General features: G+C 34.5%; 48 protein-coding genes, 1 pseudogene and 1 riboswitch (2 of these 50 cut by a window edge). Of the genes and pseudogenes, 32 read left to right on the top strand and 17 right to left on the bottom strand.

The genetic code is table 11. The features are described 5' to 3' along the window. The 8 genes from SLH48_RS14255 to SLH48_RS14220 form a co-directional block, all read left to right on the top strand. Positions 1-322, top strand: partial view of a MarR family transcriptional regulator gene (locus SLH48_RS14255; RefSeq protein ID WP_320258724.1) — the 3' portion only. It extends 122 nt beyond the left edge of the window; the window shows 322 of its 444 coding nt (coding positions 123-444); the start codon falls outside the window, past its left edge; it ends in the stop codon at positions 320-322. Between the two features lie 217 nt (positions 323-539). Continuing rightward, complete coding sequence (locus tag SLH48_RS14250; protein ID WP_320258723.1) at positions 540-1,091, top strand: isochorismatase family cysteine hydrolase; 552 nt, start codon at positions 540-542, stop codon at positions 1,089-1,091. A 177-nt stretch (positions 1,092-1,268) separates the two neighbouring features. After that, complete coding sequence (locus tag SLH48_RS14245; protein ID WP_320258722.1) at positions 1,269-2,339, top strand: serine hydrolase domain-containing protein; 1,071 nt, start codon at positions 1,269-1,271, stop codon at positions 2,337-2,339. 202 nt (positions 2,340-2,541) lie between these two features. Then, positions 2,542-3,150 carry a zinc dependent phospholipase C family protein gene (locus SLH48_RS14240; protein WP_214481392.1) on the top strand — a complete coding sequence of 203 codons (609 nt, stop codon included), beginning with the start codon at positions 2,542-2,544 and terminating at the stop codon, positions 3,148-3,150. A gap of 17 nt (positions 3,151-3,167) precedes the next feature. Next, the gene (locus tag SLH48_RS14235; protein ID WP_320258721.1) at positions 3,168-3,473 is read left to right on the top strand and encodes a hypothetical protein; all 306 of its coding nucleotides are present in this window, start codon (positions 3,168-3,170) and stop codon (positions 3,471-3,473) included. 410 nt (positions 3,474-3,883) lie between these two features. Then, entirely contained in the window at positions 3,884-4,351 is a 468-nt protein-coding gene (locus tag SLH48_RS14230; protein WP_320258720.1) for a GNAT family N-acetyltransferase, read from the top strand. Between the two features lie 362 nt (positions 4,352-4,713). Beyond that, positions 4,714-5,697, top strand: coding sequence for a ketoacyl-ACP synthase III (locus SLH48_RS14225; RefSeq protein WP_320258719.1), 984 nt, complete (start codon positions 4,714-4,716; stop codon positions 5,695-5,697). A gap of 437 nt (positions 5,698-6,134) precedes the next feature. After that, positions 6,135-6,620 (top strand): histidine phosphatase family protein, encoded by a 486-nt coding sequence (locus tag SLH48_RS14220; protein ID WP_320258718.1) that lies wholly within the window; start codon positions 6,135-6,137, stop codon positions 6,618-6,620. A 590-nt stretch (positions 6,621-7,210) separates the two neighbouring features. Here SLH48_RS14220 and SLH48_RS14215 read toward each other — a convergent pair. The 3 genes from SLH48_RS14215 to SLH48_RS14205 form a co-directional block, all read right to left on the bottom strand. Beyond that, a complete protein-coding gene (locus SLH48_RS14215; protein ID WP_320258717.1) occupies positions 7,211-7,585 on the bottom strand; it encodes a VOC family protein in 375 nt (124 codons plus the stop codon). A gap of 394 nt (positions 7,586-7,979) precedes the next feature. Continuing rightward, complete coding sequence (locus tag SLH48_RS14210; protein WP_320258716.1) at positions 7,980-8,939, bottom strand: RNA polymerase sigma factor; 960 nt, start codon at positions 8,937-8,939, stop codon at positions 7,980-7,982. Positions 8,940-9,145: 206 nt separating this feature from the next. After that, on the bottom strand, positions 9,146-9,871 hold the full coding sequence (locus SLH48_RS14205; RefSeq protein WP_214481387.1) for an MOSC domain-containing protein: 726 nt from the start codon (positions 9,869-9,871) through the stop codon (positions 9,146-9,148). Between the two features lie 251 nt (positions 9,872-10,122). On the opposite strand from SLH48_RS14205, the gene SLH48_RS14200 reads away from it, so the two are divergent. Next, positions 10,123-11,148 carry a hypothetical protein gene (locus SLH48_RS14200; protein ID WP_320258715.1) on the top strand — a complete coding sequence of 342 codons (1,026 nt, stop codon included), beginning with the start codon at positions 10,123-10,125 and terminating at the stop codon, positions 11,146-11,148. Between the two features lie 13 nt (positions 11,149-11,161). On the opposite strand, the gene SLH48_RS14195 is transcribed toward SLH48_RS14200, so the two are convergent. After that, positions 11,162-11,623, bottom strand: a complete 462-nt coding sequence (locus SLH48_RS14195) for a site-2 protease family protein (RefSeq protein ID WP_320258714.1) — start codon at positions 11,621-11,623, stop codon at positions 11,162-11,164. 238 nt (positions 11,624-11,861) lie between these two features. Here SLH48_RS14195 and fadR point away from each other — a divergent pair, with 238 nt between their 5' ends. The 4 genes from fadR to SLH48_RS14175 all read left to right on the top strand — a co-directional run bounded on the left by fadR (position 11,862) and on the right by SLH48_RS14175 (position 17,699). Further along, the gene (gene fadR / locus SLH48_RS14190) at positions 11,862-12,557 is read left to right on the top strand and encodes a fatty acid metabolism transcriptional regulator FadR (RefSeq protein WP_320258713.1); all 696 of its coding nucleotides are present in this window, start codon (positions 11,862-11,864) and stop codon (positions 12,555-12,557) included. A 124-nt stretch (positions 12,558-12,681) separates the two neighbouring features. Then, entirely contained in the window at positions 12,682-14,271 is a 1,590-nt protein-coding gene (locus SLH48_RS14185) for an FAD-binding oxidoreductase (RefSeq protein ID WP_320258712.1), read from the top strand. Positions 14,272-14,285: 14 nt separating this feature from the next. Next, entirely contained in the window at positions 14,286-15,866 is a 1,581-nt protein-coding gene (locus tag SLH48_RS14180; RefSeq protein ID WP_320258711.1) for a glycerol-3-phosphate dehydrogenase/oxidase, read from the top strand. Positions 15,867-16,136: 270 nt separating this feature from the next. After that, positions 16,137-17,699 (top strand): FGGY-family carbohydrate kinase, encoded by a 1,563-nt coding sequence (locus SLH48_RS14175; protein ID WP_320258710.1) that lies wholly within the window; start codon positions 16,137-16,139, stop codon positions 17,697-17,699. 167 nt (positions 17,700-17,866) lie between these two features. Here SLH48_RS14175 and SLH48_RS14170 read toward each other — a convergent pair whose 3' ends face one another. From SLH48_RS14170 to SLH48_RS14155, 4 genes are read right to left on the bottom strand one after another with little or no spacing between them, the layout of a single operon-like run. Continuing rightward, positions 17,867-19,009: an ABC transporter permease gene (locus SLH48_RS14170; protein ID WP_320258709.1), complete on the bottom strand. Its 1,143-nt coding sequence runs from the start codon at positions 19,007-19,009 to the stop codon at positions 17,867-17,869. Next, the gene (locus SLH48_RS14165; RefSeq protein WP_320258708.1) at positions 19,006-19,878 is read right to left on the bottom strand and encodes an ABC transporter ATP-binding protein; all 873 of its coding nucleotides are present in this window, start codon (positions 19,876-19,878) and stop codon (positions 19,006-19,008) included. Before SLH48_RS14165 ends, SLH48_RS14170 begins: the two co-directional genes overlap by 4 nt. Continuing rightward, positions 19,862-20,650 (bottom strand): hypothetical protein, encoded by a 789-nt coding sequence (locus SLH48_RS14160; RefSeq protein WP_214481376.1) that lies wholly within the window; start codon positions 20,648-20,650, stop codon positions 19,862-19,864. Before SLH48_RS14160 ends, SLH48_RS14165 begins: the two co-directional genes overlap by 17 nt. Then, complete coding sequence (locus tag SLH48_RS14155) at positions 20,634-21,197, bottom strand: RNA polymerase sigma factor (protein WP_320258707.1); 564 nt, start codon at positions 21,195-21,197, stop codon at positions 20,634-20,636. The genes SLH48_RS14160 and SLH48_RS14155 overlap by 17 nt, the downstream gene beginning before the upstream one ends. A gap of 886 nt (positions 21,198-22,083) precedes the next feature. Here SLH48_RS14155 and SLH48_RS14150 point away from each other — a divergent pair. Beyond that, a complete protein-coding gene (locus SLH48_RS14150; protein WP_320258706.1) occupies positions 22,084-23,313 on the top strand; it encodes an MFS transporter in 1,230 nt (409 codons plus the stop codon). Positions 23,314-24,000: 687 nt separating this feature from the next. Here the strand turns inward: SLH48_RS14150 and SLH48_RS22525 are convergent. Continuing rightward, entirely contained in the window at positions 24,001-24,129 is a 129-nt protein-coding gene (locus tag SLH48_RS22525; RefSeq protein WP_410629484.1) for a putative holin-like toxin, read from the bottom strand. 263 nt (positions 24,130-24,392) lie between these two features. Here SLH48_RS22525 and SLH48_RS14145 point away from each other — a divergent pair, with 263 nt between their 5' ends. The 4 genes from SLH48_RS14145 (at position 24,393) to SLH48_RS14130 (ending at position 30,336) form a co-directional block, all read left to right on the top strand. Further along, positions 24,393-25,553 carry an exonuclease SbcCD subunit D gene (locus SLH48_RS14145; RefSeq protein ID WP_320258705.1) on the top strand — a complete coding sequence of 387 codons (1,161 nt, stop codon included), beginning with the start codon at positions 24,393-24,395 and terminating at the stop codon, positions 25,551-25,553. Further along, positions 25,550-28,660 (top strand): AAA family ATPase, encoded by a 3,111-nt coding sequence (locus SLH48_RS14140; protein WP_320258704.1) that lies wholly within the window; start codon positions 25,550-25,552, stop codon positions 28,658-28,660. Before SLH48_RS14145 ends, SLH48_RS14140 begins: the two co-directional genes overlap by 4 nt. Before the next feature lie 39 nt (positions 28,661-28,699). Next, positions 28,700-29,329 carry a hypothetical protein gene (locus SLH48_RS14135; RefSeq protein WP_320258703.1) on the top strand — a complete coding sequence of 210 codons (630 nt, stop codon included), beginning with the start codon at positions 28,700-28,702 and terminating at the stop codon, positions 29,327-29,329. 308 nt (positions 29,330-29,637) lie between these two features. After that, complete coding sequence (locus SLH48_RS14130) at positions 29,638-30,336, top strand: Ltp family lipoprotein (RefSeq protein ID WP_320258702.1); 699 nt, start codon at positions 29,638-29,640, stop codon at positions 30,334-30,336. Between the two features lie 932 nt (positions 30,337-31,268). Here the strand turns inward: SLH48_RS14130 and SLH48_RS14125 are convergent. Then, positions 31,269-31,745 carry a hypothetical protein gene (locus SLH48_RS14125; RefSeq protein WP_320258701.1) on the bottom strand — a complete coding sequence of 159 codons (477 nt, stop codon included), beginning with the start codon at positions 31,743-31,745 and terminating at the stop codon, positions 31,269-31,271. Positions 31,746-32,304: 559 nt separating this feature from the next. On the opposite strand from SLH48_RS14125, the gene SLH48_RS14120 reads away from it, so the two are divergent. Both SLH48_RS14120 and SLH48_RS14115 read left to right on the top strand, forming a co-directional pair. Further along, on the top strand, positions 32,305-35,148 hold the full coding sequence (locus tag SLH48_RS14120; RefSeq protein WP_320258700.1) for a hypothetical protein: 2,844 nt from the start codon (positions 32,305-32,307) through the stop codon (positions 35,146-35,148). Between the two features lie 381 nt (positions 35,149-35,529). Continuing rightward, positions 35,530-35,976: a DUF1330 domain-containing protein gene (locus SLH48_RS14115; protein ID WP_320258699.1), complete on the top strand. Its 447-nt coding sequence runs from the start codon at positions 35,530-35,532 to the stop codon at positions 35,974-35,976. 89 nt (positions 35,977-36,065) lie between these two features. Here the strand turns inward: SLH48_RS14115 and SLH48_RS14110 are convergent, their stop codons facing one another. Continuing rightward, positions 36,066-36,551, bottom strand: a complete 486-nt coding sequence (locus SLH48_RS14110; protein ID WP_320258698.1) for a tetratricopeptide repeat protein — start codon at positions 36,549-36,551, stop codon at positions 36,066-36,068. Positions 36,552-36,956: 405 nt separating this feature from the next. Then, a riboswitch (cobalamin riboswitch) is annotated at positions 36,957-37,176 on the top strand. Positions 37,177-37,457: 281 nt separating this feature from the next. On the opposite strand from SLH48_RS14110, the gene SLH48_RS14105 reads away from it, so the two are divergent. The 4 genes from SLH48_RS14105 (at position 37,458) to SLH48_RS14085 (ending at position 42,893) form a co-directional block, all read left to right on the top strand. Next, positions 37,458-39,728 carry a ribonucleoside-diphosphate reductase subunit alpha gene (locus tag SLH48_RS14105; RefSeq protein ID WP_320258697.1) on the top strand — a complete coding sequence of 757 codons (2,271 nt, stop codon included), beginning with the start codon at positions 37,458-37,460 and terminating at the stop codon, positions 39,726-39,728. Positions 39,729-39,740: 12 nt separating this feature from the next. Continuing rightward, positions 39,741-40,787: a ribonucleotide-diphosphate reductase subunit beta gene (locus SLH48_RS14100; RefSeq protein WP_320258696.1), complete on the top strand. Its 1,047-nt coding sequence runs from the start codon at positions 39,741-39,743 to the stop codon at positions 40,785-40,787. Between the two features lie 758 nt (positions 40,788-41,545). After that, positions 41,546-41,794: a hypothetical protein gene (locus tag SLH48_RS14095; RefSeq protein WP_320258695.1), complete on the top strand. Its 249-nt coding sequence runs from the start codon at positions 41,546-41,548 to the stop codon at positions 41,792-41,794. A gap of 643 nt (positions 41,795-42,437) precedes the next feature. Next, entirely contained in the window at positions 42,438-42,893 is a 456-nt protein-coding gene (locus SLH48_RS14085) for a hypothetical protein (protein ID WP_320258694.1), read from the top strand. Positions 42,894-43,150: 257 nt separating this feature from the next. Here the strand turns inward: SLH48_RS14085 and SLH48_RS14080 are convergent, their stop codons facing one another. Further along, complete coding sequence (locus SLH48_RS14080) at positions 43,151-44,125, bottom strand: hypothetical protein (protein ID WP_320258693.1); 975 nt, start codon at positions 44,123-44,125, stop codon at positions 43,151-43,153. A 497-nt stretch (positions 44,126-44,622) separates the two neighbouring features. Here SLH48_RS14080 and SLH48_RS14075 point away from each other — a divergent pair, with 497 nt between their 5' ends. Continuing rightward, positions 44,623-45,417, top strand: a complete 795-nt coding sequence (locus tag SLH48_RS14075) for a C39 family peptidase (protein WP_320258692.1) — start codon at positions 44,623-44,625, stop codon at positions 45,415-45,417. A gap of 73 nt (positions 45,418-45,490) precedes the next feature. Here the strand turns inward: SLH48_RS14075 and SLH48_RS14070 are convergent, their stop codons facing one another. Then, positions 45,491-46,081: a GNAT family N-acetyltransferase gene (locus tag SLH48_RS14070; RefSeq protein ID WP_320258691.1), complete on the bottom strand. Its 591-nt coding sequence runs from the start codon at positions 46,079-46,081 to the stop codon at positions 45,491-45,493. Positions 46,082-46,632: 551 nt separating this feature from the next. Between SLH48_RS14070 and SLH48_RS14065 the strand changes: the two genes are divergently transcribed. Next, entirely contained in the window at positions 46,633-46,836 is a 204-nt protein-coding gene (locus tag SLH48_RS14065; protein WP_214481354.1) for a cold shock domain-containing protein, read from the top strand. A 177-nt stretch (positions 46,837-47,013) separates the two neighbouring features. On the opposite strand, the gene SLH48_RS14060 is transcribed toward SLH48_RS14065, so the two are convergent. Next, complete coding sequence (locus SLH48_RS14060) at positions 47,014-47,412, bottom strand: DUF2500 domain-containing protein (protein ID WP_214481353.1); 399 nt, start codon at positions 47,410-47,412, stop codon at positions 47,014-47,016. A 169-nt stretch (positions 47,413-47,581) separates the two neighbouring features. Between SLH48_RS14060 and SLH48_RS14055 the strand changes: the two genes are divergently transcribed. Beyond that, the gene (locus SLH48_RS14055; RefSeq protein WP_320258690.1) at positions 47,582-49,087 is read left to right on the top strand and encodes a VWA domain-containing protein; all 1,506 of its coding nucleotides are present in this window, start codon (positions 47,582-47,584) and stop codon (positions 49,085-49,087) included. Between the two features lie 246 nt (positions 49,088-49,333). Here the strand turns inward: SLH48_RS14055 and fdhF are convergent, their stop codons facing one another. The 3 genes and pseudogenes from fdhF to SLH48_RS14040 all read right to left on the bottom strand — a co-directional run bounded on the left by fdhF (position 49,334) and on the right by SLH48_RS14040 (position 52,135). After that, on the bottom strand, positions 49,334-51,229 hold the full coding sequence (gene fdhF / locus SLH48_RS22520; RefSeq protein ID WP_413785428.1) for a formate dehydrogenase subunit alpha: 1,896 nt from the start codon (positions 51,227-51,229) through the stop codon (positions 49,334-49,336). A 3-nt stretch (positions 51,230-51,232) separates the two neighbouring features. After that, a pseudogene (locus SLH48_RS22515) lies at positions 51,233-51,394 on the bottom strand (hypothetical protein); the annotation flags it as partial. Positions 51,395-52,033: 639 nt separating this feature from the next. Next, the gene (locus SLH48_RS14040; RefSeq protein WP_214481350.1) at positions 52,034-52,135 is read right to left on the bottom strand and encodes a YjcZ family sporulation protein; all 102 of its coding nucleotides are present in this window, start codon (positions 52,133-52,135) and stop codon (positions 52,034-52,036) included. Positions 52,136-52,707: 572 nt separating this feature from the next. On the opposite strand from SLH48_RS14040, the gene SLH48_RS14035 reads away from it, so the two are divergent. The 5 genes from SLH48_RS14035 to SLH48_RS14015 form a co-directional block, all read left to right on the top strand. Further along, complete coding sequence (locus tag SLH48_RS14035; protein WP_320258689.1) at positions 52,708-53,103, top strand: VOC family protein; 396 nt, start codon at positions 52,708-52,710, stop codon at positions 53,101-53,103. Positions 53,104-53,857: 754 nt separating this feature from the next. Further along, positions 53,858-54,670 carry a cell wall-active antibiotics response protein LiaF gene (gene liaF, locus SLH48_RS14030; protein ID WP_320258688.1) on the top strand — a complete coding sequence of 271 codons (813 nt, stop codon included), beginning with the start codon at positions 53,858-53,860 and terminating at the stop codon, positions 54,668-54,670. Between the two features lie 12 nt (positions 54,671-54,682). After that, entirely contained in the window at positions 54,683-55,744 is a 1,062-nt protein-coding gene (locus SLH48_RS14025) for a sensor histidine kinase (protein WP_320258687.1), read from the top strand. Then, on the top strand, positions 55,728-56,366 hold the full coding sequence (locus tag SLH48_RS14020) for a response regulator transcription factor (RefSeq protein WP_214481345.1): 639 nt from the start codon (positions 55,728-55,730) through the stop codon (positions 56,364-56,366). The genes SLH48_RS14025 and SLH48_RS14020 overlap by 17 nt, the downstream gene beginning before the upstream one ends. A gap of 200 nt (positions 56,367-56,566) precedes the next feature. Next, positions 56,567-57,671, top strand: the 5' portion of a protein-coding gene (locus tag SLH48_RS14015) for an amidase family protein (RefSeq protein WP_320258686.1). Its footprint extends 359 nt past the window's final position; 1,105 of the gene's 1,464 nt are visible here — the first part of the coding sequence; it begins with the start codon at positions 56,567-56,569; its stop codon lies off the right edge, out of view.

Genomic DNA, 57,671 nt, shown 5'->3' with positions numbered 1-57,671 from the left:
AAACATTGTTCAAGCATTTAATAATATAACCGTAAAAGATTTAGCCAAGAAGATGAACATATCTACTAGTGGAGTAAGTCAACTGCTTAGTAAGCTAGAAAAAGATAAGTATATTAAGCGAGAAATAAATGTTGACAATCGACGAGAAGTTCATATTAACCTGGATACTAAAGGGTTGGAGCTATATCAAGCTTCTAAAGAAATTGATAATAAAATTATAGATAAGTATTTTTCTAAGTTAGATGAGAGTGAAGCCGAACAATTTTATGCAATTGTGAAAAAACTGCATGGCATCGTCATGTCTGAGAAACAAAATATATAAGCATTGATTCAATATATTTAACTAAGCTTGTTCATGCAAACCTAAAGTATTTTCAGACAGTTAGATATAATGCACAAGAGTTACTTAATTGGCTCATAGAAGTTTCGAATTAAGATAAACACCAGTTCATAGAACTAATATTAAATATTATAAGAATGAAGAATGACATCGAAGGGTCACTGAATGCTTGGAATAATAACAAGTGGGGGATTAGTAAATGAACGTAGCTATACTTGTACTCGACATTCAAAAAGGTTTTATTAGTGAAAAAGCTCGAATGCCAGTAGCAATGCATCATATTGAACCGATGTTGACAAATGTTAATAATATTGTAGCGAAAGCTGATAGTAGAGATATACCTGTTGTGTATATTGGTAATGAATATGAATCTAATCAATTTATTGTAAATTTATTAACAAAAAAATCAGCACTAAAAGGAAGTGAAGGTGCTGAGTTAGATGAGAGATTACTAAGGGTGAATGATGTTTATTTTTCGAAAAACAAATCGAATGCGTTAAGTAATTTAAATCTTGTTTCATATCTAACTGCTAACAGAATTAATCATATAGTTATAGTTGGTTTATTTGCAGAAGCTTGCGTAACTGCGACTGCCCTCGACTCCATCCGTAAGAATTTCATTGTAACAGTAATAAGAGATGCAGTAGCAAGTGCGAATGATTCAAGGAGAGAGAAGTCCCTAAAGTATTTGAATTCCAAAGGGGTTGGCATTATCGAATCTTCTCAGTTATTCGAGAAGGCAGTTAATTAACAGGTTATAGAAGAAAAAATAAATCAAGATGGGTAGGTTATGTTTTCTGTATTCCTTACAAGGCAGCCCTTAAAAATTTTGACTGTGATGTTGTTTGATTTTTGACACGCTAGTTTTATTAAAAAAATCCGAAATCAATACGGAAACAGCCAATAATGATGTTGAGGAGGAAGGACAATGCTTAATACAATGACTCATAAGTTGATAAAAAAAGAACTAGATAGTGCTAAGAATGCAAGTTTAGCGGTTGGTGTTGTAACACCAGAAGGAAAATTTACAGACGGGCAGTTTAATCACGACTTGAATGAAGGAGAAATTGGTGATTGTATATTTGAAATTGGCTCAACAACAAAGACATTTACTAGTTTATTGTTAGCAAAACTAGTCCAAGAATCAAAAATTTCATTAGATGAACCAATTTCATCATATAAGCCCGCGTACAAAAATGCACTCAGTTATGATGGTAAAGATATTACCTTTCGGCATCTCTCAACGCATAGCTCACGTCTACCAAGAGAAGATATGAAAAAGCTACGTAAAAGGATAAAAGACAATAAACAAGATAAAGATAATTTTTACAAGCATTACACACATGAAGATTTACATCAATTCTTCATTGATTTTGATTTAAAAAAAGAGATTGGAGCCAAATGGGGTTATTCCAATATTGGGATTGGATTATTAGGGAATGTATTAGCTGAAATTGTTGGAATGACTTATGAGGAAGCAATTAAAACGCACATCTTACATCCTTTAAACATGAAAGACACGTTTATTACAGGCAATGAAGAACAAATGAAACGCTATGTACAAACTTATAACAAAAAAGGTGTAATGATACCTCCTATCGAATTACCTTCAATACAAGGTGCTGGTGCATTTAAAAGCACTTTAAATGATATGTTAATATATTTACAACACCAAATGGGGATGAAAGAAAGCTCGCTTAAAGAGGCAATTGAGTTAACACATGAAATACATGGAAATTCTTCAAAGAAAACCATGCAAATGGGTTTAGGATGGTTTATTGAGCAAAAAAAATGGAGCTCTTTTCCCATTATTCATCATGGTGGAACGACGATAGGATTTCATACGTACTGTGGTTTTCTTAAGGAAGAACAAATAGGAATCGTTGTATTTTCTACAATTCAACTAACAACGACAAGAATAATCAAAATATTATTAAAACTAACTGGCTTAGTAAATGAGGATATTGCCGAATCAATCTACTTAGAGCATCTAGCATAATAACATATTAAAGCTGTTTTCACATAGATTGTTGTTCTTCATACTAAAGTATAAACAAGTATACAACTGGTACATGTAGTATCTATTTTTCTTAAAGGTATTGACGTAACAATCCCCTGTTAAACTGTAAAGATGATGTGAAAATAGCAACAAGGTTCATGCCAAGAGATCTAAGAAGTAGGTTTGAAAGGAAGAAAAAGCTATGGGTTCAAGAATCATGCATCTATTAATTGCAAATCGTATTGCTGATCAATTCTCAATTAAAGATAAAACTACCTTTCTTTTAGGTGGGATTGCACCTGATGCAGTTTCACCTAAAGATAAATCACATTTTTATAAGGGAGATGTAAATGATTTCTCAAGGAGTATTGATTATGAAGCATTTTTACAAAAATATAGTTCTTACAAAAAGTCTCATTATATATTAGGTTACTACACGCACCTAATTGCTGATCATATATGGTTAAAAGGATTTTACTTACCATGGTTAAAAAATCGTATGGAAAATGATCATAAGATTTTTCAACTATACCATAACGATTTTAGCTTGTTAAATAGTAAGTTATTAACATACTATGGCTGTACTAATGAATTACATGAATTATTATTAAAGCAGAGTGAGATTGTTCAGCTAGATGAAATAACAGAAAATGACGTAAAAGAATTTATACCATACATATTGGAGGATATGAATACTAAACAAAGTGATCTTAATGAGCCGTTACAAGTGTTCATGTTTGACCAAGTTGTTGGTTATGTTGAAACATCCATTGACTTAGGAATTCAGAAAATCAAATCATTAATACAATGAAGATAAGTGAGGGGAAAGTGAGAAAAAAGAAGAAAATAGTTCTTTTTGTATGTGTCATTGTTGTTATGTTAATAGCTTTGACTATAATGAACCCAACAGCAGAGGATTTTACAGCATTTTCAGAAGAAAAATATGGTAGGATGCCACCTCCACCAAAGAATATACCAGTCGAAATTGAAAGGATCGATTTCGTTATATTTTCAACGTATACACAAATGCTAGGTTATGAATCAGGAATCACTCATTTAGGTATATTCGGGTATTTTTTTCAAATTTCAGAAGGACAATTTGATTATCCATGGTGGTTAGACTTGTTTAACTAGACTATTCTCATAAACCTTGTTGTTTTTATTACTAACGAAAGACTATAAGTGTCGCTACCCCAGCCCTATTATTATTACGTACAATAGGATGCCAAATTTTCTAGATGTATACGTGTTTATAATGTAGTAAGCATATTAACAGAATTGTATATAGTAGAAAGATTTTTTCGTGCACAGAAGAAAATGAGAGAAATATAAAAGAAGCTATGATTATAAGTAGAGAAGAAAAAATCTAGAAATGGATAGTATAAAATGGATAACAACTGTTCATTTGTATTCACAGTAAGTTCAAAAGACAACATTAGAGAAATTGAAATATATTAATTTTTTACTTAGGATATCATTTTTGGGAGGAAGTAGTGAATAGTAATAGTAGGATTTTACATTGTATTAACGTCAGGCCTTAAACAATGACTGATTATAACAGTGTCTTATATTGGAGTAAGGATGAATCTTTTTGTTTAGCAAACGGTTGGGAGTACAATCAAAACTCTAAGGAACTATATCAGTGGTGGCTTAATTGTGTAAATAATAAGTCTGAAGAGCTTGTTCGTTTGGGCATAACGTTACATGATCGGTTAATTGGATACGCAGACTTAGCTAGTATTAACAATAATACTGCCGAACTTGGCGTTGCAATTGGTGAGAGCGCATTGTGGGGTAAAGGAATTGGTTTTTATTCTGCTGAATGTATGATGCAATATGGGTTCGAGGAGTTAGGAATTACAGTTTTTAACGCTGAAACCCATGAAGCAAATGTTCGTTCCAAAAAAATACTTGGTAAATTGGGATTTAAAGAAATTAGTAGAGTAGGTAATGAAGAATATTTAGGGACTAATGGGCAACTAATACAATATAGATTGTTTTATAAAAATTGAAGCACTTTAGGAATTTAACGATTTTTAACTTCATGGTCAGGTAGAAAAACAACACTTGTTATTCGATCAACATATCATAACAGGTGTTGTTTTTTGTTGTCATTAATTTCGAATCAATTGTAAGGACTGATTGTAAAACATAGGTAGACTAGAAGGGGGAGTAATTAATTTTAGAACCATGATGTTGCTGCTGTACGCCTTTAATACTCTCTGAGATTAAGCTTTAATTATGTTTTTTCATTTTTTGAGGAGGGTAAGCGAAAGTGGGATCTCCTAGCTATTCATTTTTTTTTATATAATTTTATATCAGGTACTAATATCTGGTGTTATAATTAAAGAAAAAAATGAGGTGACTAAAAATAATGACATCTAAAGCACGCATAACAGCAATAGGTACTTATGTTCCAGAAAGAAGATTATTGAATGAAGATTTAGAGAAGATGGTAGATACGAATGATGAATGGATTGTTAAACGAACGGGTATAAAGGAAAGGCGCATAACAGAGGAAGATATGTATGCATCTCATTTAGCCATTAAAGCAATCGAGCATCTAATCGAAAGCTACAACAAAGACATAGAGGATGTAGACTGTATTATCGTAGCAACAACCACACCTGACTACGCATTTCCAAGTGTAGCTTGTCAAATTCAAAGTCACTTCAATATTAACAGTACAGGAGCATTTGATTTGAATGCAACATGTGCAGGCTTTACGTATGGCTTACATTTAGCCAATAGTTTAATTTCTTCTGAACAGCATAAAAAGATTTTAGTAGTTGGAACAGAGACTTTATCTAAAGTGACCGACTATAACGATAGAACAACCTGTATATTATTTGGAGATGGTGCAGGTGCTATGCTGGTTGAATATGATCTAGACAATCCTAGTTTTATAGGTAGCCATATGGGGACAAATGGAGATGGTGGGATACATGTATATAGATCAACTTTTGCTACTCAGATGAATAACAAACCTTTGAATAAATCAGGTATGATGGTGCAAAATGGAAGAGAAGTATACAAGTGGGCAACCCGTACGGTACCAACAGGGATTCAGCAATTATTGCTTAATACTAATTTACAAATGGAAAAAATTAATTGGTTTATCCCACATAGTGCAAACCTAAGAATGATAGAATCAATATGTGAAAAATCAGGATTTCCGGTAGAAAAAACTTTGACTAGTATGAAGTATTATGGAAATACGTCTTCCGCATCTATTCCATTGGCGCTACATTTAGGAATTCAAGAAAAGAAGGTCCAATATGGAGATACTTTATTACTCTATGGATTTGGTGGAGGACTTACACATTTGGGTCTTATATTATCGTGGAATGTTAAGTGAATATCGTATATTGCTGGACGCTTTCTCAAAACGAATGAAATTTATTGTGACGGATTTTACATGATTTTAGATAATCAAAAAATAAGGTTATTTTCATAACCTTGTTGCTATAGTTCTTAAACTAGAAGAATAGGAGGGAGTTTTGAAAATCGATTTATACTAGGAGATACTCCATCTTGAGGTTGAGATTACACACTGAATAGGACCTATTGGGATAGTATAAGGGTTCGCAACTGTTAATGGAAAATTAGTTTGTGAAACAGCTACTATACACTTTTGGAAAATGAAAAGAAAGGTGAAACTCTTATAGTTTTTCAACAAACTAGCAAATCATTTTGATAACTGGGGAATGATGATGGAAATTTCATTGATTAGACATGGCAAATTAAAACATACAGATAATAATGTAATAACATGTACGCAGTTTAAAGCTTGAGTTGAAAAATATAGGTGTCTTCGAAGAAAAGTCTTACCCTACAGAAACCGTTAGGAAAATTTCTACAGCAAAATTGGTCATTTCAAGTGACCTAGAACGCGCTACTGAGTCAGTAAAATTATTAAATCACAACGTAAAAACAATTTCAATTCCTATATTCCGAGAAACAGCATTACAACCGACTCCAAAAGCAGCGTTATGGGGGATGGAATCAAGACCAAGTACTTGGGCATTGATATTCAGATGCTTGTGGTTTAGCGGTTATGTCACTGCGGATTGTGAGTCTTACCGTATAGCCAAAAATAGAGCTCGAGAAGCATCTACACTATTAGTGGAGTATGCTCAACAGTATATATCGATAGTATTGGTTGGTCACGGCTTTATTAATATGCTTATTGCTAAAGAGCTACAGAACAATGGGTGGAAGGGAAACAGGAGACCAAGCTCTAAACACTGGGATTGTACTACATATACCTTAAATCTGTAACAGTCTCAGAAGTTTGTCTGCTATGTTGTATGATGTGAACGAACAATCATTTAAATGTGGTTCAAAATCGACAATAGTAGAAAACGATTAATTGATAGGGGGGGTACATGTATCATGTTTAAACTACTAATATTAATGGTTCTTGTCATAACAGCTGCAGCTGGAGTGACTGCAGCTGTAGCATTAATCGCTAGTTTAAAGAAAAGAAGTTAGCACTCATGAGGTGGCTAACTAACCTTTTTCTAAATAGCATTTAACGTTGTTCTTAATAAGTCTCCTTTATTAAACGTGTAAAGTGTGTAAACCCAATGGTAGGTGGAGATGAATTTCTGATGACGTTAGCAAAATTAGGCTATAATTTCCAACTCATACTATGGCAAAAGATGATATAGGTTTGAGTGATTTTGCTATGATAAAACCACTTTCCTACCACTCATTAAATAATAATAAAGGCACAAATAGATTTCCATTCGATGGACATCTATAAACGTACGCGGGAAGAAACGTTCAAGGAGACGAAGGGCTACTTTCATCTTTGAACTGAAGCTCCACTTCAAACGTTTGATAAGTGCCAAGTAGTTCACTGATTGTTAGTCAGCACAAATCATCACCAGGTTTCCATCTAGGTCTTTAATAACGAAAAACGCTATGTCATCAAATTCTTGTATCGGTGAATGAATAGTGTAGCCAAGTTTTTGAACATATTCGTAAGAAGCTGCTATATCTTCGGTGAAAAAGCTAAATAAAGGATGAGGAGAAGGGCATACGTGTTGTGTATGCCCTTTAGTTCCTGCATCCAATAACAAATTTGTATAACCATTAACGTTCATGTTAAAAACTGGTTTGTTAACCTTCCTTTCATCATAATTTTGTCCTAGTAAATGACTATACCATTTCACAGACTCTTTCATGTTACTTACAGGGACAAATGTTATGTTCAACTGATTTTTAATAGGACTTTGCAAAATTCCACTCTCCTTCCATATTTTAGATTCCAAATAACAGAATCTTATTATATAAGACGAAGTTAAACAGTGAATTCTTACAACGATAATAAATTTTTGCTGTTATCGCATTGATTGTTGCTTTAGCATTCGTGACATTTTTTCTTCGCTAAAGCCCATAAAAACCATATAAAACGCATTAATTACACAAATGAAGTGAAAAACAACAAGGCTTATGCAAAGAGCCTAAATTTTCAACAAATAGACTTGATTGTTGTATTCGTGCAAAGCAAATAATATGTAACAAACAACTAGAGGTTGTGGCATCTTTTTCTTCTTAACAATATGACAAACACAAAATCACTAGGGCTGTTCTAATTTAAGCCTAAGAGTAATAATTTTCAGAAAAACAATTTTAGAAAATATGATAATAGTATCTAGCATTTAATTGCACCTCTAACGCTTCAGCTGCTCTTTTCATGATATCCCACGAAAAACAATAAAATTTCCAGTAAGTTATTTTGTTGTCTATGATTTCAAAATAATGGATATTATTTAAGTATAGTTGATTATCTTGTTTTTTCTCCATTTCAACTAATACACGTTGACCCCACAATTCTATATAATTTACAACGATATCTTGCTGATCTCGTACGATGTTATACCAATCATTTAAGGAATTGTTACGTGTCTCGTTTGCTCCCATTTCAAAACCTGAATGAACTATATCTGTAACGATATTTTCATCAAGTAATGAAGCGATTAGCTTTGCATCTTTTTTTCTGAATCCTTCAAGCAATAAGTTCATAGTCTTGCTTGTTTGAACATCTGTTTTGTAGTCCTTTAGGATAACTTCTTGAAGGTCAAGGTGTTTTTCTTTCATGATGTTTCTTGCTCTATGTATATTAGTATGTACGGCTGATTGGCTCGAGCCAATAATTTCTGCAATTTCTTTCCCTTTAAATAAGAAAACATCTCCAAGAATTAGCGTCACATATTGGGAAGGTGTTAACAAAGTGATTACAATTTCTAAATGCTCAATAAGCTCGAATTGATAATTGTCTAGTTTGTCTTGGCTAACAGTTGCTTGTATGATGTCGGTATGCTTTTTAGTTTTTCTCATTTGATCAATCCATAAGTTTGAAGCAATTTTAAATAAATACGATTTTGTATTTACTGGTTGATATACTTTCGCTAATACGGATAGTGATTTAAGCAAAGTGTCTTGGACTAAATCTTCAGCATCCCATGGGGATTTAGTTAAATGCATACAAAATCTCCACAAATCTTGACGGTATGGTTCAATTTGGTTTTTGAAAGCTTGATCAATTGATCGTAAAGAATGGCCAAGCTCGTTCAAATTGGTAGTAGACATTTCCATCTCCTTGTCACTTTGATAAACAATGTTTCATCAGCACGTTATAGTTTTTTGTGTAAATTAGGTCGCTATGAATGTTGCTTTTCATATTAAGGATATGAACGAGTATACAAATCACATTCGGGGCATCATAGCAGCTTATAAGAAGAAATTATATCAATTCATCATTAGTTTTTAGTAACTACAACGTTTAAACAAACTCTTTAAATTGTTGAATCATGTTCGTGCAGGAAAACTTGAGACCCTTCGTAAATCTCACCTGTAGCGACGACTGAAGCATATACGCCAAAAAATGCCTCCCGTTCTTTAACGATCGTCTTTAATATGTTCGGATTTATTTCTGTAGGATTTGTAGGGTCAACATTAACATAAGCACATCTGACACATTTCTTATCTATTTTGTATCTTGTTCCGTTTATTGATAGTTCTTTACCGATCCAAGTTTCTTCCTCAAATGCAATATTACTTTCAAGGTCTATAACGATATTTGGTCTAAATCTCCCTATATCCAATAATTCACTTTTACATAACTCGCTTATTTTTGCTAAAGATGCGGTGGAAGTCAATAATATGTGATTTTCCCAATACGATCCTTTTTCGCTCTCAGGATCATGACTTACTTTAGAGATTGATTCATTATCTAGAAGAGTTGAAAGCTTTTTATCTAGTGCTAGATCACCCCAATCGTAAGTCGTACCGTCAATTGACGTTATACTAACTTTAGGTTCTCCATTTGCGATAGTGTATTTAGCATTGTAATTTACTAACTCGGGTAATTTATCAATAGTTAAGAATTTTGAATTTATTTTATATGCAAAAGATCTGTCTCCCCATATGCCATGATGATGAATAGGAGCATTTTTAAGCCGTTCTCCACCGAATGCTTTAACTGGATATCTATATAATTTACTTACTCTACCTACCTTCATTTGAGCCCTCCTTAATAGGTCATTTATATTACTCTCATTGTCAACAATTAGTAGGAAGGTTGTCAACCTAATCATCTCATTAGCTAATTAGGTAATGTATTTTATGAATGTAAACATATAATATAGAAGCAAAAGATAAAGGATGTAATTAAAGAAAATTCATCCTCCGAAGAAGCTGATTGTGCTTGGAGATATAACCAACATTAATCATATTGTGAGGTGTAGTAATGTGGCTTGCAGGGTTTAGGTGGATGTCAATAATTGTAGGAGTGATGATGGGCGCAGGATTTGCATCTGGACAAGAGGTATGGCAATTTTTTGGCGAAGGTAGTGAGCTGGCAATTGTGTTGTTTATGTTTATATTTACTTTTAGCTGTTTTGTAGTTTTATCAATAAGCTATGAGGAAAAAACTGATCATTTCTTACCGATTTTACGTAAACTTGTCGGTATGAAGCTCGCTCAATTTTATGATGTACTCATTGTTTTTTATTTATTTGCAACAACAGTTGTCATGACAGCAGGTGGTGCAGCAGTGCTAGCACATTTTAATGTACCCTATTGGTTAGCTATTATGATCTTTTTGTCACTATTAACTTTGCAGTTTTTCTGGGGGTTTAAAGGGTTAATTATAGTTAATTTTTACATTTTTCCAGTTCTTATACTCGGATTAATTATGACGCTTATTTTGTTTATGAATCAACTGGAGGAACCGTTTATATTACAATGGGGTGATAAACAAAACTTGTTATCAGCATTTACATTCACTGCATTTAACATTTTGCCGATCATAGGGGTACTTGGTGCAATTGGCAAGAAGCTACATACGAAAGGGGAAGCAGTGATCGCAAGTATTGGGAGTGGATTAATATTAGGTATCATATGCATAATTTATAACCAGTCATTAATACGTATACCTGTAGATGTAAATGAATGGGAAATCCCTCTATATGCCATTTTAGATTATTTCCCGATGATTATAATTATTATGATGTCGTTGTTTCTATTTACTGCGATTTATACAACTGCCGCGTCTGGTATATTTGGATTATCAGCTAGATTACGAGAAAGATTCCGTATACCTATTTGGCTCTTTTTAATTTTAATATTTATACTTATTATTCCGTTAACAACATTCGGATTTTCAGCATTAGTTTCAGTGCTATATCCATTGGCTGGTTTTATCAACCTATTATTATTAATGTCTATTCTAATATATCCATTAAGAGTCATTGTTAATAAGAGAATGAAAATAGAGATGCCGTCTAATGACAGATGAATGTACTCATCTGTCATTTACACTGTTTTTTCCTGTTTCTAATTGCAAAATAAAGAGCTTCTAATACTAACCAACCATCACTTTTCTTCTTGATAAATCGGTATGGTATGACATTAATAATGACTAAAAAATATGAATAAAGAATGAATAATATGATCATGTCATATAAATGATCTGGCACCAATCTTATAAATAGCAAGATAATAGTAGCCGTAATAAAATTAAATATAACGCCTCCTAAATGGATGACACTAAGCTTTAAATTAGATAAAACATGTCTTTCCTCCCAAAAACAATACCCCCCTAAAAAAAACAGCAGTCGTATCGACACTGTTTTTGTTGCTACGATAATAGGACCCATTCCTAACGATATCTCATTGATTTTAGCCTTGAAATTTGCGCCGAAATAAGCGTGACCAAGTTCATGAATTAAATGTACGAGCGTAACAATGAACAAAAAATATAATAATTCCAAATAAAAACCACCAATATTTTTAAAACAATTATACTATAAAGGTTTTTGAGAATCATAGATGCAGCTAAAACATATATTTAAATTTTCTTTGACATATCTATAGCGATATTTTATGATTGTGGTAAGACCACAAGATTATTGCTGACTTACCAGTAAGTAATTTATAACATAGAAAATAATGAGGGTACTTATTTGTCTCTGTAAAATTTTGAAAATTACAACAATGGAGGTGAATGATTTGAAAGAAAAATCAATTTCCGAGAATTCCTCAACAACAGTAGAAAATACCTTAATTAAAGCTGTTTTGAGCGGAGAATATCCCCCTGGAAGTACGTTGCCTTCAGAAAGAGAGCTTTCTGCAACGTTAGGTGTAGCACGTCCTACTTTGAGAGAGGCACTTCAACGTTTAGCTAGAGATAAATGGTTTACAAAAAGAAAAGGGCATGCGACGATCGTAAATGATTTTTGGAAACTAGGGAATTTAAATACACTCGAAAATATCATCACAAATACTGACCAGCCTAACGGGCAATTTATCGTTCATTTATTAGAAGTGAGAGCAGCTTTAGCTCCCGAATTTGTTCACAAGGCAGTATTATCTAATCCTGCTAAGGTTGTGGCAGTGCTAGCAAATAGCAGTGAATTGGAAGATGATTGTGAGCAATTTACATTATTTGATTGGAAACTCCAAACAAAATTAGCAGAATTAGCACAAAATCCGATTTACTTATTAATAATGAATAGCTTTACTGAAATATACAATTTGATGGGGAGGTTGTATTTCTCACATCAGGAAAATCGTGAAGTAACACGTGAATTTTACCTGAAGCTTTTAGCAATGGCTATGGCTGGGGATGCTGATAAAGCTGAGCAACTGACCAAAGAAGAAATGATTAAAAGCATAGATTTATGGAAAAAAAGCCAAAGTATTTAATTGAATTATGTTTTGTAAGCGTTTTCGAATGGGTGTATATGACAAAAGATGAATGAAATGTTATTTTTCACGAAAACAGCTTAAAAACCTGTAGAAATATATATGAATATAGGGGGAAAAACAAATGAGAAGATGGAACGGTTGGGGTGACGATACAGTAAATATGGACTTACCAGCAGGGGCAAAGTCCTTTTTAGAAAATGAATTGGGTACGAGTCAGGGTCCTGAGGATTTATCGCTAGAGAACGCTATAGCCAATGTTCCAGCGTCAAAATTACCTGATCACCGTCTCGTTAGCAAAGATCCACTCGAACGACTGAGACATTCAGTTGGTCAAAGCTTGGGAGATTTTATCGCTATTCGTAGTGGAAAGATACCAACATACCCGGATGGTGTAGCATATCCAACAACAGATGAAGATGTTCGTGAACTATTAAAATATGCTTCACAGGTTGGGGCAAATGTCATTCCTTACGGAGGAGGCACGAGTGTTGTTGGACATTTAAGTGCTCTCCCTGGAGACAAACCTACGCTTACAATAGACATGGGGCATATGAATAAATTACTTCATATTGATGAAGAAGGTTGTCTGGCAGAATTTCAAGCTGGTATACGTGGACCAGATTTAGAAGCAGCGTTAAAAGCAAAAGGATTCACGTTAGGTCATTTCCCACAGTCGTTTGAATACTCCACACTTGGTGGCTGGGTTGTTACTCGTTCAGCAGGACAGCAATCATTAAAGTATGGACGAATTGAAAGGTTATTCGTCGGAGGCGTGATGGAAACACCTGTTGGTAGCTTGAAGCTACCTAATTTACCTGCATCAGCAGCTGGTCCTGATTTGCGTGAATTCGTAATGGGATCTGAAGGAAGGTTAGGGATTGTAACTAAGGTAACGATTAAAATAACACCAATTGCAGAAGAGGAAAAGTTTTATACTGCATTTTTTCCAGGTGCTGAGCAAGGGATGGCAGCAATTAAGGAAATTGCACAAAACAGTGTACCTCTTTCTATGATGCGCTTAAGCTTACCTGAGGAAACAGTATCTCAATTAAAGATGGCAGGGGACAGTAAAACAATAGCTCTGTTAGAGAAATGGCTTAATTTTAGAGGTGTAGATGACAATAAATGTATGCTACTTTATGGCGTCACTGGTTCAAAAAAACATGTAAGTGCTGCTCTTAGTGAAGCACAAGCAATGATTAAAAAGCACCGAGGTGTGCTCGTAGGTACAAAAGCGGGTGAACATTGGGTGAAAAATCGTTTCCGCTCACCGTATTTACGTAATAGCCTATGGGAAGAAGGTTATGCAGTAGATACGGTAGAAACTGCAACAACATGGGATCGAGTTCCCGCTACTGCAGAGGCAGTGGAAACTGCATTTCGGAACGGCTTAAAGGATATCGGAGAAAATGTTTTTGCATATACTCATCTTTCACATGTCTATCCCCATGGTTCTAGTATCTATACAACATACTTATTTCGAATAGGAAATACACCAGAGGAAACGAAACGACGTTGGGAAGTGCTGAAAAAAGCTGCAAGTGAAGCCATAGTGAAGAATGGAGGAACCATTAGTCACCAGCACGGAGTAGGGGTTGATCATCGACCATATTTAGAAGCAGAGAAAACACCACTTGGCATGGAAATGATTAGAACCCTAAGCAATACACTTGATCCAGAAAAAATAATGAATAAGGATAAGTTAATATAGAAGGGGTGTTTATAATGACAAGCCGCGTTGAAAAGTGGAGAAGTCTTAATGAACCTTGGGATGTTATTGTTATCGGAGGTGGAATAACCGGTGCAGGCATACTTCGGAAAGCGGCAAGCCTTGGATTAAAGTGTTTACTGTTGGAGAAAAGAGATTTTTCTTGGGGTACATCTAGTCGCTCAGGGAAGCTCGTTCATGGTGGATTACGCTATTTAAAGCAAGGGCAAATCAAAACGACTTATCAGTCTGTATCTGAAAGAGAAAAGCTTCTGCGTGAATGCGAAGGTTTAGTTGATCCATTAGGGATACTCATCCCTTTTTATGATGATGATCGTTTAGGTTCATTTGTATTACAAGCAGGCTTGACTGTATATGATATGATTGCTATGCGCAGAAATCACCGTAAGTATGACTCTGCTAATGTGAGTATGTTGGCACCAGGTCTTAGACAGACAGGGCTAAGTAATGGCTTACAATATTATGATGCAAGGACTGATGACTCTAGGCTAGTACTTAGAGTGTTGAGTGAAGCTGAACATCAAGGTGGAGTTGCTATTAATTATGCTGCAGTAGAAAAATTAACTAAAGACCAAGGCGGTGAAGTGAACGGTGTTGTAGTAAAAGATGTTGTGACTGGGCAAGTGTCAGAAGTTAATGGGAAAGTGATAGTAAATGCAACAGGTGTGTGGGTTGATCAACTTCGGAAACAAGTGGGGGAGTCTCCGAAAATGCGTCCTCTTAGAGGCAGTCATTTAATTTTTCCACATTGGCGATTCCCACTTTCACAAGCTGTAAGCTTTGCCCATAAAAAGGATGGTCGTTACATTTATGCGTTCCCTTGGGAAGGAGTAACGCTTGTCGGTACTACGGATATTGATCATCATCAATCACTTGACGAAGAGCCAGGTATTAGTGTTGAAGAAGGGAAATATTTATTTGAATCATTAGATGAGATGTTTCCAGCGTATAATTTGAAACCTGAAGATGTGATTTCGACGTTTGCGGGCATTCGACCTGTGGTAGATACAGGCAAGGAAGATCCTTCAAAAGAATCCAGAGATCATTGTGTATGGACAGAACATGGTCTATTAACTGTAACTGGAGGAAAATTAACGACATTTGATATTCTCGCAAAGGAAGCAATTAATAAAGTATTAAAAGTAGTAACACCATCTAGCACGCTAGCAACGAATGACCTATCAACTGATGAATCTAAAGATGTAGATGTTAAGTGCAATTTAAACGATACAATCAGCCGTCGATTATCAGGGCGTTATGGACATGAGTGGTCAACATTTGCCGATGAATTGGATCAATCTGGCTGCGAACTAATACTAGATTCAAATACAATATGGGCTGAATTACGCTGGGCTGCGAAGTACGAATCTATCGTTCATTTAGACGATCTGTTACTCCGTAGAGTTAGACTCGGTATGATACTACCTGAAGGAGCTATTAGCATACTTGAACGACTAAAAGTAGAGGTACAGTCATTGCTAGATTGGGATGATGAACGTTGGGACGATGAAGTGGCTAGGTATAAGAAATTATGGAAGCAAGGGTATAGCCCAGATTTATTACGGGAAGTTAAGTGAGGGAAATCGTGCTATAAAATTTGGTGCAACAGAGGATTGAGATAGGTGTTACAACTATTTATGGAGTACGAATGTTAACATTTACAAAGTTAAGACATATTAACATGAGTAATCAAGGCATCTCAGGAAATAAAGTACGTTTATTGAATCATTTCTTTGAGCTATAACGGAACTGAAATAGATAGGGGTATGAAGAAAGCCTCATAACTTTATTAAATATTTTTTTAGAGGCTGTTTCATGTTTGTTATTCGTGGGGGGGAGGAACAACAATGGATGAAACGGTTTTGGCAATTGACATAGGAACTCAAAGTGTACGGACATTAGCTTTTGATAAACACGGTCATTTAATAGATTATACGAAGGTAATTTTTTCACCAGCTTATTTTTCAAATCAACCTGGATGGGCTGAACAAGATCCTGAATATTATTGGAATTGTTTGGTGGAATCTTCTAATAAATTATTTGCGCAAGGTAAAGTAAATAAAGAGGCAGTTGTATCAGTGACGGTAACTACGCAAAGGGGAACGATGGTTAACCTTGATCGTAATAAACAGCCATTACGACCTGCAATGCTTTGGTTAGATCAACGCAGATCGACAGAATGGCCTGAAGTTGGGACAGCGTGGCAATCTGTTTTTCGACTTGCTGGATTAACAACAACACTTCATTATTTACAAGCAGAGGCAGAAGCAAATTGGATCAAGCAGCACCAACCAGATATTTGGTCGAAGACCGCGCATTATCTACTGTTATCAGGCTACATCAATTATAAACTTACAGGTGATATTGTAGATTCAATAGGAAACCAAGTTGGGTATATTCCTTTTGATTACAAAAAGCAGTCGTGGTCAGCAAAGAAACATTGGAAATGGAAGGCTATTCCTGTTGAGGAAAAGATGTTACCGACCCTTGTTCAGCCAGGAGAAAAGCTTGGTGTGCTCACTTCAAAAGCCGCTGCAGAAACAGGGCTTCCTGCGGGCTTGCCGGTCATAGCAGGGGCAACTGACAAGGCATGTGAAGTATTAGCGACAGGTTGCCTAGCTCCACATAGAGGGAGTGTTGGATATGGGACAACAGCAACAATAAATGTGAATTCCAAAAAATATTTAGAACCAATTAAATTGATACCACCATACCCTAGCGCTGCTCAAGGACAATATAATTTAGAAGTACAAACGTATCGAGGATTTTGGATGGTTTCATGGTTTAAGGAGCAATTTGCAAATGAAGAAATGATGCTAGCGAATGAAGCGGGCGTTGCTGTAGAGGAGTTATTAGATGATTTAGTAGCAGATGTTCCTCCTGGTTCAATGGGGTTAGTACTACAACCATTTTGGTCTCCAGGAATTAGGTACCCAGGACCAGATGCAAAGGGTGCAGTGATCGGATTTGGTGGTGTGCACACTAAAGGTCACTTTTATAGGGCATTATTAGAAGGTTTGGCATATTCTTTACGTGAAGGTAGAGAGAGAATCGAAAAACGGACAAAGGTCCCTATGACAGAACTCGTTGTTTGTGGTGGTGGATCTAAGAGTGATAAAATGCTGCAAATAACTGCTGATATATTTAATTTGCCTGCTAAACGCCCTACTGTGAGCGAATCATCAGGATTAGGAGCAGCTATTTTAGGAGCTATGGGAGCGGGAATTTATTCTACTGTTGAAGATGCTGTTAATAATATGACTAAAGACGGAGATGTTTTCGAACCACTAAAAGATAATGTAGAGTTATATGATCAATTGTATCGAGAAGTATATAAGAAGATGTATACAAAATTAATGCCGTTATACAAATCTATTCAAACAATTACAGGCTACCCAGCGCATCTATAATAAATTATTAGATTGTTAGCAACTTGTATAACACGAATGATGACAACTTATACGATTAAAAACCAGAGATGATCTTCATTCATCTCTGGTTTTTAGCTTATAGATTAGTAGAATGAGAGCATATTTATCCAAGTAAATCTTTACTCGTAACCACATAAATATAAAAATTATGCTACTTGTTTGTTTTTAATCGCTTTGTAAAGCAACATCATAAACATAACTGTAAATAATGCAACTAAAGGATAGTTCACAACCGGATCTAATACAGGAACACCGAATAAGTTAAGAGCATGAAATGGTTTTGTGAATTCAGGTGCAGTCATGAAATTTGAAAAGCTATACTTCTTCACATATTCCCAATAAGGAACACCAAAGTTAATTGTCGGTAATAAAAAGGTTACTGCGCTAATGATAAACGAAACTAAGGTGCTTTTTGTCAAGGCAGAGACAGTTAAGACGAACGCCATAAACGCAATCGCTACTAGTAGATGAATACCAATTTGGCTAAAGAAATATTCGATGGCTGTTAAAGCATATGGTGATTCTGGATATCTTAAAAATTGAATAGGTGAATTCCACCCAATATTCCCATAAATATATGAATTCATGATTATATTGAACGTGACCCATACAATTGTTAAGAATAATACATAAATTATTGAAGCGATTATTTTAGCTGTGACACCTTTTCTCCGACCATAAGTTGAGCTATATATTAACTGATCCATTCCTGTATTCGTTTCATTGACAAAAATAGAAGCTAGTCCAATTAACATCAAGATTCCAGTAAAATATGGAGCAAACCTTTCAACAAAATCTATCGTGTTTATTGGCCCTTGATTATACTGAAAGGTATCTAATTTCAAATGATTTAACATATTAATTTCCAATAGGGCTGTTTTATAAGAAATATCATTTTTTGATAATTTGTCTAACTTTATTTCTAGTTCTGTTATTTTCGAGTTAATGTCACGCGTAGTATTATCATTAAATAATATTTGTTGAACGATATTATATTTAGCAAGTTCTTCGTCAGTTAAGGAGCTTGTTGGTGTATATGCATAAGGTACAGAGTCTAAAGTTTGAGTAGCTTCCTCTACTCTCTCACTAGTTAAGTTCCCTTCCCATTCTTGGGCAAATGTGTTAAGTTCTTCTTTGACCTCAGTCGCGTATGTGTCTGCTTTCGGTGAAACATTTCGCGATTCACTTACCATCACGAGGCTAAATAGAAGAAACATGAGTACCATTACAATATAAATTCCCTTTTGTCTAAATATTTTATATAGTTCAAACTGCAATAGTTGTTTCACTGTGTTGCCTCCTGATCAAAATAGTATAAATATAGATCCTCTAGATTAGGCTGTGCTGAAAGTGCTCTATCATCTGGTTTGGTTTCAGAAATGATTCTAAGTCCAATTTCATTTTGCTGACGAATTATATTTCCCACCTTGTATTTTGCTTGGAATGCTTGAACCTCATTTTCTGGGACATTCACGGTCCATACATATCCTTGGATTTGCTCGAGCAGCTCATCAGGCTTTTCTTTTTGAATGAGTTGACCGGCCTTTAACACCAGTATTTCCTTTGCGATGAATTCGATATCTGAGACGATATGGGTTGATAACAGCACGATCCGATCTTTAGAAATAGAAGACAATAAATTTCTAAATCTAATTCGTTCTTTCGGATCGAGTCCTGCCGTTGGCTCATCAACGATTAACACTTTTGGATCGTTTAATAGTGCTTGTGCAATACCTAGCCGTTGTTTCATCCCACCTGAAAATTTGCCAACCTTTCTTTTCCGATGCTCGGTTAAATTAACAACCTCTAATAGATCATCAATCTTTTTCTTTGCTGTATTCTTCTCAATTCCTTTTAATGAAGCAATGTACATTAAATATTTCTCAGCTGAAAAGGTCTTATATAAGCCGATGTACTGAGGCAAATAGCCGAGAACATCACGATATTTTTCATCCAATACTTCAATATCCTTACCGTTATATAAAATTCGCCCAGAAGTCGGTTTAATAAGTGTCACGAGCATGCGCATTAAAGTTGTTTTACCAGCTCCATTTGCACCTAAAAAACCATAAACACCCGCTGTTAAATCAAATGACACATTGTTTACTGCAAATTTATCTCCAAACTGTTTAGTTACATTTTCAATTGTTAAATTCAAGGGAAACACCTCTCGTTATTTTTTTAATTTGAAATATAAAAAATGTTACTGCTAATAAAAAAGCGATAATATAAAAGATGACTGGTCTAGATTCCATATATGTTATGAGTTGTTCATTACTCATGTAGATTCCAACGAAACTTATCCACAATATGACTGTTAACGGTGCTGCAATTTGCCCTTTTAATTTTGAGGCTAATAACAACCCAAATGATGCGACAAGAGTAAATGGAAGGATCCAATACATGAGTACCTTCGTAAGCAACATTTGTCCATCTCCAGTAAAACTTAGTAATGTAATAAGAAATACCATGAGAATGAAATTATACACACCGGTGACGACCATTTTAGAAAGCATCAGCTGCTGTGCGTTGTATTTGCATGTTAATTCTAATTCTAGGAAGTTTCTATCTCTGCCTTTAAAGACCTCTAGCAGTCCTAATAGAAAAGGTACGGGAGAAAGTAGCATTATTGCAAAATATGGATTACCAGAAGTGTTCATCGTAAGCAAAAAACCAATTAGGAAAAAAGTGAGATTGGTAATCCAAAATGATTTATCAATAAAAAATATCTCCTTCGTTGATAGTCGCAGCAAATCTGCTAATTTATCTAATTTGCTTTTTTGCTGTCTTTCAGGCACATACTGTCTAAGAGTATCAATTGTTTGATACATTTCATCTTCACTTGGAAACTCAACTGAAAAATCATCTAATGTACTGAAGTGTTCAAGTTCTTTGTTAATTTGAAGATTTATGTCATCCCTGTTGCTCATACGATCCACTCCTTTCTAAAATCATTTTTAATTTGGCCATACCTTGCTTTAGTCTTGATTTTACGGTTGAGACATTCGTATTTGTCACCTGTGCAATTTCTTTAATTTTCATGTCATGGAAGTATTTTAATAAGATTGCCTCACTTTGAAATTCTGGTAGCTCGTGAATTGCACTTTTGATCATTTGTCTGTTCTCACTTCTCTCAAAAATATAATGCACTCCTTCATTTTTATTCGACTGAAAGCTCTCATCAAATTCTTCTGTCTGTGATGCTTGTTGATAGGCTTTTGATCGAAAAAAATCGCGACAGTGATTCACAGCAATCGTTAAAAGCCATGTTTGGAACTGGGCTTTCGATGAGTAACTATGAATGCTTTTCATCATTTTGATGAAAATTTCTTGTGTTAAATCATAAGCGGTTTCTTTATCGCCAATCTTCCGATAAACAAAGGCATATACTACTTTATAATGTCTTTTTACGAGTACTTCCATGGATGCTTGGTTCCCTGCTTGAATATCTTTTATGAGCTCTTTATCGGTTAGCAAATTTGTTCACCTCAGCTAGTTTAACGAAATGGATGTTGAAAAAGTTTTAAAAGAGCTAAACGAAAAAAATGGAAATCTATGCTTAAATACAGTGCAAATAATGATAGTTTTTCCTATAAACAGTAAAATTAGTTAACAAGAATGGGTTTTTCAGCGTTAAGTTGAATGGATATAAGAACTCTTTTCGTCACATGTTTAGCTATCTTAAGGAGGTATTATTCTCCCCACGGTTAAATGGAACGGGCTGTATACTTGTGTTTGTTGGCATAAAGTGGGAGACAGTTAAAGGGAAAGGCGACCCGTTTCATGCCTGAAGTGATCGCAGAATAGAATGATATATATATGGTATTAATTGTTTAGGAGATCATAAAAGGAGGTCGTAATTTGAGTAAACTAAGAATAGCTAAGGAGTTCTTACATGTTTCGTTGGATTTATATACTTATCAGGATTATTTGGTCAAGTTGAATCTGAGGTCATTGCATGGGGATTTTTTATTGCGCTCTTAGGTGGCTCAAGTATTTTTATTGAGCTGCAGGAGGATAAGTCAAAACGCTTAAAAGTCATTAGTAGCTTCATTTTACACATGATTGCTTTTCTTCAATTATTGCCAATTTATCTTTGGTTTTCGTACTATGGAAGTAGCATATCTGACGGTACACCATCAACCAGCTTTGTTGCTCACTATTTATTTGCGGTTCCTCACATAGCTACGATCATTTTATGTTTGCTAAGCTTGTATCCACTGACAAAAGTAAAGAAAACATAATCTGTGCTTATAAGACTAAAGTCGTATATAATGATCAATCTAATTAATGAAAGCTACTTATAATTCCTATGCTATAATTTACCTATTCTGTTGAGAGTAGGAAAAGCAAGGTGGTTTATATGAATAAACGTTTTTATGCATTGCTTATAAGTCAAACGTCTACGAACTTGGGTTTCTCATTGTATACAATGGCTGTTGTTATGACAATATTCAAGGAGACAGGTTCAACTACATTATCTGCGTTGGTTACAATACTGAGTCTAGCTTCAAGGTTAATTAGTGCATTTTTGCTACCATCAATTTCTGATAAATTTGCATTAAGATCGATCCTTATATTTGCTCAAAGTATCCAACTGCCATTCATTATTGTATTAGCAGTGCTATTAGTCCAAGAATATACAATGCCGATTATGTTGTTACTATTTAGTACTTTGACAGTGGTTTCTTTTTTTAATGGTTGGTTTGGACCGATTAAATCTACCCTCGTACGTTCTGCAGTAGCAGAAGACAATAGAGTACGTGCAAATAGTTTACTAGCTACTGTAGATCAAACATTTTTATTAGCTGGATGGTCGATTGGTGGCATACTACTTCAGTTTGTTGGGTTATATGTAACATTAGGCTTAACATTTTTGTTGATTTTATTATCCCTATGTTCACTAGCGACAATCAACATACAAGCTGTCATGAACGATACGAAACGTGAGCCCTTTGTTGTCCGTATAACAGAGGGATGGAAATACTTATTTAAGCATCAAGGCTTAAGGGTTATTGTTACGATGGATTTAATTGAGGCATGGGTTGGAACTATTTGGCTTGGCCCAATTACTATTGCTTACGCCTATGAAGTATTAAATAAAGGAGAAGCATGGTGGGGGTATATTAATAGTGGTTATTATTTAGGTGCAATCATTGGTGGGATACTTATATATAAACTATCTACAATGATGCAAGGTAACTTAACGATCTTTATGATAACTGGGGCGTTTTTATTTGGGATGCTGACCTTCACGTATGGTTTAATTACAAATGCTTATTTAGCGCTGCTATTAGTTGTATTAATGGGACCAGCTTATCAAATGCGTGATATGGCACAGGTAACAATGACTCAAAATAGTGCTGACGAAAGAACGTTAACGAAGGTCATGGCTGCGAAATCTACACTTATACAATTTATTTCTATTGTCTCTATGTTAGGAATAAGTCTATTTGCAGACTGGATTGGTGTGAAATATGTGTATATTTTTGCTGGAATCTTGTTAATTAGTTCTGCTCTGTACGGTTTTATACATTTGTACATCCTTAAAAAGGGTGTAGTGTTAGAAAAAGAATTAGAACAACCTTTGTAATAAAGATATTTTCATATGTGTATGTATAAGATATTACTATTAAAATTATTACGGCTCTCGTCACAGAATTAATGGTTATTGTATAAGATAACAATACAATTTTTTTACAATTGTCGTCGTAAAGAAATGAGTAGATGTCACTAAACTGTAATTGTATGAACGTTGTTTTACTTAGTAAGAAAAGGCTCTTATCGTGAACTTTTATGCTTTTTTACTCACATTTGAGTAACTGGTGCGTATCACATGATTTTTGTAATCTAGAGAAAGAAAAGCCGTCCGAACGTTAATTATATTTGTGTTAGCTCTTACTGTGGAAAACATCTTAAGAAAAACAACAATCAGAGTAACACTGTAAATAAAAGTAGCACGAAATTCAATGTTCTTAGTGAAAAAGAACAACAAGCTCTCAAGAGAAAACAAGCAGTAAAGGGAATGCAAGGAACGATCATCGTCCTTATAAAAGGCGCTAAATTGCTACGAATGGTAGTTAAACAGTCGAACTAATAAATGGATGAAATTTACACTTATATATGCTATATTATAATTGGATAGATGATATTATTAAAAATGAAAGCAGACTATAGGTGCTTGAACACCAACAGTCTGCTCATACAATAGTTTTCCCCTCAAAGGGGAAGGCAGCGGATGATATAATCCACCCTTCTTTGCCGACAAGCTCAAGGGTGGTTATTTCTTGTTATCGAAAGACAGTATCGCGATGATGAGAATCCCAAAAGAGACCATTAAGCTCACCGCTTCATATACCGTCAAGGCATCACCCCCTCTCCAATACGGAATGACGGGTTCAGCCTTCACACCCTTGAGTACCAACTATTGTATTACTTCCATTATAACACTATTATGTAATAAATTATAAAAATATTTGATATATAGATTGCAAGTTAGCTTATTGTTTTCTTATTCGGAATTAATTACTGAACAACAAAAGTAAGGTCGTTCAGTAGATAAGATATGAATGAATCAACATCCGATATGGATTCCACATGATAATCTAGAATTTACTATACTACTTTTTAAGAATATAATAGAAGAAGATTTTAATGAGGCAGGTGTAATAGATGAAATTTTTTCATACAGCTGATTGGCACTTAGGTAAATTAGTTCATGGTGTTTATATGACTGAAGATCAAGAATATGTGCTAAATCAATTAATTGAAGCAGTTGATCAAGAACGACCAGATGCTGTAATTATAGCTGGTGATGTCTATGATCGTGCTGTGCCTCCGACAGAAGCAGTTCAACTGTTAGATGAAATATTAAGAAGAATTATAATAGATTTACAAACCCCAGTTTTAGTAATTGCAGGGAATCATGATAGCCCTGGTAGACTTCATTTTGCAAGCAGTGTGTTGAAAGCAGCTGGACTACATATTGTCGGGCACCTTTCTGAAAAGGTAGAACCAGTTATTATAAGAGATGATTTCGGTGAAGTTCATTTCCATTTAGTACCTTATGCTGAACCTGGCGTTGTCAAACACTTGTTAAAAAATGAAGAGATACGAAGCCACGATGATGCTATGGAAGCCATAGTAACTCAAATAATTGAACAAATGGATAATACCGTCAGGCATGTATTTATTGGACATCATTTTGTCACACCAAAAGGTGAAAAAGAAGAAAATACAAGTGATTCGGAGCGACCACTAGCAATTGGTGGAGCTGAGCAAGTAAATGCAAGTTATTTTTCACATTTTCATTACAGTGCTTTTGGTCATTTACACCAAGCACACAAAGTTGGAAATGATAAAATCAGGTATGCAGGATCACCATTAAAATACTCGATTTCTGAAGAGACACATAACAAAGGTTTTTACATCGTCGAGATGGATGATGTAGGTAATACATCGATAGAAAAGAGATTATTTTCTCCTCGACGTGATATGCGAACGATAGAAGGGTATATGAAGGATATCCAATTACATGATAAAAATGAAGATTATGTGTTTGTTAGATTGCTAGATGATCATCCTGTACTATTTCCGATGGAAAAAATTCGTGCTGTTTACCCTAATGCTATGCATATTGAGCAAAAGAAAAATAACCCAAATATGCCAGAGGGTGCGCAGAAAAAAAATAATCAACGGACACAAATGGACGAGTTATCACTTTTTAAAGCTTTTTATACAGACGTTAAAGGTACTGAAGTGAAGCAAGATACGGAAGATTTGTTTCGGGATGTACTACAGCAAATTCTCCGAGGGGAAGGAGAACGGACATGAAGCCAATTACTTTAACGATAAGCGCATTTGGTCCATATAAGGATAGAGAAGTAATTGATTTTACTAAATTAGGTGAGCAAAGGTTGTTTGTTATTTCCGGAAGTACAGGAGCAGGTAAGACAACGATCTTTGATGCTATATGTTTTGCTTTATATGGAGAGGCAAGTGGGCAAGAACGTCAAGATACGAAAATGTTACGAAGTCATTTTGCAGATGATGATACACATACTGCAGTAGAGTTAGTGTTTTCGCTAAGGGGTAAGAAATTTCGTATCCTTCGACAGCTATCACATGTCAAGGAAGGTAACAAGACACCAACAGGTGAGCGTTATGAATTATATGAGCAATTGACTAATGGTGAAGAAATTCCATGTGTAGATCGTTTCAAAGTTACTGACATAAATAACAGGCTTGAACAAATCATCGGCTTAACGAGAGACCAGTTTCGTCAAATTGTTATGCTACCACAAGGAGAGTTCCGTAAATTATTAACATCAGAAACAGAAAATAAAGAAGAAATACTTAGACGCATTTTTAAAACTGATTCGTTTAAACGGATAGCTGATCGATTAAGAGAGATGAAAAAAGAAATTGAGCTAACATATATGAACAAGTTGAATGAACGAAGCTTATATTTTGATCAGCTAAAAGGGTTATTGCGCGATCGTGACGGGTCTAAACTAACTGAACTTCTAAAAGAAGAGCATAATAATACACATCAAATTCTATCAGCACTTGATCAAGAGATTGATGAATTTGACGAGGAATCAAAATCACTGTTGCAAAAGCAAAGGATGGAACAAAAAAAATATGATGAAACCTATGAGCTACTACACCGTGGCAAAGTAGTCAATGAACGTTTGGATTTGCTTAACACAAAAAAATCAGAGCTCTCAAATCTATTAGGTCAAGAGCAAAAAATAAAGTTAAAAGTGGATGAATTAGAGCTTGCTACTCAAGCTGAACAGCTCCAAGTTTTTGAACAACAAGTAAATATGGTAAAGCTAGAAGTTCGCGATAAGGAGAATGAGCTTATAGCTGTTACAAAGAAGTTAGAGAGCACGAAACAAATTTTCGATCAAGTGAAAAAAGTTTATGAGCAGGAGCAAGAAAAAGAAGGTTTACGTGAAGCTTTATCAATAGAATTAAACCGTCTTCACGATTTAATACCTACTGTACAAGAACTTGATGCTAAACAACAATTAGTAAGCGGATTGAGTCGTGAGCTAAAACATTTAAGCAGCCAGCTTAATGAACTTAAAAATCAACATAAAACAAATTCTCTTAAAAAAACGGAACTCTTTGAACAAATTCGAACGCTTGAATCGAAGGTTGAGTCTCTGCCTGACAAACATAAACAATTGTTGTATTTAAGAGAGCAATCTAAGGCTGTCAATGAATATCTCCAGCTCGTTTTACAAGGTAAACAGGCATATAATAAAATGACACAGAGCTTTAAAAAGTATGAATACGTTAACCAAGTTTATAGTCAATTGGAAAAGCAGTGGATAGATGGACAAGCTAGTTTACTAGCTTTAAGGTTACAACCAGAAGAACCGTGCCCTGTTTGTGGTAGTATTGATCATCCAAATAAAGCGTTTTTAAGTGAAGATATGACTACAAAAGAACAGCTTGGATCGCATAAAAAAGAAAAAAATTTATGTGAAACAACGTATTTGAATGCAAAAGCAGTTTATGAAAGCTTACGTATACAGCTTGAAGAGAAAAAAGAACAAATTGAGCATTATGGGTTTTCTATAGATCAATTGCAAGAACAATATGATCAATTAGTGATTCAAGGAAAACTACTAAAAGCTGAAGTACAGCAATTAGATCAGGACCAAAAAATTGTAGCTAAATATAAAAAAGAATACGCTAAGCTTGAGATTTCTCTTCAACAAGAAGAAGAGGAAAGGACACAAGTTGAACAGCGATATCAAGAAGTTACGATAAAATACGGTACAGAGGAAGAGCTTTTACAACAAAATATAACAAAAGTGAGTGAGGAGCTTCGTTCTGTAGATAAGCTTCAAGCGACAATAACGAAAGTTACTAACGAAAAGAATCATCTCATGCATAAGTGGAAAGCGGTCCAAGACCAATTTAAACAAGCCAATGAAAATGTTGTAACAGCTAACGTAAATGTGGTAAATGTAACGGATCAGTTAGCAAAAGCAAAAACAAAGCTTGAAAAAACTGAACAAACATTTTACACTGAATTACGTCTAGCAAATTTTGAGAATGATCAAGAATATTTGAGTGCAAAGCGTAATAAGGAAGCTATGAAGAAATTAAAGGGCGAAATCGAAAGCTTCCATGTGGCACTAAATACTACAAGAAAGCAAGTCGAAGAGCTCGACAAGGAGCTTGTAGGAAAAGAACGAAGTAACGTAGAGATACTAGAACAACGTGTTATGGAGTTAAAAGAACAAACTGAATTAGTGAGAAAATCTTTGCAAACATCAGAATATTACAAGATGGAGGCACAGAAGTTAAAGCAATTAATTGTTGAATCGAGTGAAGCGGAACAAAATGCTGAACAAGAACTAGGGCTGATGAGTGATCTATATAACGTTGTTCGTGGAGATAATGAAAAGAAAATCTCATTTGAAAGATACTTACAGATTGAATTTTTAGAGCAAATCATTCTTGCTGCCAATGAGAGATTAAAGCAACTCTCATATGGGCAATATTACCTTGTTCGTAGTGAACGTTTAGAAAAACGAGGTAAACAAAGTGGGTTAGGGTTAGATGTTTATGATACTTACACGGGACAAAAGCGAGATGTGAAATCCTTATCAGGTGGAGAAAAATTTAATGCGTCATTATGTTTAGCATTAGGTATGACTGACGTTATTCAATCTTACGAAGGTGGAATTTCAATCGAAACGATGTTTATTGACGAGGGCTTTGGATCACTTGATGAAGAGGCACTTCATAAAGCTATCGATACACTCGTTGAATTACAACAAACCGGGCGTATGATCGGTGTCATATCGCACGTCCAAGAATTAAAAAATGCCATGCCCGCAATATTAGAAGTTACAAAAACAAAAGAAGGCTACAGCAAAACTCGGGGCCTGACCACTGCTACGTTATTGCGTTAACGTGTCGAGGGTCTCGTTTCCGAAAAGGAGAGAGAGAAATTGACAGTTGAAAAAATTATAGAGGTTGGTTCACAGATAGAGTTGCAAGCTGTGGATTTATTGAAACCTTGGCAAACAGTGATTGTATTAGTCATTATCTTATTATTGTATATTGCATTATTAGCTGGCTCTAGCCGTGTAAAAAGAATAAAGAGCCATATGATCATAGGTGCTGTACTTGTGGTCGCCTTATCAGTTGTACACTTTTTTGATTATGAAAAAGCGCTTGCCAATGATGAAGAATTTCCTGGAAGAATGGAAGATTGGGAGCAAGAGTACGTCTTACCTTATATTAATAATTTAGAGGTGCTTACCCAAGAAATTGAAGAGATTCAATATAGTGAAGAACTTGTTGTAAAAGCCGAGGAAGAGGAAGAGATTATCGATAAATATAGACGGTACTACACTCAAGAGGTTGCTGGTGAGGTACAACCTGTAAGGTTCTATTATGTTGATAACGAATTAAAGGAAGATAAAGTAGGTGGAGGATTTTATAGAGTAGTTGTTGAAGAAGATCTTGAAAAGCCATACTTCACATATCAACAATTAGAACGAGGCTTCCCACACGGATTTAATAAGACAATGTATAATGTTGAAATACATGTTGGTCCTGATCACATAAAAAAATAACTAGTAATGTAAGCTTTGTTGATATTGAGACTAATTTAGCAGAGCCATTATTATTTTTGATAGATAAATATAAAATATAAACAAATAAAAAAACTCGCCTATAGGTGAGTTTTTTTTATTTGTTCACATGAAATTTAATTTTGTGCATATAAAATAATAATTTTTTAGTTTTAAATATCCATTTATATATATATTCTCCACAGTCGACTTTTTCTACTAGGGTTGGCAATTTATTTTTTTTAATAAATAAATTTTGGAATATTATGTTATACTTTTCCTTGGAATACAAAATTAGGGGGATATGGAAAATGGAACAACAACCAAAACAAAGAAAACGATTCTATAAAAAATGGTGGGTTTGGATTATCGCGATTGCTATTATTGCATTGGCTGTCAATGGAATGGGGGATGAAAAAGCAGATACGGGAGAACAAGAAGCCAGCCCTTCTGTTGCTGAAGTGGCAAACGAGGAATCTAAAGTTGAGGAAACAGAGAAAGAGGAAGAAACCGTAGAAGATGATGTTGAGGAAGAAACCGTAGAAGATGATGTTCCTGTAGAATACAAATCTGCTTTGAAAAAGGCTGAATCTTACGCAAAAACGATGAATATGTCTAAAATTGCTATTTTCGATCAATTAACTTCAGAATTTGGTGAACAATTTTCTGAGGAAGCTGCGACGTATGCAATGGATAATTTAGAATATGAATGGAAAGAAAATGCTTTAAAGAAAGCGGAATCCTATTCGGAAACTATGTATATGTCAAAGCAAGGGATATACGAACAACTGACGTCTGAACATGGTGAAAAATTCACTGAGGATGAAGCCCAATATGCAATTGATAATTTAATGGCTGATTATAATAAAAATGCTTTGGAAAAAGCGAAAAGTTACCAGGAAACAATGAGCATGTCACCTGAAGCGATAAGAGACCAATTGGTGTCTGAGTATGGTGAAAAATTCACACAAGAAGAAGCCGATTACGCGATTGAAAATTTAGGTAATTAAAACAGAGGAAATTAATCGGTTTTTAGTAAATTGTACAGTAAATAATATATTGAGAATTCAAAGATTGATGACCGAACATCTGTTATTTTTTATAGCAGGTGTGCGGTTCTTTTTTTTGCGAATGTATGTATCGCAAAGATACTGTTGGTAGGGTTGGTGTCTATTGATAGTTCTAAATAATGTAGAGTAAATGATCCGATTTCACCAGTGACGTTCGATAATCTATCTTCTTCTTTAATTTAATGCAATTGACTTTATTTTAATTGAGAAAACATGCCACGAATACTTGATTTATACGTATTTATCTCATAGTTCGAATAACAACAATCAATGCGAAAACAGCCTAAAAAAAACATAAGCTGAGGAACGGTTTGTGTTTTTATTATCCAAAAAGAGGGGATTTCAGGCATTAGATAATAGAATACTTCTTATTATTTAATGGGAACCATACCTCATATAAGTTATCAATTAATAATATTTAACACGATCTATTACTCCAATGTGTAAAATCTCCTTATTTTCATCATCTGTTATCCACCTACTAGATTAAGAACTAAATCAGTTATAAGTTATAACAATATGAGGAGAAATTAAAATATATAATAGGATCAATATGATCAATGCACCCATAATAAAACTAATCCTTGCAAAGGTCTTACTTTCTTTGTTGATTATAGGGTATAAAACTATCAATAAAGTCCCAAGTCCAAGCGGTAATAAGGCTAACATTATAGATGCCTCCTCCTTAGATAAATAAAAAGCTATTTTACCATTTTTTAGAATGATATTTTCAGACAATAATACTTATTATCAAAATTGCGTGCTTTACTATCGGAACAACATGTTTACTATCCAAACAAGGTACTTTACTATCGGAACAACCATGTTGACTATCCAAACTAGTTGCTTTACTGTCGAAACAACCATGATTACTATCCAAACAAGGTACTTTGCTGTCGAAAAACCATGATTACTATCCAAACTAGGTACTTTATTATCGGAACAACCGTGTTTACTAACCAAACAAGGTACTTTCCTATCGAAACAATCATATTTACTATCCAAACAAGGTACTTTCCAATCGAAACAACCATATTTACTATCCAAACAAGGTACTTTACTATCGAAACAACCATGATTACTATCCAAACAAGGTACTTTACTATCCAAACAAGGTATTTTACTATCGAAACAACCATGATTACTATCCAAACAAGGTACATTACTATCGGAACAACCATGATTACTATCCAAACAAGGTACATTACTATCGGAACAACCATGATTACTATCCAAACAAGGTACATTACTATCGGAACAACCATGATTACTATCCAAACAAGGTACATTACTATCGGAACAACCATGATTACTATCCAAACAAGGTACTTTCCAATCGAAACAACCATGATTACTATCCAAACTAGATGCTTGACTGCCGTTACTACTATGAATACTGTTCAAACAGAGTATCTTACTGTCCCACTCGGGCGCTTGTCAGTACATCAATATATTTATTAAAACCTCTCCGATTCTATTCTCCAAGCTGATAACAGATCATTTCCTCACTAAAATGGGCTTATACAGTCAAAAATCGAATTTGTTGAAATATATCGAATTTTGTATGATTTAGTCAAATGATTAATCCCTCATTACTAAAGTTGTTATTCTCTCTATTAATCTATCAAACTTTACCGAGTTGTATTATTTAATTTAAGGAGGTGATTAATAGCTATACTTCACAATTAGTTTTTCTTCTTAATTCGAGGCTGTTTTCGCATTGATTGTTGTTATTGACTATGAAATAAATGCGTTTATACCTAGCTTCGTGGCATCTTTCTTATTTTTAATAAGTCATATAAAAAAATTATTTGTTTCTACCCTAAATGAGTCTCAATAGCCAAAAGTTTACGAAAAGAGCCTATGTTAATGCCTTTAGACCAAAATAATTGAAAAGATGGTGAGGTTATGAAAAGTATAGTAAGCAGTTCGACTAAATATTCGATAAACATCATTTTTTTCCTGTTATTATTTGTTTGTATTCCTTCAAATGTATTCGGTGCTGTAGATGATGAAAGTGAAGAGCTAGTAGCACCTCCAGGATATGAAGTAATTGATAGAGGTACATATCAATTATATTTACCTGATGATTCTGCAGCATCTGGATCTATTTCGAAATCGCTAAAAACAGATACTACTAATGTAGAAGAGGTAGGAGAAAGGGGAAACAGCAACGGTTATGTGGAACCAGAATTAATTGTTCCTGCGCTTGATGACAACGAGGCTTTTCCATTCGACACATATGAAAATCGAACAATATTTCATGGAATTGAACCATTTGAATATATCCCGATAAATTTTATCGTTGATCCTGGTTATAATGATCATTATTACAATGCGGAATATTATGAAAAGCTTGCAGGCGAGTCATTAAGTGTTCTAAATAATGCGTTAGATAAATATGATCCAAATATTGACACATTCAGAGCAATATATAGCCCTGATAATGGGTTGTTAAATTCTGTTTTTCCTGTCGGTACTCCTAGAGAAATTACTTTATTATTGGACAAAAACTCATATTTTGCTGAGGGATTGACATTAGATGTAGAGGAATGGTGGGAGAGAGCTGCATATGGAAATGAGAAAACAGGTGGACCTGCTACGGCTAGTTTTCAAAGATCTTATGGGTTGACTGAGTCACAGCAGGAAATGGCAACACTTACTCATGGGTTTGGCTTAGGTATTTCAACTGAATTTACTAGCAAAGCTTTTGCAGTAGAATTTAAAGTAGGCGTGAGTTTAAATTATAATTACTCTGATTCAAGAAGCTATGCGTTTTCTAGAACGATAAATGAGGCTAATACAGAAACTTTTACTAAGCCTTTTGGAACAATAGCTGGTGCAAATCCATATAAATGGGCAGTTTATAACTTAGTTACACAATCTAAAGTTAATTTTACGCAAGCCAATCATTTTCATGAACTTAGCAAAGCGTTTGAAAATGACTTAGACGATTATGGCCTTAGACCTGATAAAAATTCTTATGTTATCAAAATGATCAATAAAGGCTACGCAACGATGGAAGTACCAATTTATCCAGAAGATTCTCTTTTAGAAGTACCATCAAACGTACGTGTAGATTCATCATTTGCTGACTTGACGACAACTTTGTCTTGGGATCAAACTTCTGACCCGAATGTAGACGGCTTTATCGTATATAAAAATGATAGTATCGCAGCACTCATTCAAGACCCAACTGTTACGAGCTGGTTAGACGTGAATGTAGAGCCAGAAAAAAATAATGTTTATTGGATCAAGTCTTATCATGAAGATACCCTTTTTGATAACAGAACATTATATAAAACTGTATCACGTCCAAGTAATGAAGTTTTTGGGAAAGTCGAATTAACAGCCGCATCGTTAAGGGATATTGTTCAAACAAGCTGTTCTATTCCTTTTTCTTGGGAAGATGATCAACTACCAGCTGGAGAGAGAACATATTATAGAGTATATATTGGTAATCCTGACACAGGCGGTGAAGAAGTAGGGGCATTTGAAGGCACAGATGCTTCAGTGAATATTTCTGCTGAATTATACGATGTATTAGTTGAAAATAACAACGTAGATTTTTATATTGTGAAGGAAGTTTTATATAATGATAAATTAATTAAATCACCAGCTTCTAAAATAGCTAATAACTTTTCTGTAACAGAAACTGCATTTCTTTTTACTAAAACAGGATTTAACGGGGAGTGTGTTGCAGTCAGTAAAGGTCAAAAAATATCTGATGTGAGTTCATTAGATTTTCCGAATAATAGCCTATCATCTATATTAGTAAGAGGAGATGTATATGTTACACTACACAAAGATAAAAGTTATGGTGGTTTAACTCAAACGATATTTGGCAATGCGACTTTCCGTGACTTAGATTCAAAGGAAATTGGCGCTAATACGGTTTCATCTCTAGAGGTGCAAGAAAAGAAAGATGGTGTTTATCTATTTACAGGATCGCAGTATATGGGTGACATGCTATTTAAATCTAGAAATAATGATGGTATATCCTCATTTGATGATATTCAAGCAGGTATCGGCTTTCCAAATGATGATTTATCTTCAGTGAAGGTTGTTGGACCGTATGCGCTAATAACCTATCAATATAAAGGCTATGATGGTGAAGTTTCTTGGTTTAATGATGGCGGTGACAAAACATTAGATGATAGAGATATAGGTGATAATCGAGCATCTGCCATCAAAATAGTAAAAGGTGAAGGTGTTCACTTCTTTAAAGATAAAAACTTCAAAGGAGAACACAATAGATATAATAATTGGTTATTGTGTGGATTAATTACTAAGGATGGGTGTGAAGGTGGTTTTCCTAATGATGCATTAAGTTCAGTCCTCGTTATAGGAGATTGGGCTGCTGTATTATATGAACATATGAATTATGAGGGAAGTATGTCTTCATATAAAGATGGATCAAAGTGGCTATCTGGTTCAAATGTTGGCAAAAACCAAGTTTCTTCATTTATGATATTGCCAAAAGGAGTTTATTTATTTAAAGATAAAAACTATAATCCACTAAATACGTATAAAAGGATTACTAAAATCGGGGCTTATTCCACGACAGAGGAAGTTGGAATTACGGAAGGCTCATTATCCTCCATATATATTGTCGGTGATTACAAAGCGACTTTGTATACAAGAACTAATTTTGGGGGAACAAGTCAATTATTTACAGTGAGTGATAAAGACCTAAGTGATAATCCAGTTGGAAACAATAATGTAAAATCTCTTACAGTCGAGGAGAAATAATAACATAAAACTCAATACACGTTGAGGTACAGACCAATATGGATTTTATGAAGCAGCAGTTCAACTTACTCAAGTTGTAAAGAAACAATTACAAAATATCCATGCTATAAGGAATCTAGTAAAATAGCAATTTAGTAGAACAACCCTAGTTTATATAAGGTAAATTGAGTCTCAACAGTCTGGCGCTAATCTGTAACAAGGATTAGTGCTTTTTTTCATTTTAGGGCCATATTGTGGAGTAAAGCTTATTGGGCTAATGGATAGATCACTTCAATAAATATTTTTGCTTGAGGAAAAAAAGACATAAATCATGTCAAAAGTATCGACATAATTTATGTCTTTTGTTACTATTGACTTAAATTACGTCAAGGAGTGAAGAAAATGAGTGTAAAGAACACTAAAACCGTTCGTTACATCGAACCATCGCAACGTGCTGGTATGAGGTTCATCCAACAGGGATATGAGGGTAGTATCATCATGCTGAACCTGCTGCGTTTTCGTGATATTGCCGATTACACAGCTAATCCTGAACTATCATCGGAGGTCCCAATTAGCGGTGCTGAAGCTTTCAACCGCTATATTGAGCACACGCTCCCATTTCTCCGTGAAAGTGGGGGAGAAGTCATGTTTCTTGGTAATAGCGGAGAGTTTCTTATCGGTCCAGAAGACGAAAGGTGGGATCTTGTCATGCTAATCCGCCAGAACAGCGTGCAGTCGTTTCTTGCTTTTTCAAGTCATCAAGACTACCTTGCCGGTATTGGACATCGGACTGCAGCAATCGAAGATTCGCGCCTTCTGCCCATGACAGAACTTCCGATACCGATTTAGTTAAAGGAATATGCACACTTCAGATAAATGTCAATTAACCCAAAATTATAACGGATTGTGGGTTAGTTGACGTTTAATTTTCTGGAATTTCAGCTTTCTAGATGTTTTTCATGTAAGAACCGATTGTATTCTTTTACAGCAAAACTATTAGGAACATATTTTTGTGCTAACTCGTTATGCACCTTTGCTTTTGAATAGTCTTCTAAATATATATAACAAGCACATAATTTTAGGTGAGGAATCCATGTGTAACATGATTCTTGAAAAATGGGAAACCCACAATCTTCTAATTGAGGAATTTCATTAGTTGTCGCTATTTTATACCAACTGATGGCTTGGTGAATGTCGTTCTTTAACTGAAAGCTTGTTGCTAACCTGCAACATATTTCAGCTTTTGGAGAATCAACCTTAAAAGAGCCTAAACAATACTCAATCGCTTTGTCATAATTTTTAAGGTTAATATAAGTATCAGCAATCTTCCATATAGCATAACACTTAAATTCTTTATCCTGATTTGTTATAGCAAGAATGGTTTCATACAAATGAATGGCTTGCTCATAGTATTTATGATCCAAGCATTTATTAGCATAATGTAAAATATCTCTCGGAGATAACGTTGTCCCTTTGGCTATGGCTTTCTCATATATTCTAATATTTCGATCGATTTCCTTCGTTCTCTTGTATGCTTTATAGTAATATCTATTTTTAATACTTTACCAGAAACCTCAATTACTTTATTAACATATCCACGCCATTTGAAATTAAATTGGCTTTTCAATATAGATTACGATAGGTTGTTACCATAGGGGTTTCATTTGAGCTACATTGGTTTACCATCATGAGAGAATCGAGGTTAGGCTCAACAACAAAAAATACTACTTATTTGCGTGTAGTTTTTATTGCAAGAAATGTCAAAACCTATTATAATTTAAATTGAAATTCAATATTTAGTAGTATAATTAAGTTGATAATACAATATTTTGTTATCTAGTAAAAAAGGTGTCGAAAAATCGACGTATAGATGTTCCGGAAATATAGAACATCTCCATGTAGGGAATTTGGTGAAAATCCAAAACTGTACCCGCAACTGTAAGTGCTGATGAAATAAGCGAAACCACTGTGAAGTACGATTTCATGGGAAGGGGCTTAAAGTAAAGCGAAGCACAAGTCAGGAGACCTGCCTTTTTTATGTAGTGCTATTTTCTTCGGGAGTTGGGAGGATAGGACGAGGAGAAGAAAAATCATTCAAACATTTTTTTGTTGAATGACTATTCTTAAAAGGGTGATAATTCTCTCTTTTATATATCCATCGTTCTGTTCGCTCATCTTACTAAGGATGAGCTTTTTTATATTTTAGGATGAACAGGGTCTAGCTCTGCCTTCTAACCCATTGAGTCACTTCACAATATACCTAGCATGTGTAATGATTTCATTGCATGTTGGAGGCAGGCGAGATTCATACGCATTTTTATTAAAAGGGGATGGAAAGAATGCAAAAGGTATTAGTTGAGTATCAGCAGCTGGCTGATGGTACGTCTGAAATGGTTTTAGATTATGTTCAAAAAATAGCTGATAGATTTCCTCATTTATCATTTGATGAATATCGAGAGAAAATAATGCTGGCTCTTGAGAATAAAGATGAATGGTATATTGACCAACTTACCAACATGTTAATATTATCTGCACTGGAAAGGATTACATCGTTAGAGCCTGATTGGACTTTCTTTGCTGCAAATATATATCTTGATTCACTTTATCAAAAAGCAGCTGAAAATAGAGGTGAGTCGTCAGGTTATCACTATGGTTCATTTTATCAATTGCTATTAAAGCTGACGGAGATGGGAATTTATAGTCCGAAATTACTCTCACAATATTCAAGAGAAGAAATTGATATATTAGCAGACATTATCGTACCAGAGCGGGATCAATATTTTACATATATAGGTTTATTAACATTATCGGATCGTTATTTGGCAAAATCTCATCAAGGAGAAGTATTTGAGTTACCACAAGAGCGGTTTCTCATCATTGCAATGACATTGATGATGAACGAAAATAAGGAAAATAGATTAGCGCTTATTAAGGAATCGTATTGGGCACTCTCTAATTTGTATATGACGGTTGCAACACCAACACTTGCTAACGCAGGAAAAAGCTATGGCCAGCTATCAAGTTGTTTTATAGATACAGTTGATGATAGCTTGCAAGGGATATATGATTCGAATACAGACATCGCGAATTTATCTAAAAATGGTGGAGGGATAGGTGTTTATTTAGGGAAAATTAGAGCGAGAGGTAGTGACATAAAGGGTTTTAAAGGAGTTTCATCAGGGGTTATACCTTGGATGAAGCAGTTAAACAATACGGCAGTGTCTGTTGACCAGCTTGGCCAAAGGCAAGGAGCGATTTCAGTTTATTTAGATGTATGGCATAAGGATATATTGTCGTTTCTTGATACGAGATTAAATAATGGAGATGAAAGACTTCGTACACATGATCTATTCACCGGAGTGTGTATACCTGATGTATTTATGGAGGTTGTTGAAAAACGTGGTGAGTGGTATCTTTTTGACCCACACGAAGTAAGAAAAACAATGGGCTTTTCATTAGAGGATTATTTTGATGAGGAGCGTGGCAAAGGGTCTTTTAGAGATAAATATTGGGAATGCGTCAACAATCCGATCCTTTCAAAAGAAACTGTAGCGGCGATAGATATTTTCAAAGCTATTATGATTTCACAGTTAGAAACAGGAACACCATATATGTTCTACCGAGATACAGCAAATAGAGCAAACCCAAACAGACATAAAGGGATGATTTTTTGTAGTAATCTATGTACAGAAATTATGCAAAATATGAGTCCCACAGTTGTTGTTGAACAAATGGTAGATGATGGTCAAATCATTACTGTGAAAGAGCCTGGGGATTTTGTCGTTTGTAATTTATCATCAATCTCTTTAGCTAAAGCAGTTCAGGATGATGTCCTTAACCGGTTAATTAAAATACAAGTTCGTATGCTTGATAATGTAATAGATTTAAATGCAATTCCTGTATTACAAGCTGAAATAACAAATGAAAAATATAGAGGGATTGGATTAGGTACATTTGGGTGGCACCATTTATTAGCATTAAAAGGTATAGCGTGGGAAAGTGATGAAGCTGTCGCTTATTGTGATGAACTGTATGAACAAATTGCGTTCGAAACAATTCAAGCTAGCATGGAATTGGCTAAGGAAAAAACACCCTATCCTGCATTTTACGGCTCAGATTGGGAATCAGGAGCATATTTCGAATACAGAAAATATCATTCAAAACAATGGAATGAGTTAAAAGGAAATGTTAAGAAGCACGGTATTCGAAACGGGTATTTGCTTGCAGTAGCACCTAATTCATCAACTTCGATCATTGCAGGGTCTACAGCAAGTATTGACCCGATATTTAGAAAAGAATACTCTGAAGAGAAAAAGAACTATAAAATACCAGTTACTGCACCAGATTTGACATCTTACACAAACTGGTATTACAAGTCGGTTTATACTATTGACCAAAAGTGGAGTATTATGCAAAATGCGAAACGACAGCGGCATATCGACCAATCAATTTCATTTAATATTTACGTTCGGAATGACGTAAAGGCTAAAGAATTATTGGAGCTTCATACACTTGCTTGGCGAAACGAATTAAAAACAACCTATTATGTACGTTCAACATCAACTGCTGACATTGAAGATTGCGATAGCTGTCATAGTTAAAAGAGGGGGATAATGATGATTACAATTGCCAAACGAGAGCTCATGGATGCACAAGCACCAAACTGTTCAACAAGTATGATCAACGGGGCAAGTTCAAATATATTAAACTGGGATGACGTCCGTTTTCCTTGGGCATACCCAAAATACAAAGTAATGTTAGCAAACTTCTGGACACCGTTTGAAATTAATATGGGAAAGGATATAAAACAATTTCCACAGCTCTCTCAAGTTGAGCAGGATGCGTTTTTGAAAATCATTGGATTATTAGCTCTTTTAGATAGCATTCAATCTGACTATGCAAGTAAGGTTGCTGACTATATTACAGATTCTTCTGTCAATGCACTCATGATTATGCTAGCTCAACAGGAGGTCATTCACAACCACTCGTATTCCTATGTTTTATCAAGCATTGTACCAAAAAAAATTCAAGATGAAGTGTTTGAATATTGGCGTACAGAACATACGTTACGAAAACGTAATGACTTTATCACGAATGGATATAAAGATTTTACTGAACAACCATCCATCGAAAACTTTTTGCACTCTATTATATATGATGTGATATTAGAAGGCTTGTTTTTCTATAGTGGCTTTGCTTTCTTTTATAATTTAGCACGAAATCAAAAAATGGTTGCAACATCAACGATGATTAATTATATAAATAGAGATGAACAAATCCATGTAGGTCTATTTGAAAAAATATATAAAGAAGTTTTGAAAGAAAACCCTGAGTATAACACCCCAGAACTAGAGCAGTATGCAATTGCTGCCTTCCGGAAGGCAGCAGAATTAGAAATTGAATGGGGTCGTGAAATAATAGGTAATAAAATGGATGGAATTGTGTTTGAGGAATTGGAGCAATACATTCAATATATGGCCAATAAACGTTGTCATCAATTAGGGCATGGTAGAAATGTTTTTCCTCATGCACCGATAAAAAATCCATTGCGATGGATTATCGCTTACCAAGAAGTCGATTTAGGTAAAACAGACTTTTTTGAACAAAAATCTCGTCAATATACAAAAGCATCAGACGTGAATGGTTTTGATGATTTGTAAGGTATCCCTAAGTGAAACTTTTCTATCCTAGCCTTTTAGAGGGCATTCAAAATGGAATATAACTAAATAGGGTATACTGTCCCTCGTCGATGGTTAAGATCCCCGCTTCTATAGGTGGAATCAGTGAATTTTGGTGGAGTAGGATCTTCACCTGATTCACTGATATTCAAGTTTACTTAAATGTGGAAACAGGATAGGGAGAGATTATTTCGACAACACCAATTACACATACATCTGAAACGGGCGGTATCATGCACAAATATATTTCAACACATTACCTTCCGTCACGTCTTAACTTCAAACTTTTTTTACATATAAAAAAGGACACCAATCCCATAGTTTACCTTTACCAACAAGACACCATAAAACCCTAAGAATCGTGTTGTCATAATATTTGTCATTTTTTGTCGGTTGAACTACACAAAATCCTCCTAATTTAGTTTGCAAATGGTACCATTATTGATACATTTAGGCTAAGAAAAAAAAGGAAGGTTGTTCAATTTTCTCCAGGGATAAAGTCTATCAAATTGCTAAGTTGTATGAACGTGGGTTCGAAATATTAATGAGAGAATGATTGTATTTTGAAGCATATAAAATGAGATTAATTGAGGTATTGAAGATATAGTTAACGCTGATAAATTAACTCAGGATACTACAATTTAGATGCTGTCATGTGAAGGACTAAAAAACTTAAAAGTGAAGAAATGAAGAAGACCTTGAACTCTTCCTTAGCATATTTTTATGAATGGGTGGTTATTATGAACTTTATTTACTCTTTAATTATCACTACGATATTATTATTCGGGTGTAGTGGTGGAGATGGAGGTGAAGTGAGCAATATTCTAACAGTTCACATAGATAATGCAGTAGAGTATGATGGTAACCTTGTATTTAACTATGGAGGAAATACATATACCATAGTTGGCAAAGTTAAAGCTGATATTCAATCTGTTGGTAAATACTTTAATGTCGTTATAATTAACGGTAAGCCGGAACTTACTAACTAAAAACAAGATGAATAAACTCCAATATATTTTGTAAGGTTATATGGATTAAGGGAAAAAGCAGGAGAGTACTTAGAACATTCAAATCAGTAAATAATAGTTTTAAATATTAATTCTGTACGTAATTATTAATATCATACATATTTTAGAAGTGGGAAAAAGCATCTCAATAATAGAGGTGCTTTTTATTTAGAGAACTATAAGATTCTTTCAGAACTTAGAATCCTTGTGTGTACGTGTGACTTCAAAATTATTTAGTAACAGAAGAGGAAATTCATTACCGGTTTTCATAAAAGCATAAAAAATACTGGGATGTTGGTCACGTATGTATAGAACAAAACAACAACAACGTAAGTTCCATGATAGTGACGATTTGAAAGAGATTAGAGAAGAAGTGAAGTAACGAGACAGCTACGAGTACCAAGGATGTAAAAGGAATGGCACTGTAATGATTAATACAAATGAGTATATTAAGAAAAGAAAATAATAGATAAGGAGTGTTCAAGAAATGTTTTTTGTACCTTTGCCACCTATAAGTGAGAGAGTATAATTATGATTCTGTGTTAGCATTAATTGCTAATAATTATTGGATAAATGGTATGCTACCATTAGATGGACAATTCAATTCATCTAAAGGAGATTTTTTATGACCAGAGGAAAATTAATCGGTTATCTTTTAGCTATGTTTATTGCTGGAATGACAGTAATGGCCTTGATTGCTAATTTTAATCCATTAAAAAAATTTAATGAATTTGACTATGCAATGGAGAAACTCGAACGGATAGATATTCGAAACACTCAAAGTCAATTGGAAGATGATTCGGAGATCTTGGACATTAAATATATTGCTGATAGTTATTTTTATATCGAGACTGAAAAATCTCAACATATTGTTAGATTGAGCAGAGCAATTGACGATGAAAAACCACAACAACAAGGAATTTTTTATGAATTCTATCCATTTAAGTCAACTAGAGCGACGGCTAGTACCAGAATGGGAGTGTTAGAAAACTTACCTGTATTGGATTGGGTATTAAAAGTTCCAGACACTTATTATAAAGGAATTGAAATTTATAGAAATAAAAACAACTTACCTGAATGATGCTTTATATAGAGCATCTTTCTTCAAATTTTCTTTGACAGACTCTTTCATCAATAAAAGTTTTTTGATGCGTTTTTCCTAATAAATGTATCACTTCTAAGTTGTTAGAGTATTCTTCTACTGCATTATCATCATTTGTAGAAGGTAAGTTACACTAACTTCTTTCATTAATTTCCCCTAAGCAATTGTACACATCTTTTTTTTCAATGCTGTGCACTCACATTGATCTCTATGGTTTTCATTATAAAACTATAATTTTATTTTTTTTCAACAATTTCTTTAGTTTGCGAAACTACAGTTTCATAGCTATATAATTCAATGGGATCTTCAATTGAAATAGAATAGAATGTATTACCATCAGCTAAAAAAGATTCTATATCAATACTTTCGTACGTAAATCCTAGTTTCTTAAACGTGTTTAAAATGTTAAAAGCTTCTTTGCTAAAAGCCTCTTTAGAAACAAAGTAAGTATCTGGTGCATGAGGTTTTATGGTAAGGCTAATACCAATAGTTTCAACTCCAGAGTATATATCCTTAGTAAGGTATTTATTCTTAGGAAGTGTAACATGTGAGCTCATTTCTTCTATGGAAATATTTATATTTTGATTCAGCATTACCTTGAACATTTTATTTATCAATTCACTTTGACTCTTTTCGATTCGATAGTGGTAATCATCGCTTCCTTCATCTCTTCTGTCCTTTTTATTTATAACATTGACAATATGTTCATTTAAAATTGAATTATAATGAACACCTGAAATTTCTAGATCACCGTTATAGGTTTCGTTAATGTAGATCATAGCATTATTCTTAGCGGTGAAATGCTCTAAAGGAGTTCCATAAATTGAACTGTGCATCATTATGGATAAGGTTGCAAAGATAATGCTGAAAAGAAATAAAATAATATACTTAGTTTTTCGATAATTTTCATTAAACTTTTTAATACACACGCCTAATAAGTAGGCAGCACAAATTTCTATAATGCTGTTAAATAAAATGAAGATATTAATATCAGTAGCTTCTGTGGCACTTATTATAAAATACACAATTAAAGTGGTGGACAGCATCCACCATATCTTGTATCCAACAAAATATAAACTAAATGCTAGAAGTAATGTAATAGGCAAAGTAGCTAGTAGACCACGATCTAAAACTGTGTAACTAATTATAATAGCCGTTAGTAAAGTTCCACCAACATCCCTGAATTGACGAACAATATTTGTTGTGTGCATTAGGCATCCTCCATGTCAAATAGTAGGTTTTCTCTATTCTTAACATTATCATATTTTATAAGGAATAATTTTCAATATTTAGTTCAATATGTGATCAGGCTTTCTCATTAATTAAATATAAGGACATAAAATAATAATAAAAAAAAGTGCGCATAGTAATATTACTAGAGAATTAGCAATGTGCTTAATAATCTTGTTCCTTAGAGCTAGGCTCTAAAGCGTAAAAGCTTTTGCTATTAAACTAGATAGAACTGCAAGGTGTGGCTTTTATATAGTTGTCATAGATTTATAAAAGAAAAGATGCAACTAACACTTTTTATACGTGTTTATTTCTTCATTTAATAGGGTTTTTTAGTAAACTCTGTTGGTTTTTCAATTACATTTTAGTTGCTGATGTGTATTCTATCATTTTTATAGTTTTTAAATAAGAAAAGGTATGCTCTACCTTGAACAATGGTTTGAAGGATTCCTACTGGTTCATTTTTGGAGGTGTACTTATGTATAAAAAAATTAATACTCTTATTTGTTTATTCTTTATAGTAATGTTAAGTGACGGCTGTATAAATCAACCTAATCAACTATTATCAGTTGAATTAGCAAAAACACTTCGTAGCAACTCGACAGAAATTAGTAATGAGGCGTTATACAAGTCAAATGATTTACAGTCATTATCGAAAAAGGTCATTGAAGCACCGTTGTTTCAGCAGTTGCCTGAACTTCCAAGAGGTTGTGAAGTTACTAGTCTTGCGATGCTACTTTCATATACAGGAATTCAAATAGATAAAATGGAATTAGCAGCAAAAATTCCGAAAGTACCTTATTATCAGCACGGAATGTACGGAGACCCTAATGATGGATTTGTTGGCGATATGTATTCATATGATAATGATGGCTACGCTGTGTACAATAAACCAATTGAGAATCTAGCAAATCGTTACATGCCTGGGCAAATTATTAATTTAACTGGAAAGCCGTTTACATTAATTGAAGATTATTTGAAAAAAGGAGTGCCTGTATGGGTAATTACAACAAGTACTTTTAATGTAGTACCAGAAGAATACTGGGAAACGTGGGAAACATCTACAGGCTCGATTAAAATAACTAAAAAGGAACATGCTGTGCTATTAACTGGATTTGACAGTCAGTATGTTTATGTAAATGACCCTCTTGTTGAGGAAAGAAATAGAAAACTAAATCGTGAAGACTTTTTTAGTGGTTGGAAGCAACTAGGAAGTCAAGCAATTACGCTAGCTCTTAAATTAAATCCTGTTGCTCACCATAGTTTTTATTAAGTTGATTGATGAAATGAACTTAGTCAATGTCTTAAGAGAACCTGTGTCTAGGATTACCTAGAACACACATCAACTATAAATTTGGATGAGAGTTATTAGAATCATTATTATCATGTTCAAAGGTTAGTACCTCTTCAACTGGTTGATATGACTGACCGTAAAACTTTTCGTCTTTATATGTATGAATGTGCTCATACGTTTTTTTCATACTGCGGAATATCGTTTGTTCAACGTCTTTTTCGGTTTCGTTATGAGGCGTCCAATATAGAATTTCCATCTCATTTACTTTTTCAGTTGCTAATGACCGACGGCGATAAGTAATGTTTTTGGCATGTGTAAAGCCTTCACGTTTATAAAATCGAAAGCGTTTTTCTGTATCTGTATCTTCATAATCAAGTGGTTCAACTTCTAGTAATATTGGCTTATTTTGCTGCTTCATTTTGTCAATAAGCTTATGCCCTAATCCTTGACCTCGCGCATTTTTTGAGACAAATAAATAATCGATCATGATGAACTCTTCTGTTTCGACATACATCAAGACGTGATGAAGTCCTTCATCTTTGAAATAAATATTACTCTTTTCTTTTAATAAAGCTTCCATATGCTCCTTAGACTTCATTTCCTCAATAGGAAAGTATTGGTTTAATTTTTCATACCAATTCATAAATTTATGTCTCCTTACTTTATTTAGTACAATTCTGACAAGCTGTAACAAGTTACACTTTTTATCAAATGATAATGATTGCATAAGGTAAACAACTCAGTATATTATTACCAGTTGAAAGATATTAAATTCAACTAAAAAAATACGGTAATATAAATTTTTTCCAATATAAATCAATAAACATATTGATAATTTACATGAATATGTTATAATGACTTAGGTGCTTTAGCATCGAACGTTTGTTATCAAGTTTTATATAATGCCAGTCTATATTTGAATTTTTCTAATTCACTGGCGTGATCATCGGAGTCACAAGGATGAAAGAGAGGTAGGGCTTTCATTGTTTTAGATGAAGGAATGTTAATTTGTGCTAGTAATCTTATATAAAAGTAATTTAGGTCAAATTATGTATAAATATAGTTAATGGAGTAAATAATTCATGTATTATAAAGAGTTATCACTTCAACATTGGTACTTTTTATAATATGTGAATTTTTTATTTTGTATAGAAGTGATAATGAAGCATATTATTAAATTTTGGAGGTATTATTATGCAAACAACTGGTAAAGTAAAATGGTTTAATGCTGAGAAAGGCTTTGGATTTATCGAAGCTAATGACGGCAACGATGTATTTGTACATTTTAGTGCAATTACTGGTGAAGGCTTTAAAACTTTAGAAGAGGGACAAGAAGTTCAATTTGATATCGTTGAAGGTAACCGTGGCCCTCAAGCTGAAAACGTTGTAAAGCTGTAATAGGAACAAAATAATAAACTAAACCCGAAGTGTAAGCTACACTTCGGGTTTTTTTTGTAAGTTTATTTAATAAGAACAGTTTCCCCAGTGAAGATACCCCATGTTTATGCCGTCGATCGAAAATGATACAAATACATATTGCTGTAGTATCAAGTAACGATTTTGCAAAAGTTTCAGTTAAGATCGTGTAAATCCTTTATATCTACTCCCCTGAAAGGTCAATTTTCCTTGATCGCCTTCGACAAGCGTGCCATATTCTTTGCCGCTAACTTGTAGCTCCATGCGATCACCACTTTCAACTTCAAAGGTAGCATAATACGTTGTACTAGACCTAGTAGTAGGGTGGTCATTATGGTGGTTAGTACGTCTCCTAACATTCATTCTCTTTGTCACGACAATCGCATTAACAGTTAAGACTGGTTGATTATTATTATGATTCCATTGTTTTATACCCGTTATTGCTACAAAAATAAATATTCCAAAGGTCATTATAAACCCAAATATGACTATATAAGGTATGATTTGAAATAACTCAAAGCCTTGTTCAAAACCATTGTTGAAATTATTGAATGGCATTTATCTCCCCTCCTTTAGACGGCAATTCAAGTACAAATGAAAAAAATATTGTACATCACATTATAACAAATCTATAGAATTAGTTACCAAAAAAGTGCATTTATAGTATTAAACACTGTAACAAATAATTTCATTCATTCGTCTTATTGGTTGAGGGGGGGTCAAAATAATGAGAAAAATACTTGTCCTTTTAGTATGTATGTTAATACTTGCTTCATGTGGGGGGAAGGAAGATTCTGGAGCAGTCGAAAGTAACGAAGCTAAAACTGATTCAAGTCTTTCATACGATCAAGCTACTCCAGTTAGTATAGAAAATTCTCTTCCAAATGGTGCTACTTTTGATGCTATGTATTTTGAACATTACGGTACAAATCCGTTCGTTTCAACTGAAGATGATTCACTTTCTACTTTTGCTGTTGATGTAGATACAGGGTCTTATAGTGTAGTAAGGAATTATTTATCAAGAGGAACGATGCCACCGAATGATGCTGTAAGAGTTGAAGAATTTGTTAATTATTTCGAATCAAATGTTTCTCCTCCAGAAAAAGAGACATTTTCAGTCCGTGTCGATGGGTCAATTTCACCGTTTGGTAAAGGCTATAAACTGATGAGGGTTGATATTAAAGGAAGAGAAATCAATGTGAATGATAGAAAACCAGCACACTTAACATTAGTCATTGATGTATCTGGGTCTATGGAACAAGAAGGCAGATTAGAGCTTGTTAAAAAAAGTTTGCATTTACTGTTAAGTCAGTTAAAGCCTGAAGATAAAGTGAGTATTGTTACTTATGGATCAAATGCACGAGTGGTGTTACAACCGAGCTCCCTAGATAACATAACGGCTATTGAACGAGCTATAAATGAACTTGGGCCAGAAGGATCAACAAATGTTGAGGATGGGTTGAGAATGGCATATGAAATGGCAAGAGAAAACTTTCATCCCGGTGCAGTTAATCGTGTTATCCTTTGTTCTGATGGAGTAGCAAATGTGGGTGAGACAAGTGCTGATGGCATACTAGAACAAATTAAATCATATGCCAAGAAAGACATTACATTGAGTACGTTTGGTTTTGGTATGGGAAATTATAATGATGTGTTAATGGAACAGCTTGCTGATCGAGGTGACGGAAATTATGCATATATTGATACGTTTTCAGAAGCTCGTCGCATCTTCATGGAAGAGTTAACTGGTACTATATATACAATTGCAAAAGATATGAAGGTTCAAGTGGAATTTAACCCCGAGACAGTGGATCGATACAGGTTAATAGGCTATGAAAATCGGGACGTGGATGATGAAGATTTTCGGAACGATACAGTTGATGGTGGTGAGATAGGTGCAGGTCATACTGTAACAGCACTATATGAACTGAAATTGAAAACGGAAAATCCAAATAATATTGGAGACGTTCACCTTAGGTATACTGATGTGGAACTTAACGAAATAAATGAAATCACTAAACCTTTATCTATAACAGGAGATGCTGGAAAAGATTTTAACTTTATTGCTGCAGTTGCAGAATTTGCAGAGATATTACGAGGTAGCTATTGGGCAAAGGAAGGGACATTTAATCATGTTCTGGAAGTAGCAGAACAAAATGCTAATACTGAGAAGGAGTTTGAATTTGTTCATATGGTAAAGGATGCAATGGCGATCGAAGCTGGAGAAAAATGATGTATCGTTCAATTCGAGCCCAAAGCTTTTCACGGTGTTAAGGAGGAGAGGATGACCAACATATTTTCAAGGATCTATTTTACTTGATCATTAAATCGAGCATACTTCTATTGCTAAAATTTATAAAGCTGCTATCAAAACTTATTTTGATAGCAGCTTTTTTAGCTCTATATTGATTTTTCCGAAGAGTGTAGTAGCAAACCCATTTCAAAATTAAACGTTGTATTGATGTCAAGATAGGACATGTTAAGTTATTTTCTCAATCTTGATGGCACATGATTTAAATTCTGCAGTCCCAGAGATGGGATCATATTCGTTAAGTGTCAACATATTTGTCGGAACTTCAGACCAATGAAAGCTCATAAAGACAAGCCCAGGGACCATTTTATTTGTAAGCTTTGTTTTCACTTTGACACTTCCTCTACGTGAGCTTACTTTGACAAGTTCCCCATCATCCACACCAATTTTTACCGCATCGTCAGGGTGCATATCAATTGTCTCTTCTGTTTGTTTTATTTTAACTCCATCAGCGTAGAATTTGGTTTGCGTATGTGTGTTATACGATTCATACCTTCTTCCAGTCGTAAGGGTAAAAGGGTATTCCTCATCTGGTAATTCTAATGGTGCTGTATATGAGACAGGAACAAATGATGTTTTTTCGCTAGTAAATTCAGTAGTATGAAACCGATCGTGTAAATATAATGTACCCGGGTGATCCTCTGTTGGGCAAGGGTAGTGAAGCCCATTCTCTCGATCAAGTCGTTCATACGGCATTCCACCGTACATTTCTTGAGCTAGTTTACGTACTTCATTCCAAATTTCTTCACTAGACTGATACTTCATAGGGTAGCCTAATCTCGTAGATAGGTCACATAAAATATCCCAATCTTCTCTTGTGTTAGGGTTTGGCTCTATCGCTTTCCTTACACGCTGAACTCTACGATCTGTGTTCGTAAACGTACCCTCTACTTCGCTCCAAGAACGTGCTGGTAGGACTACGTCAGCTAATTCAGCTGTTTCAGTAAGAAATATATCTTGCACAATTAATAGATCAAGCTTTTCCAAAAGTTTTTTCGTATGTGACATATGGACATCCGCCATCAGAGGATTTTCGCCGATTACGTATAATGCCTTTACTTCGCCACTTTCCATCTTTTCAAAAGTTCTCGTTTGGGTATCTCCGGCATGGGGGTTTATTGACACTTGCCACTCTTTTTCAAACATTTCTCTATGCACCTGACTGCTCACTTTGAAACCGCCAGGTAGTTGATTAGGTAGGCATCCCATGTCGCCTGCACCTTGAACGTTGTTTTGTCCCCTTAGTGGCATAATGCCATTTCCTTCTTTACCGATATGACCAGTTAATAAGGCTAAGTTTGCTATATCGAATACATTATTGACACCACTATGATGTTCAGTAATGCCAAGGGTGTATGCAATCATTGCATTTTGTGCATTTGCATACTGTCTTGCGACTTTTACTATTTGTTCTGGCTGCAAACCAGTGATTGCTGCAGCAAATTCAGGAGTATATTTTGCTACCTGCTGTTGAAGGTCATTAATACCATGAGTAACGCGCGATATAAAGTTGTCATCATACAGCTGTTCTTTCAATATAACGTGAATGAATGCGTTCATTAGCGCGATGTCAGAACCAACATTAATTTGTAAATGTTCATCAGCAAATTTAACCATATCTATTTCCCGTGGGTCAATTACAATGATCTTTAGCCCTTTTTTTACAGCCTTTTTCATGCGGTTAGCAATAATTGGATGGGCCTCGGTTGTATTCGATCCCATTAATAAAAGGACATCTGTCTTATCGAAATCTTCTAATCTATTGGTAGGGAAACCGCTTCCAAGTATAGTCGCCAGACCGGCGACGCTAGGAGCGTGTCAAGTACGGTTACACCCATCAATATGATTATTTCCAATTGCGGCTCTCATAAATTTTTGAGTAATGTAGTTTGTTTCGTTTGTTGAACGAGAACATGCAAACATTGTTATTGCATCTGTACCCCAATTATTTTTAATGTGCGTTAATTTGTTAGCTATGAAAGATAAAGCGTCTTCCCAGCTAGTTGGTATTAGTTTTCCTGCTTTACGAATGAGTGGGGATGTTAATCTTGAAGGTGAATGCACATAGTTATATGCAAAAGCTCCCTTAATACAAGTTTGTCCTTTATTCACAGGAGCTTCTTTATCACCACGTATTCTAGTAATTTTATTATCGTTTACTTCTAAAACAAGTCCACAACCTGTGCCACAATAGCCACATATTGTTTTAACCTTTTTAGCTTCTTCCATACTCTTATCCTCCTTTACAATCTAATAAAGATCAAGTTGTTTAACAAAGATGATAAGCTTACTATTATTTTAGCAAATCCTCATTTATGTTTGTGTAATTTTTCTAGTGAAAAATATAGAAAATTTCATCAAAATTGCTCAGATTATCCCTTGTTATTATTTTATTAGGATTTTAACCGTGAAGTGAAGTACAAAAGCCACGAAACTACAATTGTGCACGTGTTCCAATTAATTGTGAAAAAACCTATTGTGCAAGTAGTTTTTATAAAAGGTTCTTCTCGTAAACTTTGTTGCTATTGTTATTAAAGTAGTTTCAAAATGGTGTATATAATGTTAGTCATCGTTGTACAGAAGAAGCAAAGATGCCACGAACTCTGGTTAAGTACGTGTTTATTTTTGATGCAAAAACAGCCTTACTTAAAAATGAACTGTATGATTAGTTTTATGAGATCTCAATATTTGTAAAAGGAGAAAAGATGCTACGAACACTAAATGTGATGTGTAAGTTCTTATATCTTAGCAAGATTTTAAGCAATCAAAAAAATCCGAATAAAAAAACTCTTGGTCCCATTAATTGGTGACCAAGAGGGTGTTTTTTAAGCTTTAAATCAATTGTGGTGAGAGATCTCAGCGTGCATATTAATAACCAAAACGGCCTACACAAGCACAACCAATTATGATTAATAAAATGAACAACACGACTACTAATGCAAAAATACCGCCACCGCCATATTCTGCCACTTATAACCCTCCTTATAGGATAATTAATGAGGCCTAATTGCCTCGTTAAAAATAACATATGCAACCTAGGTAATATTGCTTGGGTCATTCAACTATTTTTATCGAGAAATTTTTCTTAATCTTCAAGGGTCTTTTGTTATTCTTTGTTGCTTAATTAACTGAAATTTCATATCTCGATCCAGGTAATATTTATAGTTTTTGCCGATGATTTAAAGGTGAAATGGTATCACAAACTACAATGCGGTTGGTTAATTTAAAACGAAAGAAAAATTAAATGGCAAAATTAGCATGATAGAAGAGTGAAGGGTAGCGTGCTACTATAAGTTTGCATTAGGCGAGGGTGGTGATTTGTTTAATCAAGCTGACTTTGATGTGCTCTTTTTGTAAGGTTTTTTCGCAAAATTTGTTGCTATCGAGAGTCGGTAAGGGCAGTAAAAAAAATACAATTGAGCTCATTATTAAATGAAAAAGGCTGTTTCTAAAAAATTATTTTTTTTAGGATAAATAATTGTAGGTCAGGAATGATCTGATAAAATAATTGTGTTAAAAAGTAGAGATAAGGAGGGTGTCAATTGCCACAAGGGCTTATACATCATATTGAAATAAATGTTACTGATTTGAAGAGTTCAGTTGCCTTTTGGAGTTGGTTATTAGAAGAATTAGGATATGAACCTTTTCAGGAGTGGGAAAGTGGTCAAAGTTGGAAAATTGGAGACACATACATTGTTTTCGTTCAAACTGATGAAAGGTTTTTGGACATACCCTATCATAGATGCAGGGTAGGTTTAAATCATTTGGCTTTCCATGCAAGTTCACGGCAACAAGTTGACGATATGACAAGAAAGTTAACAGAAAAGGGTGTTAAAATCCTTTATACTGATAAACATCCCTTCGCAGGAGGGGAAAATGATTATGCAGTTTTTTTTGAAGACCCAGACAGAATTAAGGTCGAATTAGTAGCTCCTTGAACTTTAACCTCTAAATTTAGAGGTCTTTTATTATGTATTCCTTAACATCTCTACAGCTAGTAATTAGACTTTTTGACACGTTGAAATTAGTGTTTGTCTATTCGGTTATCCGATGTCAAAAACACTTTGCTTTAAGCTTTCTAACATACACTGTTCTTGCTTTACGAGCAATCATATTACCAGCTATTTTGTCCGACTACAACAGTAATTTTGAGGTTTGAAATTCCTCTTTTTATATCTTTCTAAGTGTGATTTACAGTATCGTGCTAACTCCTTCGTACAATTCATGGAGCCTTTTGTTAAGACAAACAATAGGTCTACAGACTGAGAACCGTCCGTGCCGTAGCATGTTTTCTTACTTATGAGGTATGTTTATAATAATGGTATAATATTAAAATATTTGACAGATTGCTAGTCGAATTTCGATCTAATAGGTAATCATTTTGTTTATTTAAGGCTCTTTTCGTAAAATTTGTTACTATTGCTATCAAATTAGTACCAAAAAAGTGATTTTATATTGTCAGTCATCGTTGTACAGCAGAAAAGATGCCACGATCTCTAGTTGTGTACGAGTTTATTTTCTTAATACGAAAAACACCAATCAATACGAAAACAGCATTATTTAAAGCAACAATGTTCACAATCCTTTTAAAGTATATTTATAAAATAGAGTGAATAAGAAGGAACATTCAGTATTAAAGTCAAATTATTTATGGGGAGAACACAAGTGAGGTTCTTTTCTGGAGGGTTTATTATGAAAACACTTAGTCAATTTATTTGGGGATTTTTATTAGTTGGAATTGGGATTGTACTATTATTGATGAATATTAATGTTATTACACTAAATGTGAGAGATGTTTTTCACTTTTTCTATCCGTTTTTATTCGTCATCATCGGCTTGAAATGGGTGGTAGAATGGGTAATTACTAAGGGAAGAACAGGATGGTTTAAGGGAGTCTTTGTTATAATTTTTGGGTCATTACTTATACTTGATAGATTTTTTATTATTGAATTTGGATTTTGGGATGTATATAAATTGTGGCCACTTTTCTTCATTTTTCTCGGGTTGGAAATGTTCCGTAACAGGAAAATTACAGTTATAAAAGTCGAGAAGTCAAGTGAAAGGAAGGATAAAGCGTTGAAAAAGGTCAGTGAATTCTATGATGAAGACGATGATATACCTAACGACTCAAAGGGGGTTATCTTGAAAAATTTCTCTATAGGCACAATGAAATTCGATGATGAAAATTGGGCTGTTAAACCAATTAATATTAAGAATATGATTGGTGACTACTATTTTGATTTTAGCAGAGCTTATATCCCTGATAAAGAAACTGAAATAGTTATTCAAGGATTAGTTGGGGACATTAAAATGCTTATTCCAGAAGATATTGCTTGTAAGATCGACACGACAGTAAACATGGGAGAAGTAAAAGTTTTTGAACTTAGAAAGGACGGAGTCCACAATACTATAAGCTTCGAGTCTGACAACTATTCAAATGCTACGAGAAAGCTAACAATCCATCTTTCATTAAAAGCAGGTTCAATTCGAGTCGATCGAGTGTAGGAGGAAAAGCTCATGCTTAAAAATATTATAAGTATACGTTTTCAATTTATTCGCTCCCATCTCGTAGCTGCTCTAGTGTCAACTATCCTTTTCTTTGTTGGTTTACAGCTGTTTTTCTTGTTTTTTCCTGCACAATCCATACACATTCCTACAATCTTGTGGATGACGTTGTTTGTTACATGTATATCAATAGGATCGGGTGTTTTTATTGGCTACCGAAATAGCATGTCTATCAAAAAAAGAATAGAGGATGTTTCAACATATATAACAGTGTTATCGAGAGGGAATTTATCAGAGCGTATACAAAGTGAAGAAAAAGATGAAATTGGAAGAATTAGTGATGAATTAAACCAACTAGCGATAAAGATTGAGGGACAAGTAGATTCCTTACAACGGCTTGCAGAGCAAAAAGCAGAGTTAGCTAATAATGCGCATACAGTTGCGGTTGTTGAAGAACGACAAAGACTAGCTAGAGATCTTCATGATGCAGTAAGTCAACAACTTTTTGCGTTAAGTATGTTATCGTCAGCTGCAGTCCGACTTATTGATGATGACCCAAATTTAGCTAAGAAACAGCTTCAAGAAATAGGAGATATGGCTGGTCAAGCTCAAGTGGAAATGCGAGCTCTCTTGCTTCATCTCAGACCTGTGCGTTTGTCAGGAGAGCCTCTCGATCAAGCAATTAACCAGCTTGTTAATGAGTTAGAGCAAAGATGCCCGATCAAATTTAAAGTTTCTATCCAAAATATAAATGACCTTTCATTTGCAGTGGAGGATCATTTATTTAGAATTGTTCAAGAAGCTTTAGCAAATAGTTTACGTCATGCTGACGCATCAAAGATGAAAATCGACTTATATAAAAGAGATCAGTATATTTTTTTACACGTATATGATAATGGCAAAGGCTTTGATGTAACGAATTTAAAAATGGCTTCATATGGTCTACACACGATGAAAGAACGGTGTGAAGAAATTGGTGGACAATTTAGCGTGAAATCCAATGTTGGAGAAGGAACATATATCGATATTCGCATACCTTTTAAAGGAGGAGAACACGATGGAGGAGAAAATTAAAGTGGTCGTTGTTGATGATCATGAAATGGTAAGAAGAGGTATTATCTCCTATCTTATGACTGAGCGGGATATTGAGGTAGTTGGTGAAGGTAAAAATGGCAAGGAAGGAATTGAACTAGTAAAAAAGAACAAACCTGACGTTGTGTTAATGGATTTGTTAATGGAGGGCGGTACAGGCATCGATGCAACTAAGCAAGTGATGGCTATCAATCCAGCGTGTAAAGTCATCATTTTAACAAGCTATTATGATGATGAACAAGTATTTCCAGCAATAGAAGCCGGAGCGTTTAGTTATTTACTAAAGACATCACGGGCTGATCAAATAAGTGATGCAATTCGCAAAGCATTTCGTGGAGAAAATGTAATTGAACCAAAAGTAGCAAATAAAATGATGAATCGCTTTCGAAATAGTTCTGAAAAACCACATGACAAGCTTACTGATAGAGAACTAGATGTGTTAATATGTTTAGGTGATGGCTTAACCAATCAAGAGATCAGTGATAAATTATTTATTGGGGTAAAAACGGTAAAAACACATGTGAGTAACATCCTCAGTAAACTTGAAGTAGCTGACCGCACCCAAGCAGCCATTTACGCTAATCGTAATGGCATAGTAGGTTAATAAATAGTAATGTGTTTTTAAGCATCTTTTCGAAAACAGTTGTTCCTAAACTAGAAGATAACATCTAACAGTAATCTTTATATAGAAGAAAAGATGCCACGAAGGCTAGATGTATACAGGAAACACATTAATCAATTCGAAAAGCCTTATTTAACTTGTGACTTTAGTTTGTAATATTTTTAGGAGGTTATTTAGAAGGCATGAATAGTATAAAAAATTATTGGAGAGAAGAATCCACCATATTTGAAATGCAAGAAGCTATGGACGCTGAAATCATTTCTTCTAAGCAACTTGTTTTGTATTTTTTACATAGAATAGCATCCTTTGATAGCAAAGGACTAGCGATTAATTCCATTGCACAAATTAATCCTGATGCACTACATATTGCAGAATCTCTTGATAGGGAAAGAAAGTTAACAGGAGCTCGCGGTCACTTGCATGGAATTCCTATTTTATTAAAAGATAATATAGATACAGATGATAAAATGAATACGAGTGCAGGTTCGTTAGTGCTAGCAGATTCTTATGCTGCTGATGATGCGTTTGTAGTAAAGCAGTTACGAAAAGCAGGGGCAGTGATACTTGGGAAGACTAACATGACTGAATTTGCTAATTATATGGCTGAAAATATGCCTTCTGGCTATAGTTCAAAAGGTGGGCAAGTATTAAACCCGTACGGACCTGGCAAGTTTGATGTTGGAGGTTCAAGTTCGGGGTCCGGTGCAGCAATAGCAGCCAACTTTGCAGCTGCAGCGATAGGAACTGAGACATCTGGATCGATACTAAACCCAGCTATAAACAATTCACTCGTTGGCATCAAACCTACGGTTGGTCTTGTCAGTCGTGATGGAATCATTCCGATAGCTTTCAGTCAAGATGTTGCAGGCCCAATGGCAAGAAATGTGAGCGACGCTGCAATCTTGTTAAGTTCAATTACTGGCATAGATGATGAAGATCCTTCGACAGCCATTAGTATAGGACAAAAGAAGAATGATTATAGTCAATTTCTTAATAAAGATGGTTTAAAAGGAGCAAAGATTGGTGTATTTCAAGATGTTGAATACGATTGTGTTAGTGAAAGAAAACTCATTCAAACCGTTATTGACGTCATGCGTGAGGAAGGGGCAACAATCGTAGAATCAATTACAATTCCATCCTATAAATCCGACTGGCATTGGAACGTATTGGATTATGAATTTAAGCCAGCAATCAATGCATATTTAAAGAAGTTGAATCACGGTCATATCCGTACACTTGAAGATATCATTTCTTTTAATGACAGTGTTCCTGAGAAAGCATTAAAAT

This window comes from Cytobacillus sp. IB215316 (assembly GCF_033963865.1).
In the GTDB taxonomy this organism is placed as follows: domain Bacteria; phylum Bacillota; class Bacilli; order Bacillales; family SM2101; genus Nanhaiella; species Nanhaiella sioensis.
Note: the sequence above shows the minus strand (reverse complement) of the source record. Positions and strands in the feature narration are given on the sequence as shown.

Coding starts and splice junctions, on each gene's coding strand:
- SLH48_RS14250 (WP_320258723.1), top strand. CDS start 540: ATGAACGTAGCTATACTTGTACTCGACATTCAAAAAGGTTTTATTAGT.
- SLH48_RS14245 (WP_320258722.1), top strand. CDS start 1,269: ATGCTTAATACAATGACTCATAAGTTGATAAAAAAAGAACTAGATAGT.
- SLH48_RS14240 (WP_214481392.1), top strand. CDS start 2,542: ATGGGTTCAAGAATCATGCATCTATTAATTGCAAATCGTATTGCTGAT.
- SLH48_RS14230 (WP_320258720.1), top strand. CDS start 3,884: ATGACTGATTATAACAGTGTCTTATATTGGAGTAAGGATGAATCTTTT.
- SLH48_RS14225 (WP_320258719.1), top strand. CDS start 4,714: ATGACATCTAAAGCACGCATAACAGCAATAGGTACTTATGTTCCAGAA.
- SLH48_RS14210 (WP_320258716.1), bottom strand. CDS start 8,939: ATGTCTACTACCAATTTGAACGAGCTTGGCCATTCTTTACGATCAATT.
- SLH48_RS14205 (WP_214481387.1), bottom strand. CDS start 9,871: ATGAAGGTAGGTAGAGTAAGTAAATTATATAGATATCCAGTTAAAGCA.
- SLH48_RS14200 (WP_320258715.1), top strand. CDS start 10,123: ATGTCAATAATTGTAGGAGTGATGATGGGCGCAGGATTTGCATCTGGA.
- SLH48_RS14185 (WP_320258712.1), top strand. CDS start 12,682: ATGAGAAGATGGAACGGTTGGGGTGACGATACAGTAAATATGGACTTA.
- SLH48_RS14180 (WP_320258711.1), top strand. CDS start 14,286: ATGACAAGCCGCGTTGAAAAGTGGAGAAGTCTTAATGAACCTTGGGAT.
- SLH48_RS14175 (WP_320258710.1), top strand. CDS start 16,137: ATGGATGAAACGGTTTTGGCAATTGACATAGGAACTCAAAGTGTACGG.
- SLH48_RS14160 (WP_214481376.1), bottom strand. CDS start 20,650: ATGAGCAACAGGGATGACATAAATCTTCAAATTAACAAAGAACTTGAA.
- SLH48_RS14150 (WP_320258706.1), top strand. CDS start 22,084: ATGAATAAACGTTTTTATGCATTGCTTATAAGTCAAACGTCTACGAAC.
- SLH48_RS14145 (WP_320258705.1), top strand. CDS start 24,393: ATGAAATTTTTTCATACAGCTGATTGGCACTTAGGTAAATTAGTTCAT.
- SLH48_RS14140 (WP_320258704.1), top strand. CDS start 25,550: ATGAAGCCAATTACTTTAACGATAAGCGCATTTGGTCCATATAAGGAT.
- SLH48_RS14130 (WP_320258702.1), top strand. CDS start 29,638: ATGGAACAACAACCAAAACAAAGAAAACGATTCTATAAAAAATGGTGG.
- SLH48_RS14125 (WP_320258701.1), bottom strand. CDS start 31,745: ATGGTTGTTTCGATTGGAAAGTACCTTGTTTGGATAGTAATCATGGTT.
- SLH48_RS14120 (WP_320258700.1), top strand. CDS start 32,305: ATGAAAAGTATAGTAAGCAGTTCGACTAAATATTCGATAAACATCATT.
- SLH48_RS14115 (WP_320258699.1), top strand. CDS start 35,530: ATGAGTGTAAAGAACACTAAAACCGTTCGTTACATCGAACCATCGCAA.
- SLH48_RS14105 (WP_320258697.1), top strand. CDS start 37,458: ATGGAAAGAATGCAAAAGGTATTAGTTGAGTATCAGCAGCTGGCTGAT.
- SLH48_RS14100 (WP_320258696.1), top strand. CDS start 39,741: ATGATGATTACAATTGCCAAACGAGAGCTCATGGATGCACAAGCACCA.
- SLH48_RS14095 (WP_320258695.1), top strand. CDS start 41,546: ATGAACTTTATTTACTCTTTAATTATCACTACGATATTATTATTCGGG.
- SLH48_RS14085 (WP_320258694.1), top strand. CDS start 42,438: ATGACCAGAGGAAAATTAATCGGTTATCTTTTAGCTATGTTTATTGCT.
- SLH48_RS14080 (WP_320258693.1), bottom strand. CDS start 44,125: ATGCACACAACAAATATTGTTCGTCAATTCAGGGATGTTGGTGGAACT.
- SLH48_RS14075 (WP_320258692.1), top strand. CDS start 44,623: ATGTATAAAAAAATTAATACTCTTATTTGTTTATTCTTTATAGTAATG.
- SLH48_RS14070 (WP_320258691.1), bottom strand. CDS start 46,081: ATGAATTGGTATGAAAAATTAAACCAATACTTTCCTATTGAGGAAATG.
- SLH48_RS14065 (WP_214481354.1), top strand. CDS start 46,633: ATGCAAACAACTGGTAAAGTAAAATGGTTTAATGCTGAGAAAGGCTTT.
- SLH48_RS14060 (WP_214481353.1), bottom strand. CDS start 47,412: ATGCCATTCAATAATTTCAACAATGGTTTTGAACAAGGCTTTGAGTTA.
- SLH48_RS14055 (WP_320258690.1), top strand. CDS start 47,582: ATGAGAAAAATACTTGTCCTTTTAGTATGTATGTTAATACTTGCTTCA.
- liaF (WP_320258688.1), top strand. CDS start 53,858: ATGAAAACACTTAGTCAATTTATTTGGGGATTTTTATTAGTTGGAATT.
- SLH48_RS14025 (WP_320258687.1), top strand. CDS start 54,683: ATGCTTAAAAATATTATAAGTATACGTTTTCAATTTATTCGCTCCCAT.
- SLH48_RS14020 (WP_214481345.1), top strand. CDS start 55,728: ATGGAGGAGAAAATTAAAGTGGTCGTTGTTGATGATCATGAAATGGTA.